At 63.2% G+C, this 56,136-nt stretch carries 55 protein-coding genes and 1 pseudogene (1 of these 56 only partly in view); 12 read left to right on the top strand and 44 right to left on the bottom strand.

Annotated elements, in window-relative coordinates; translation table 11 throughout:
• The 6 genes from trbE to WFK61_RS03480 all read right to left on the bottom strand — a co-directional run.
• On the bottom strand, positions 1 to 1,502 hold the 5' portion of the coding sequence (trbE, locus tag WFK61_RS03505) for a conjugal transfer protein TrbE (RefSeq protein ID WP_336810150.1). It extends 1,012 nt beyond the left edge of the window; only the first 1,502 of its 2,514 coding nucleotides appear in the window; it begins with the start codon at positions 1,500 to 1,502; its stop codon lies off the left edge, out of view.
• A 10-nt stretch (positions 1,503 to 1,512) separates the two neighbouring features.
• Positions 1,513 to 1,794, bottom strand: coding sequence for a VirB3 family type IV secretion system protein (locus tag WFK61_RS03500; protein WP_336810149.1), 282 nt, complete (start codon positions 1,792 to 1,794; stop codon positions 1,513 to 1,515).
• A complete protein-coding gene (locus WFK61_RS03495; protein WP_336810485.1) occupies positions 1,794 to 2,102 on the bottom strand; it encodes a TrbC/VirB2 family type IV secretion system protein in 309 nt (102 codons plus the stop codon). The genes WFK61_RS03500 and WFK61_RS03495 overlap by 1 nt, the downstream gene beginning before the upstream one ends.
• Before the next feature lie 17 nt (positions 2,103 to 2,119).
• Positions 2,120 to 3,103: a P-type conjugative transfer ATPase TrbB gene (gene trbB, locus WFK61_RS03490; protein WP_336810148.1), complete on the bottom strand. Its 984-nt coding sequence runs from the start codon at positions 3,101 to 3,103 to the stop codon at positions 2,120 to 2,122.
• Positions 3,104 to 3,249: 146 nt separating this feature from the next.
• A complete protein-coding gene (locus WFK61_RS03485; RefSeq protein WP_336810147.1) occupies positions 3,250 to 4,662 on the bottom strand; it encodes a sensor histidine kinase in 1,413 nt (470 codons plus the stop codon).
• Between the two features lie 257 nt (positions 4,663 to 4,919).
• On the bottom strand, positions 4,920 to 6,158 hold the full coding sequence (locus WFK61_RS03480; protein WP_442896261.1) for a benzoate/H(+) symporter BenE family transporter: 1,239 nt from the start codon (positions 6,156 to 6,158) through the stop codon (positions 4,920 to 4,922).
• A gap of 112 nt (positions 6,159 to 6,270) precedes the next feature.
• Here WFK61_RS03480 and pdxR point away from each other — a divergent pair, with 112 nt between their 5' ends.
• The gene (gene pdxR, locus WFK61_RS03475) at positions 6,271 to 7,761 is read left to right on the top strand and encodes a MocR-like pyridoxine biosynthesis transcription factor PdxR (protein ID WP_336810145.1); all 1,491 of its coding nucleotides are present in this window, start codon (positions 6,271 to 6,273) and stop codon (positions 7,759 to 7,761) included.
• Positions 7,762 to 8,052: 291 nt separating this feature from the next.
• Here pdxR and WFK61_RS03470 read toward each other — a convergent pair whose 3' ends face one another.
• From WFK61_RS03470 to WFK61_RS03375, 21 genes are all read right to left on the bottom strand, one after another.
• A complete protein-coding gene (locus tag WFK61_RS03470) occupies positions 8,053 to 9,369 on the bottom strand; it encodes a diguanylate cyclase domain-containing protein (protein WP_336810144.1) in 1,317 nt (438 codons plus the stop codon).
• Between the two features lie 335 nt (positions 9,370 to 9,704).
• A complete protein-coding gene (locus WFK61_RS03465) occupies positions 9,705 to 10,148 on the bottom strand; it encodes a CopG family transcriptional regulator (RefSeq protein WP_336810143.1) in 444 nt (147 codons plus the stop codon).
• 5 nt (positions 10,149 to 10,153) lie between these two features.
• Entirely contained in the window at positions 10,154 to 12,145 is a 1,992-nt protein-coding gene (locus tag WFK61_RS03460) for a conjugal transfer protein TraG (protein ID WP_336810142.1), read from the bottom strand.
• Between the two features lie 27 nt (positions 12,146 to 12,172).
• Positions 12,173 to 13,936: a relaxase/mobilization nuclease domain-containing protein gene (locus tag WFK61_RS03455; RefSeq protein WP_336810141.1), complete on the bottom strand. Its 1,764-nt coding sequence runs from the start codon at positions 13,934 to 13,936 to the stop codon at positions 12,173 to 12,175.
• Between the two features lie 243 nt (positions 13,937 to 14,179).
• On the bottom strand, positions 14,180 to 14,893 hold the full coding sequence (locus WFK61_RS03450; RefSeq protein ID WP_336810140.1) for a lytic transglycosylase domain-containing protein: 714 nt from the start codon (positions 14,891 to 14,893) through the stop codon (positions 14,180 to 14,182).
• Complete coding sequence (locus WFK61_RS03445) at positions 14,880 to 15,212, bottom strand: DUF736 domain-containing protein (RefSeq protein ID WP_336810139.1); 333 nt, start codon at positions 15,210 to 15,212, stop codon at positions 14,880 to 14,882. The genes WFK61_RS03450 and WFK61_RS03445 overlap by 14 nt, the downstream gene beginning before the upstream one ends.
• Positions 15,199 to 15,807, bottom strand: a complete 609-nt coding sequence (gene traF / locus WFK61_RS03440; RefSeq protein ID WP_336810138.1) for a conjugative transfer signal peptidase TraF — start codon at positions 15,805 to 15,807, stop codon at positions 15,199 to 15,201. The genes WFK61_RS03445 and traF overlap by 14 nt, the downstream gene beginning before the upstream one ends.
• A complete protein-coding gene (locus tag WFK61_RS03435) occupies positions 15,804 to 16,325 on the bottom strand; it encodes a DUF2840 domain-containing protein (protein WP_442896255.1) in 522 nt (173 codons plus the stop codon). Before WFK61_RS03435 ends, traF begins: the two co-directional genes overlap by 4 nt.
• Positions 16,322 to 16,573, bottom strand: a complete 252-nt coding sequence (locus tag WFK61_RS03430; RefSeq protein ID WP_336810137.1) for a hypothetical protein — start codon at positions 16,571 to 16,573, stop codon at positions 16,322 to 16,324. Before WFK61_RS03430 ends, WFK61_RS03435 begins: the two co-directional genes overlap by 4 nt.
• A gap of 100 nt (positions 16,574 to 16,673) precedes the next feature.
• A complete protein-coding gene (locus WFK61_RS26095; protein WP_442896254.1) occupies positions 16,674 to 16,823 on the bottom strand; it encodes a DNA methyltransferase in 150 nt (49 codons plus the stop codon).
• 12 nt (positions 16,824 to 16,835) lie between these two features.
• Positions 16,836 to 17,486: a ParA family partition ATPase gene (parA, locus tag WFK61_RS03420; RefSeq protein ID WP_336810136.1), complete on the bottom strand. Its 651-nt coding sequence runs from the start codon at positions 17,484 to 17,486 to the stop codon at positions 16,836 to 16,838.
• Complete coding sequence (locus WFK61_RS03415; protein WP_336810135.1) at positions 17,483 to 18,619, bottom strand: replication initiator protein A; 1,137 nt, start codon at positions 18,617 to 18,619, stop codon at positions 17,483 to 17,485. The genes parA and WFK61_RS03415 overlap by 4 nt, the downstream gene beginning before the upstream one ends.
• Positions 18,620 to 18,630: 11 nt before the next feature.
• The gene (locus WFK61_RS03410) at positions 18,631 to 18,915 is read right to left on the bottom strand and encodes a helix-turn-helix transcriptional regulator (RefSeq protein ID WP_336810134.1); all 285 of its coding nucleotides are present in this window, start codon (positions 18,913 to 18,915) and stop codon (positions 18,631 to 18,633) included.
• 138 nt (positions 18,916 to 19,053) lie between these two features.
• Positions 19,054 to 19,557: a DUF2285 domain-containing protein gene (locus tag WFK61_RS03405; RefSeq protein WP_336810133.1), complete on the bottom strand. Its 504-nt coding sequence runs from the start codon at positions 19,555 to 19,557 to the stop codon at positions 19,054 to 19,056.
• Complete coding sequence (locus WFK61_RS26090; protein WP_442896253.1) at positions 19,514 to 19,825, bottom strand: transcriptional regulator domain-containing protein; 312 nt, start codon at positions 19,823 to 19,825, stop codon at positions 19,514 to 19,516. Before WFK61_RS26090 ends, WFK61_RS03405 begins: the two co-directional genes overlap by 44 nt.
• Positions 19,826 to 20,092: 267 nt before the next feature.
• Positions 20,093 to 20,374, bottom strand: a complete 282-nt coding sequence (locus WFK61_RS03400) for a helix-turn-helix domain-containing protein (RefSeq protein WP_336810132.1) — start codon at positions 20,372 to 20,374, stop codon at positions 20,093 to 20,095.
• A gap of 136 nt (positions 20,375 to 20,510) precedes the next feature.
• Positions 20,511 to 20,936, bottom strand: a complete 426-nt coding sequence (locus WFK61_RS03395) for a hypothetical protein (RefSeq protein ID WP_336810131.1) — start codon at positions 20,934 to 20,936, stop codon at positions 20,511 to 20,513.
• Between the two features lie 37 nt (positions 20,937 to 20,973).
• Complete coding sequence (locus WFK61_RS03390; protein ID WP_336810130.1) at positions 20,974 to 21,141, bottom strand: hypothetical protein; 168 nt, start codon at positions 21,139 to 21,141, stop codon at positions 20,974 to 20,976.
• Between the two features lie 462 nt (positions 21,142 to 21,603).
• Entirely contained in the window at positions 21,604 to 22,017 is a 414-nt protein-coding gene (locus WFK61_RS03385; protein ID WP_336810129.1) for a single-stranded DNA-binding protein, read from the bottom strand.
• Positions 22,018 to 22,724: 707 nt separating this feature from the next.
• Entirely contained in the window at positions 22,725 to 24,269 is a 1,545-nt protein-coding gene (locus WFK61_RS03380) for a Fic family protein (RefSeq protein ID WP_336810128.1), read from the bottom strand.
• Positions 24,270 to 24,404: 135 nt separating this feature from the next.
• Entirely contained in the window at positions 24,405 to 25,325 is a 921-nt protein-coding gene (locus WFK61_RS03375; protein ID WP_336810127.1) for a DUF2493 domain-containing protein, read from the bottom strand.
• A gap of 1,133 nt (positions 25,326 to 26,458) precedes the next feature.
• Between WFK61_RS03375 and WFK61_RS03370 the strand changes: the two genes are divergently transcribed.
• Positions 26,459 to 28,933: a DEAD/DEAH box helicase family protein gene (locus WFK61_RS03370; protein ID WP_336810126.1), complete on the top strand. Its 2,475-nt coding sequence runs from the start codon at positions 26,459 to 26,461 to the stop codon at positions 28,931 to 28,933.
• Between the two features lie 146 nt (positions 28,934 to 29,079).
• Positions 29,080 to 29,439: a hypothetical protein gene (locus tag WFK61_RS03365; protein ID WP_336810125.1), complete on the top strand. Its 360-nt coding sequence runs from the start codon at positions 29,080 to 29,082 to the stop codon at positions 29,437 to 29,439.
• A gap of 245 nt (positions 29,440 to 29,684) precedes the next feature.
• Here the strand turns inward: WFK61_RS03365 and WFK61_RS03360 are convergent, their stop codons facing one another.
• The 4 genes from WFK61_RS03360 to WFK61_RS03345 all read right to left on the bottom strand — a co-directional run bounded on the left by WFK61_RS03360 (position 29,685) and on the right by WFK61_RS03345 (position 36,235).
• A complete protein-coding gene (locus WFK61_RS03360) occupies positions 29,685 to 30,275 on the bottom strand; it encodes a mobile mystery protein B (protein WP_336810124.1) in 591 nt (196 codons plus the stop codon).
• A gap of 5 nt (positions 30,276 to 30,280) precedes the next feature.
• Entirely contained in the window at positions 30,281 to 30,778 is a 498-nt protein-coding gene (locus WFK61_RS03355; RefSeq protein WP_336810123.1) for a mobile mystery protein A, read from the bottom strand.
• An 88-nt stretch (positions 30,779 to 30,866) separates the two neighbouring features.
• The gene (locus WFK61_RS03350; RefSeq protein ID WP_336810483.1) at positions 30,867 to 31,922 is read right to left on the bottom strand and encodes a DUF7146 domain-containing protein; all 1,056 of its coding nucleotides are present in this window, start codon (positions 31,920 to 31,922) and stop codon (positions 30,867 to 30,869) included.
• Positions 31,922 to 36,235, bottom strand: a complete 4,314-nt coding sequence (locus WFK61_RS03345; protein WP_336810122.1) for a strawberry notch family protein — start codon at positions 36,233 to 36,235, stop codon at positions 31,922 to 31,924. The genes WFK61_RS03350 and WFK61_RS03345 overlap by 1 nt, the downstream gene beginning before the upstream one ends.
• Positions 36,236 to 36,610: 375 nt before the next feature.
• Here WFK61_RS03345 and WFK61_RS03340 point away from each other — a divergent pair, with 375 nt between their 5' ends.
• Entirely contained in the window at positions 36,611 to 37,531 is a 921-nt protein-coding gene (locus WFK61_RS03340) for an SDR family oxidoreductase (protein ID WP_336810121.1), read from the top strand.
• Between the two features lie 197 nt (positions 37,532 to 37,728).
• On the opposite strand, the gene WFK61_RS03335 is transcribed toward WFK61_RS03340, so the two are convergent.
• The 4 genes and pseudogenes from WFK61_RS03335 to WFK61_RS03320 all read right to left on the bottom strand — a co-directional run.
• Positions 37,729 to 38,091, bottom strand: coding sequence for a hypothetical protein (locus WFK61_RS03335; RefSeq protein ID WP_336810120.1), 363 nt, complete (start codon positions 38,089 to 38,091; stop codon positions 37,729 to 37,731).
• Between the two features lie 32 nt (positions 38,092 to 38,123).
• On the bottom strand, positions 38,124 to 38,897 hold the full coding sequence (locus WFK61_RS03330) for a siderophore-interacting protein (RefSeq protein WP_336810119.1): 774 nt from the start codon (positions 38,895 to 38,897) through the stop codon (positions 38,124 to 38,126).
• A gap of 22 nt (positions 38,898 to 38,919) precedes the next feature.
• Positions 38,920 to 39,504, bottom strand: a complete 585-nt coding sequence (locus WFK61_RS03325; RefSeq protein ID WP_336810482.1) for an MFS transporter — start codon at positions 39,502 to 39,504, stop codon at positions 38,920 to 38,922.
• Between the two features lie 36 nt (positions 39,505 to 39,540).
• Positions 39,541 to 40,298 (bottom strand): annotated as a pseudogene (locus WFK61_RS03320) (MFS transporter); the annotation flags it as partial.
• Between the two features lie 245 nt (positions 40,299 to 40,543).
• On the opposite strand from WFK61_RS03320, the gene WFK61_RS03315 reads away from it, so the two are divergent.
• Entirely contained in the window at positions 40,544 to 41,476 is a 933-nt protein-coding gene (locus WFK61_RS03315) for a LysR family transcriptional regulator (RefSeq protein WP_336810118.1), read from the top strand.
• Positions 41,477 to 41,510: 34 nt separating this feature from the next.
• Here the strand turns inward: WFK61_RS03315 and WFK61_RS03310 are convergent, their stop codons facing one another.
• Positions 41,511 to 41,945, bottom strand: coding sequence for a MerR family transcriptional regulator (locus tag WFK61_RS03310; protein ID WP_336810481.1), 435 nt, complete (start codon positions 41,943 to 41,945; stop codon positions 41,511 to 41,513).
• Positions 41,946 to 42,018: 73 nt separating this feature from the next.
• Here WFK61_RS03310 and WFK61_RS03305 point away from each other — a divergent pair, with 73 nt between their 5' ends.
• The gene (locus WFK61_RS03305) at positions 42,019 to 43,062 is read left to right on the top strand and encodes an SDR family oxidoreductase (protein WP_336810117.1); all 1,044 of its coding nucleotides are present in this window, start codon (positions 42,019 to 42,021) and stop codon (positions 43,060 to 43,062) included.
• On the opposite strand, the gene WFK61_RS03300 is transcribed toward WFK61_RS03305, so the two are convergent.
• Positions 43,049 to 43,477 carry a helix-turn-helix domain-containing protein gene (locus tag WFK61_RS03300; protein ID WP_336810116.1) on the bottom strand — a complete coding sequence of 143 codons (429 nt, stop codon included), beginning with the start codon at positions 43,475 to 43,477 and terminating at the stop codon, positions 43,049 to 43,051. The genes WFK61_RS03305 and WFK61_RS03300 overlap by 14 nt on opposite strands.
• Positions 43,478 to 43,546: 69 nt before the next feature.
• On the opposite strand from WFK61_RS03300, the gene WFK61_RS03295 reads away from it, so the two are divergent.
• Positions 43,547 to 44,794, top strand: coding sequence for an MFS transporter (locus tag WFK61_RS03295; protein ID WP_336810115.1), 1,248 nt, complete (start codon positions 43,547 to 43,549; stop codon positions 44,792 to 44,794).
• Between the two features lie 336 nt (positions 44,795 to 45,130).
• Here the strand turns inward: WFK61_RS03295 and WFK61_RS03290 are convergent, their stop codons facing one another.
• Positions 45,131 to 46,030, bottom strand: a complete 900-nt coding sequence (locus WFK61_RS03290; protein ID WP_336810114.1) for an alpha/beta hydrolase — start codon at positions 46,028 to 46,030, stop codon at positions 45,131 to 45,133.
• Positions 46,031 to 46,195: 165 nt separating this feature from the next.
• Between WFK61_RS03290 and WFK61_RS03285 the strand changes: the two genes are divergently transcribed.
• Complete coding sequence (locus WFK61_RS03285) at positions 46,196 to 47,146, top strand: helix-turn-helix domain-containing protein (RefSeq protein ID WP_336810113.1); 951 nt, start codon at positions 46,196 to 46,198, stop codon at positions 47,144 to 47,146.
• Positions 47,147 to 47,248: 102 nt separating this feature from the next.
• On the opposite strand, the gene WFK61_RS03280 is transcribed toward WFK61_RS03285, so the two are convergent.
• Positions 47,249 to 47,650, bottom strand: a complete 402-nt coding sequence (locus WFK61_RS03280; RefSeq protein WP_336810112.1) for a hypothetical protein — start codon at positions 47,648 to 47,650, stop codon at positions 47,249 to 47,251.
• Between the two features lie 107 nt (positions 47,651 to 47,757).
• On the opposite strand from WFK61_RS03280, the gene WFK61_RS03275 reads away from it, so the two are divergent.
• The 3 genes from WFK61_RS03275 to WFK61_RS03265 are packed head-to-tail and all read left to right on the top strand — an operon-like array spanning position 47,758 to position 49,646.
• Positions 47,758 to 47,991 carry a hypothetical protein gene (locus tag WFK61_RS03275; RefSeq protein ID WP_336810111.1) on the top strand — a complete coding sequence of 78 codons (234 nt, stop codon included), beginning with the start codon at positions 47,758 to 47,760 and terminating at the stop codon, positions 47,989 to 47,991.
• 26 nt (positions 47,992 to 48,017) lie between these two features.
• Complete coding sequence (locus tag WFK61_RS03270) at positions 48,018 to 48,674, top strand: SEC-C domain-containing protein (RefSeq protein WP_336810110.1); 657 nt, start codon at positions 48,018 to 48,020, stop codon at positions 48,672 to 48,674.
• A gap of 54 nt (positions 48,675 to 48,728) precedes the next feature.
• A complete protein-coding gene (locus WFK61_RS03265; protein WP_336810109.1) occupies positions 48,729 to 49,646 on the top strand; it encodes an alpha/beta fold hydrolase in 918 nt (305 codons plus the stop codon).
• 86 nt (positions 49,647 to 49,732) lie between these two features.
• Here the strand turns inward: WFK61_RS03265 and WFK61_RS03260 are convergent, their stop codons facing one another.
• From WFK61_RS03260 to WFK61_RS03240, 5 genes are all read right to left on the bottom strand, one after another.
• A complete protein-coding gene (locus tag WFK61_RS03260; protein WP_336810108.1) occupies positions 49,733 to 49,966 on the bottom strand; it encodes a DUF6117 family protein in 234 nt (77 codons plus the stop codon).
• Between the two features lie 96 nt (positions 49,967 to 50,062).
• On the bottom strand, positions 50,063 to 52,216 hold the full coding sequence (locus WFK61_RS03255; RefSeq protein ID WP_336810107.1) for a ParB/RepB/Spo0J family partition protein: 2,154 nt from the start codon (positions 52,214 to 52,216) through the stop codon (positions 50,063 to 50,065).
• 170 nt (positions 52,217 to 52,386) lie between these two features.
• On the bottom strand, positions 52,387 to 53,592 hold the full coding sequence (locus WFK61_RS03250; protein ID WP_336810106.1) for a DUF932 domain-containing protein: 1,206 nt from the start codon (positions 53,590 to 53,592) through the stop codon (positions 52,387 to 52,389).
• 45 nt (positions 53,593 to 53,637) lie between these two features.
• Positions 53,638 to 54,396, bottom strand: a complete 759-nt coding sequence (locus tag WFK61_RS03245) for a hypothetical protein (RefSeq protein ID WP_336810105.1) — start codon at positions 54,394 to 54,396, stop codon at positions 53,638 to 53,640.
• A 23-nt stretch (positions 54,397 to 54,419) separates the two neighbouring features.
• A complete protein-coding gene (locus tag WFK61_RS03240) occupies positions 54,420 to 54,830 on the bottom strand; it encodes a DUF2958 domain-containing protein (protein ID WP_336810104.1) in 411 nt (136 codons plus the stop codon).
• A 471-nt stretch (positions 54,831 to 55,301) separates the two neighbouring features.
• Between WFK61_RS03240 and WFK61_RS03235 the strand changes: the two genes are divergently transcribed.
• Positions 55,302 to 55,433 (top strand): YciI family protein, encoded by a 132-nt coding sequence (locus WFK61_RS03235; protein WP_442896252.1) that lies wholly within the window; start codon positions 55,302 to 55,304, stop codon positions 55,431 to 55,433.
• Positions 55,434 to 56,136 lie beyond the last annotated feature (703 nt).

Here is a 56,136-nt window from a genome sequence, read left to right as displayed (position 1 = left end):
GTCAGACCACCGCCTAGGTCGTGCCAGTCCCCGCCCATGGCGAGCGCGGCAGCACGGATCGAGCCGCCGAAGTCGAAGGCGAAAACCTGTGCTCCCCGGTAGCGGCGGAACTGCAAGGCCATCAGCGCCAGCAACACGGATTTGCCGGCGCCGGTCGGTCCTACGATCAGCGTATGGCCGACATCGCCGACATGAAGGGAGAACCTGAACGGCGTCGAGCCCTCGGTCTTGCCGAAGAACAGCGGCGGCGCGCTGAAGTGTTCATCCCGCTCCGGTCCCGCCCACACGGCGCTGAGCGGGATCATATGGGCGAGATTGAGCGTGGAAACGGGCGGCTGGCGAACGTTGGCATAAAGGTGCCCCGGCAATGATCCGAGCCAGGCGTCCACCGCATTGATAGTCTCGATCATGGACGTAAAATCACGCCCCTGAATGACTTTCTCGACCTGCCGGATCTTCTCGTCGGCCGCCCGCGAGTCCGTGTCCCAGACGGTCACGGTCGCCGTGACATAGGCCATACCGGCATAGTCGGCGCCGAGCTCCTGCAAAGCCTGATCGGCATCATTGGCCTTGTTGGCCGCGTCGCTGTCGACCAGCACGGACGCCTCGTTGGTCAGCACCTCCTTGAGGATTGCCGCGACCGACTTGCGTTTGGCGAACCATTGCCGCCTGATCTTCGTCAGCAGTTTCGTCGCATCGGTCTTGTCCATGAGGATGGCGCGGGTCGACCAGCGATAGGGGAAAGCCAGCCGGTTGAGCTCGTCGAGGAGGCCGGGCGTGGTGACGCTCGGAAAGCCGGTGATGGTCAGTATCCGCAGATGCTGATCGCCGAGGCGCGGTGCGAGACCACCGGTCAGCGGCTGATCGGTCAGGAGCGCATCGAGATACATGGGGGTCTCGGGCACCCGGACGCTATGGACCTTGGTCGAGACGCAGCCATGCAGGTACGTCAGCGTTTCCGCATCGTCGAGCCAGCGGCATTCTGGCATGAAGCCGTCGACAAGCTGCAGCAGCCGGTCGGTGCGGTCGGTGAAGCCCCTTAGAATTTCGCGGGCGTCGATACCGGACTGATCTCGTCCTTCGTAGAGCCATGTTTCGGCTCGGGCGGCGTCTTCAGCTGGCGGCAGAAACGCAAAGGTCAGGAAGTAGCTAGATTCGAAATGGGCGCCTGCTTCCTCGAAGTCCGCCTTGCGCTCCGTGTCGACCAGGGCCGATGCCGCATCGGGAAATACATCGTCGGGATAACGCTGCGCCGGAAGCCTAACGGCTTCGACAAAAACGGCCCAGCCGGAGCCAAGCCGGCGGAAGGCATTGTTGAGGCGGCCGGCAACGGCGACCAGTTCGGCCGGCACGGCGGAATCGAGGTCGGGGCCCCGGAAACGTGCACTGCGCTGCAGGCTGCCATCCTTGTTGAGAATGACACCCTCGCCGACCAGCGCGGCCCACGGCAGGAAATCGGCCAGACGCCGATTGCGGTTGCGATATTCGGCAAGGTTCATCATCGCCGCGCCCTCACACGGCCAGATGCGCGGGGATGCGCAGATGCCTGCGCACGACGTCGACGAAAAGCGGATCGCGACGCGCCGCCCAGACGGCAACGGCATGACCGACGATCCAGAGCGCCAATCCGACCAGCCAAAGGCGCAGGCCGAGGCCTATCGCACCGGCAAGCGTCCCATTCAGGATCGCAATGGCGCGCGGTGCGCCGGCAAGCAGGATGTGCTCGGTCAATGCGCGGTGGACCGGCACCGCAAAACCCGGGACATCCCGCCCCTGTTCGATGAGCGCCGCCATCAGACGAGCACCCCGCCGCCGAAGGAGAAGAAGGACAGGAAGAAGCTAGACGCGGCAAAAGCGATCGACAGACCGAAGACGATCTGGATCAGCCGGCGGAAACCGCCAGAAGTGTCACCAAACGCCAGCGACAATCCGGTGGCGATGATGATGATCACCGCGACGATCTTGACGACCGGGCCTTCGATGGACTGCAGTATCTGCTGCAGCGGTTGCTCCCATGGCATGGAGGAGCCCGAAGCGAAGGCGGGAGAGGTGGCGAGCAGAAAGAGGGCGGCGAGCGGCACGGCGCCGATCGTCCGCTGCAAGGGCGCGGGATTGCGGGTCACGGGAGGTCTCCTGAAGATGATGAGAGGGTCGGAGTGATGCGGTAATCGCCATCGGGGCCGAGGCCCTCGACGCGGGCGAGTTCGGAAAGTTTTCGGGCGGAGCCGCGGCCGGAGAGAACGGCGACGAGGTCGATCGTCTCGGCGATCAGCGCACGCGGGACGGTGACGACGGCTTCCTGGATAAGCTGTTCCATCCGACGCAAAGCGCCGATGGCGGAACCGGCGTGGATCGTGCCGACACCGCCGGGATGGCCGGTACCCCAGGCCTTGAGCAGATCGAGAGCCTCCGCACCGCGCACCTCTCCGACCGGGATGCGGTCGGGGCGCAGACGCAGCGAGGAACGAACGAGATCAGACAGTGAGGCGACACCGTCCTTGGTCCGCATGGCGACGAGGTTGGGCGCTGCGCATTGAAGCTCACGCGTATCCTCGATGATGACGACCCGGTCACCGGTCCTGGCGACCTCGGCGAGCAATGCGTTCGTCAGCGTCGTCTTGCCGGTCGATGTACCGCCGGCGACGAGGATGTTGGCGCGATCGGCGACGGCCTGGCGCAGGATATCGGCCTGTACGGCCGTCATAATGCCGGCGCGCACATAGTCGTCGAGCGTGAATACAGCGACGGCGGGCTTGCGGATGGCGAAGGCGGCCGCGGCGACGACGGGAGGTAAAAGCCCTTCGAACCGTTCACCTGTCTCGGGCAGCTCAGCCGATACGCGCGGAGCACCGGCATGGACTTCGGCGCCGACATGGTGGGCGACCAAGCGGATGATACGCTCGCCTTCGGCAGGCGACAGCCGCTCACCCGTATCGGACAGTCCTTCGGAGAGACGGTCGATCCAGATACGGCCGTCAGGGTTCAGCATTACCTCGACGACGGCAGGATCCTGGAGCAGCGCCGCGATGGCAGGCCCGAGCGCTGTGCGCAGCATTTTTGCGCCACGCTCGAAGCTCTGTCTGCTGTGATGATAAACCGCCATCTTGTCCCCGTTCGTCAGGGGGCAAGACCTGTCATGCCCCGACGGGGATGATTAAAAGAGCCAGTTTTTGGGTGGGTTCAACAGGTTTCGGTCGAAGTAGGAGCCCGTCGCATAAGAAGAAAGAGACGGCTGAAACGCTTCTTATGTCAGCTGACGATGACACCGTCCGCCGTAATCACACAGCGGACGCCGGCAACTTCGTAATCGACGTCAACCGAACTGCTATTGGACCCGGCAATACCCGCTTTGAGAAGCCGTGTGCCTGACCCTTTCCGCGTGGGTTGATCGACGGGTGGCCCGCCTGCTTCAGACCATTCGAGCACGAGGCGGTCCGGTGCTCCCTTGATCTGCCATGTGATCGTTACAGTGCCGAACGTGTTCGACAGAGCGCCATATTTTACTGCATTCGTCGCCAACTCGTGCAGAATGAGCGCCAGGGAAAGCGCCGGGCGTGCACCTATGGCAACAGCTGGGCCCGTCACGCTGAAGCGCTGGATTGAATTGCCATCATGCAGGCCAACGACATCTGCGACGACGGCGCTCACCTCCACACGCTCAGCCCCTTCAGCGAGAAGCATGTCATGTACCCGCGCCAGGGCGGCAATACGCGCATTGAACAGAGTCAGACCGCTATCCAGATCGGCGGCATGACGCAGAGACTGACCGGCGATAGCCTGGACGAGGGCAAGCTGATTCTTCAGCCGGTGGACAAGCTCGTGCTCGCGCAGCTGCTGCAACCGCGCCTCGTCCGCCCGCTCCGTGACATCCAGCGCCTGGACGAATATTCCATCGACCTTTCCGCCCGCATCGCGGATCGGGTGATAGAGAAAATCGACGATCCTTTCTTCGGGCTGTCCGCCAGGGGTACGGATCAGGTGAGCGGACACATCGCGACCGACGTAAGCCTCGCCTGTCTCGTAGACACGGTCGAGCAATGGCACGAAACCCTGGCCAGCCAGTTCTGGCAGTGCTTCGATCACGGGCATTCCGACCACATCCCGGTGTCCGACAAGCATCCGGTAATCGCGGTTTGCGAACGTGAAGACGTGATCGGGGCCCGTGGTGATCGCGACAGCGCCGAGCGCCATCTCGAAGACATGCAACATCTGCTCCCGCTCCCGCGCGAGCCGCCTCCGCATGATCACTTCGGCGGTGGTCTCGACGCAGGCGCAAAACATGCCCCGCACATTGTTGTCGGCGTCACGCACAGGCGTGTAAGAAAAGGCGAAATGCGTTTCTTCCGGATAGCCATTTCTGTGCATGATGAACGCGATATCGTCCATCGACGTGCTGATACCATTATATGCGTCGGTGATGATGGGATCGACATCGTCCCAGATATCGAACCACAAATCCCGGAACGGTTTTCCCAGCGCTGCCGGGTGCCGATTGCCGCACATCGCGGCATAGCCGTCATTGTAAAGGGTGATCTGCTCGGGTCCCCAGACGATCAACATCGGCTGACGGGAGCCGAGGGCGATGCTGACGATCGTCCGCAACTCTGTCGGCCAATCTTCCGGCCGTCCGAGAGGATTGCAGTTCCAGTCCACCGCGCGCATCAGCGCGCCGCATTCCCCGCCCCCTCGTAAAACCATTCACCGCCCCTCAAAAGCACACCACTCGACAATCTTCCCGCTGAGGAGATCGGTTGCAACCAGATATTCATAGAGCTTTTAAGAGGAACAGGGTAGTTCGATACGCTACGCACTATACTGCGGCCGGGATCGTTCGACTTCGGCCTTCAAGGTCAGGGGTGAGATGGGCAGAGCCGCGGCCTGCGACGCTCTGCCCTTCGCAAGTTGGTCTCTCGTCCTGTTCAACGCATCCGCGACGCCGTGATTGGTTGGCCGGCATCGCGCCCGGCCGGTTTGCGCGGAATGCGCCCGTTTAAGACAATGGCCGCGACAAGACCGATCACCAGCCCCCAGAATGCGCCCCCGATCCCAAGCAGCTTGATATTGGCCGCTGATGCCAGAAACGTAATCAGCGCGGCTTCGCGAGAGGTCGGATCGGCCATCGCCCCCGCAACACTGCCGCCGATGGTGCCCAGAAGCGCAAGACCTGCCAGCGAGGTGATGAACGTCGCCGGGAAGGCCATGAACACGGCCGCAAGAGTGACGCCGAATACCCCGACGAGGACATAGAAGCAGCCTGCGGCGATCCCCGCGATCCATCGCTTCGACGGGTCCTCATGCGCTTCCCTGCCGGTCGCGATCGCAGCGGTGATCGCAGCGATGTTGAAGGCATGCGAGCCGAACGGCGCCATCAGCAGCGAGCCCAGACCAGTTACGGTGACGATGGGATTAGCGCTGGTCTTGAACCCGTCGTTTCGCAAAACGAGCATGCCGGGCATGTATTGCCCGGTCAGCGTGATCAGGAACAGCGGCAGTGCGACACTCAGCAGGGCATTGAAGGAGAATTCCGGCATCGTAAAAACAGGCGCCGCCAGGCGAAGCTCAAGTCCCGAGAGATCAACGCGCCCTTGGAGGAGAAGAAGGGCCAGTCCGAAGACAAGAATGCCGACCACCGCATAACGTGCGCAGACGCGTTTCAGCAGGAGATAGGCGGTGATCAGCAGTCCGACGAGAAGAGGGTCGATGCTCGCGCTGCCGAACGCACCGATCCCGAATTGCAGCAGGATGCCGGCCAGCAGGCCGGACGCAATGCCCGGCGGAATGAGCCGGATCACCCTCTCGAAACATCCGGAGAGACCCAGCAGCACGAAAGCCAATGCCGAGGCTATGTAGGCTCCCACGGCTTCGGCATAAGGGGTTGTCGCGAGCGCGGTGACGAGAAAGGCGGCCGCCGGCGTAGACCAGGCGGTGATGATCGGCTCACGATAACGCCAGCTCAGGACAAGGCCGGTCAGGCCGACGCCGATTGAAACCGACCAGACCCAGGATGCCGTCAGTTCAGGGGAGAGGCCGGCAACCCGGGCGGCCTGGAAGACGAGAATGAAGGTGCCGCCATAGTTCACAATTACGGAGATCAGACCCGCGACGACCGGGTGGGCGAGATCTGTGAATTTCATGAAAGGTGATGGGCGGGGCTGCATTTGCTCGGTTTTCTCCATTGAATCGGGCAGGTCAGCGCATAGGCGCGGCTTGACATCTACCTCACAAATGGCCTGTTAAGACCCGCCAATAATCGTAAGAGATTCAGACCATTTGTTCAGGCATTCCCAACTCGAATCCGTTAAGGCATGGCTGATCAATCCGGCCCATGCGGCCATGCCGCTTCACGCGCGGATACAGCGGGCCATCCGGCAAATGATCCTCGACGGAGCGCTCGGACCAGGAAAGCCGCTCCCCGCTTCTCGTCCGCTTGCCAAATCCCTCGGTGTTTCTCGCGACACGATCGAGGCTGCTTACGCGCAATTGCATGCGGAAGGCTTCATCGAGCGGCGGGTGGGAAACGGCAGCTTCGTGGCCGAGATGGTCGGCCTCAAGCCCGTCCAGCGGCGCTCAAAGCGCAATTCAGCACCCGCAAACCAGTCCCCAAACCTCAGCAACCGCGGTGCAGCGATATCTATGAGTGGCGGAGTGCGCGAACTGCTGTTGCCGCGCCCCTTTGCGCAGGGTGTACCCGACACCCGCAGCTTTCCGCTGCCCCTTTGGGAGCGGCTGGAGCGGCAAGTGCTGAAGGAAACCGGCACGCATGCTTTACTTCATGGAGATCCCCAAGGGGCAGAATCCCTGCGCCGCGCCATCGCCGATTATGTGAACCTCGAACGTGGAGCACGCGCAAGCGCCGAGCGTGTCCTGGTGCTGACCTCCTCGCAACAGGCCCTGATGCTGTGTGCAAGCATGCTGTTCGATCCCGGGGATCGGATATTCATCGAAGATCCGGCCTATTACGGCGCACGCAAGGCGTTTGAAGCGGCTGGCCTCGACTGCGTTCCCGTTCCCGTCGACCGACAGGGCATCACGGTCGAGCCCGTCCTTGACGACCCGCGCCGCGCCAAAGCGGTTTTCCTTACGCCATCGCATCAGTTCCCAACGGGCGCAGCACTTGCTCTGGATCGCCGGCTAGCGCTGATCGACTGGGCAGCACGTCATGAGTCATGGATCATCGAGGACGATTACGACAGCGAATTCCACTATGCGGGCAGGCCGACAGCCTGCGTCCAAGGTCTCGATCTGCACGACCGGACGGTCTATATCGGCACCTTCACCAAATCCCTCTTCCCCGGACTTCGCATCGCCTATGCTGTGCTGCCGCCCCAACTGGTGAAGCCAATGACTGTCGGGCGAACGCTTCTTGACGGCCACACCGCCTTCATCGCTCAACTGACGCTGGCGCGATTCATGGAAGGGGGGCATTTCGGGGCGCATGTCCGCACCATGCGCGGCCTCTATGCAGACAGGCTCGATACCCTTGCCAATCTGGTTCGAAGGCATCTCCGCGATTTCGTCGAGCCGCACGTTCCGGTCGGCGGTCTGCAAATGCCCTGCATGCTGACATGCGACATGTCTGAACGCGCGGCCATCGAAGCAGCTCGCCGGGTTGGCGTCGAACTGCTGGGGTTATCGTCGCTTCATGCTGCCGGCAACGGCGAAGCCGGCTTCCTGATGGGCTTTGCTGCGTATTCTCCCCTCGAACTCGAAAGCGCGGTGAAGAGACTGGGGCAATCGCTTAAAGCAGATCATGGCACGTGACGGTGTGTATCGACACCTAAGATTGGACGGCAATAGCTCAACCCGTCGATCTCAGATCGGAGCGCGGGCGACGTCACATCGAACTGGTAACGTCTTTGACCGTCATCAGTCCGAGGTTCTCATAGTCGAAAAAACGGTCCTGAGCGTTGAACATATCAGGGCGACCCGCATCACCGCGAATCCGACGGTGTGCTGTTCCAATTTTCCGAGGCGCTCGTGCCCATTTTTGTGATCATTCCCGTAGACTACTCGCCATCAACGATGGCGGTATCAACTCCGCAGCAAACCCTATCAACCACAACTTGAGGCTTGATCTCTTTGCGGGAGGTAGTCTTGCCGGCTGTGCTGGTCGAAAACGTATATCGTGTTTCGCCCGCGCGCCTTTGCTTCATAGAGTGCCTGATCGGCGGCCGACAACAGCTGGCCTGGCGATCCACCAAGCTGGCCCGCTGAGCTGATACCGATGCTCGCCCTTGCAACGACCTCGTGAGGAGCGCAACGAATGGGTCTTTCCGTCGCGGCAAGAAAGCGTTCGGCGCATCGGATCGCTTCGCCTGGCATTCCCGACAAGGCAACAACGAATTCGTCCCCGCCCAAACGGCCGATCAAAGCCCCCTTCCCAAAAGAACTCCGCAACCGATGCGCCGTTTCGACCAACACGGCATCTCCCACCTGATGACCAAACAGATCGTTGATCTGCTTGAAGCGGTCGAGATCGATGTAACATACGGTCAAGTCAGATTGATCTGCTTTGGCGTCGACCAGCATTTCGGACAGGCTACGATCGAAGGCAGCCCGGCTTGCCATACCGGTGAGATCGTCGTGATCCGCTTTCCATTGCAACTGACCTTCCAGTTCTTTCCGACGACTGATGTCGCGAACCGATGCGACATATCCATTCGGGGCGCTTGTTGCAGCGTCATGGGTGAGACGAAGGCACGCCTCGAGCCAAACCCATGATCCATCTTTTCGGCGTTGACGTTGCTCGCTGATGGCAACGTCTAGTCTCCCTTCGCGGACATCAAGCATGAGCTCTCTGAAACGCGGGGCATCGTGAGGATGCGTGAGCTCCGTCGCCTTGCGGCCGATCAGTTCCTCCGGCTCGTAGCCAAGCAATGTCCGAACTGACGGCGAGATATACAGGCGATTTCCGTCAAGGTCGCCGCGAACAAGCGTGTCTGTACTGGCCTCCGCGAGCAAACGGAATTGCGCCTCATTATCCTCAGCCGCCTGCAAACGTTCCTGCAGCGCGAGGTGTTGAGCCGCAATCAATGCAAGATCGTCAAGAATGCGGGCGGTTTCAGGCGTCTTTGATCGGGGCGCCTTGTCCAATACGACAATCCGGCCACGTCCCTCTTGTCCAAAGGACGTGACGGCAAGAAAACGCGCAACGCTATCAGGCAGGCGGAAATCGCCCTGGAGCGGCCATTTGGCGCCAGCAAGATCCGCTATCCAGATCTCATCTGCGTCCGGTGATTTCATGAATGCGTGAGCTTCCGCAAAGCGAAGCCATTCAGCTCCTTCGAGATCCGGCGCAATCTCGATCGCAACAGGCTCAGCCGAGTCTAAAAAAATCGCCGCGACGGACACATCGAGACTCTTGCGCATCAAACGGCATAAACCATTCAAAAACGGGCTGAGTGAAGGTGCTGCCTTCGCGGATGGGGAACTAGCAATAGTCAAACTAAATCACCTGCCGCACACACCTCTCATGCGTGCATTTTGCTACGACGTTAAGAATGGAGCAGAGATAACGCCATTGGCGTAAATATTTCTCTTATCAGAAGCGGGAAATGAATTGATTTGCGAAGCGTCGACCCCAAAAAAAGCGCCGACGACCTCAAAGATAGTATCTGCGGCGATGGACGCTCCCATGACATGCGCGAATACAGTCAATTGAAGCGATAATGAAGCAACATGATGCGCTCCGGCATCGTGAATATTCACTCGATTGGATCGACCTCATCCTCCGAAATTTCCTGCCGGAGCTTCGGCCCTTTGGCCAACCTCCGGCCGAGTGCGGTGACGAACTGGTCGTAACGCTCGCCGGCCTTGGCGCGAGCGGCCTGCGCGGCGGGTTCGGGTAGCGTCGGGGTGGTCGTGATCCAGTATTTGACGAAGACGGCGAGGCTTTCGACGGCGATGCCGACATCGCGTTCGAGCCGGGTCATGCGCCGGTCGATCTGGTCGAGGCGTTTGACGATGACCGCTTCGCGACGCTCGGAAGCGTCGGGCGACAGGAAGGAGGCGATGGCGGCCTCGGCGATCATCGACTGCGGCTGGTCGCGCCTCGCGGCATAGTCGGCAAGCTGACCCATGACCTCGGGGTCGAGATACACCGAGATCTGCGCCTTCTTCTTGCGGGACGTGGGCGGGCGATCGGTCATGGCGGTCACAACTCCATGCCGTCGTTCGGATCGAGCGAGACCTGACGCGCCACGCCCTGCATCAGGCGGTTCATTCGGCTGTTGCGCACGGCATCGTCATCCGTGTCGTCATCCCGGTCACGGTCGATCTCGAACGGGTTGTCGATCGGCGCCAATTTCTCGACCGGCTTCACCCGGTTGAGTTCCGGCTGCTGGCGGCGTTCGGATTCGGTCGGATCGTCGTCCCCGGTTTCCGGCGCGGCTTTCGCCTCGGCGAGCTGAGGGCGTGGCGGCACGGGCAACGTGGTCCAGTCGTCGGGGCGGACCTGTTTCGGCGCGGCGAGCGTCAGTGGCGGCAGGATGCGTTCCTTGAAACGGGCATCCTCGTAATATCGCGCCTTCTTCGCGCGGATCGGCGGGGTGCCGGCGATCATGACGATCTCGTCGGTCGGCGGAAGCTGCATAACCTCGCCGGGGGTGAGCAGCGGCCGGGCGGTTTCCGAACGCGAGACCATCAGATGCCCGAGCCAGGGCGAGAGCCGGTGCCCGGCATAGTTCTTCATCGCTTTCATTTCCGTGGCAGTGCCGAGCGCGTCCGACACGCGCTTGGCGGTCCGTTCGTCATTGGTGGCGAAGCTGACGCGGACATGGCAGTTGTCGAGGATCGAGTTGTTCGCGCCATACGCCTTCTCGATCTGGTTCAGCGACTGCGCGATCAGGAAGCTCTTCAGCCCGTAGCCCGCCATGAAGGCGAGCGCGCTCTCGAAGAAATCGAGCCGCCCCAGCGCCGGAAACTCGTCCAGCATCAGCAGGAGCCGGTGACGTCCGGCCTTGGCTTGAAGATCTTCGGTGAGGCGACGGCCGACCTGGTTGAGGATCAGGCGGATCAGCGGCTTGGTGCGGTTGATGTCGGAGGGCGGCACGACGAGATAGAGGGTGGTCGGGCGCTTGGCCGTCACGATGTCGCCGATCCGCCAGTCGCAACGCCGCGTCACCTCCGCCACCACGGGATCGCGGTAGAGGCCGAGGAACGACATGGCGGTCGACAGCACGCCCGACCGCTCGTTGTCGGACTTGTTCAGCAACTCGCGCGCGGCGCTGGCGATAACGGGATGAACGCCCTTCTCACCGAGATGCGCCGTCGTCATCATCGCGGCGAGCGTCGACTCGATCGGCCGCTTCGGATCGGAGAGGAAGGCGGCGACACCGGCCATCGTTTTGTCTGCCTCGGCATAGAGGACGTGCAGGATCGCGCCGACGAGAAGTGCGTGACTGGTCTTCTCCCAATGGTTCCGCTTCTCCAGCGAACCTTCGGGATCGACCAAGATGTCGGCGATATTCTGGACGTCGCGCACCTCCCATTCGCCGCGGCGGACTTCCAGCAGCGGATTATAGGCCGACGATTGCGCGTTGGTCGGGTCGAACAGTAGCACCCGGCCGTGGCGGGCGCGGAAGCCGGCGGTGAGCTGCCAGTTCTCGCCCTTGATGTCGTGGACGATGGCGGAGCCGGGCCAGGTCAGCAGCGACGGCACGACGAGGCCGACGCCCTTGCCGGATCGGGTCGGCGCGAAGCACAGCACATGCTCCGGGCCGTCGTGCCGGAGATAGTCGTGATCGTAGCGGCCGAGCACGACGCCATCGGGACCGAGCAGGCCGGCGGACTTCACCTCTTCGGAGGCGCCCCATCGTGCCGAGCCATAGGTCTCGACCTTCTTCGCCTCGCGTGCCCGCCAGACCGACATGCCGATCGCGACGGCGACCGCGATGAAGCCGCCGGACGCGGCGATGAACGCGCCCTCCATGAAAATGTCCGGCGCATAGGCGTCGTAGGAATACCACCACCAGAAGAAGGATGGCGGCAGGTAAAACGGGAAGCCCAGCAGGCTGAACCAGGGCGGCCCGAGCTGCGCCTGAAACCCCAGCTTCCAGGCGACATATTCGGTGGCGCCCCAGGTGGTGGCGAGAACGATCAGGAAGACGGTGATGATCTGACCCCAGAGGATCTTGGTGCCGGTCATGGCGGCGGTCCTTTCACGGGAGGGAAGTTAAAGGCCGAGCCCGCGTTTGCGGCCGAAACTCCAGTCGACGCCGCCATCGTCGCGGGCGACGCCAGAGACGTGACGGCCGAGCTGCTTTTCGAGCGAGGGCGTCCAGGGCACGAGCTGGAAGCCCATGCCGTCGTCGATCATGGCGAAGCGACCGGAAGCAAGCGTGAAGCGCTGGCGGTAGGTGCCGGCGACATATTCGCCGCCGCCCGCACGATTGAAGGGCTGGCCGGTCTCGGCCGACAGCTTCTCGCCGAGCGCCTCCAGCTCGCGGGCGCGGAGCGTCTCGATCAGGTTGCGGCGGAAGGTGACGCGCTGTCCGCTGCGTTCGGCGAGACCCTGTTCGACCAGATGGTCGGCGCGGGCGTCGAGCGCGTGACGCACCTCGGCGCCGAAGCCGCCATCCGACAGCGCGACCGGCTCGCGGGCGATGTTCTGCCGGTCGAGCCAGGTCGCGCCCGACGCCGTGATCTGGCGGTCGATGTCGAGATCGGAGCGGACGGCGATGGCGACGCGGCGTTCACCCTTCGCGTCCTCGAACCGGCGCAGCTCGACGATGGAGCCGGGCGCGCTGTCGCCGGCGGCATCGAGGTCGGGCAGCTTGATGTGGTGGGTTCGCCCGTCGACGCCATCGACCACGGCATAGGCGCTACCCCTCAACTCGTCGTCCAACCCACGATCGACCAGCCGGCCGATAACGGGAACGTCGAGGCTTTCGCCCGCCAGCACATAGCTGGCCGAGCCGCGCTCGATACCGCGCTCGGTCAGCGCCCGGTGCATCCGTTTGATGATGTCGCCGCGCTCACCGAGTTCGCGCAAGGTCGCTTCAGCCTTGTCGTCGATCACCCATTGGCCGGGGCCGATCTCGACGGCGAGGCCAAAACCTTCCAGCTTGCGAAGGCGGCCGACCTTCTGGGCATGATACTCGTCGGGCTGGCGATCGGGCGCCGGGGCCATGTCGATGACGCCATCGCGGCCGTCGCGGACAAGCTGGCGGTCGAGCCGGGTCCAGCGCTCGGCCTCGACTTGGGCGGACAGATCGCGGCGGATGTCGAGATCGGTTCGAGGTCCGAGTTCCTGCGTGATCAGATCACACGCCCGATCGCGCATGCCTTCCTTGATGTAGTCGCGGGAAATGACGAGGTCCTCGCCATCGTCGCGCACGCCCCGCACGATCAGATGGACATGCGGATGCCCGGTGTTCCAGTGATCGACAGCGATCCAGTCGAGCCGGCTGCCGAGATCCTTTTCCATCTGACTGACGAGCTCGCGCGTGAAGGACCGGAGATCGGACATTTCCAATGCGTCGTCAGGCGAGACGATGAAGCGGAAATGATGCCGGTCATCCTTGCAACGGTCAGCGAAAGCCTTGGGATCCGCGTCCTCCGTCCCCGGGCCAAGCAGCCGCGCCTTTTCAAGGCTGGCCGCGTGGCCAACTTCATTTTCGGCGCGGGTGACCCCTTCCCGGCGTAGATAGTTGAGATGCGCGGACAATGGTGCGGCGCGAGCCGAGTGGCGCACGACCCGCGCCTTGACCACGGCGCCGCGCGTGCGCGCCGTGATGAAGCGGTTTGCCTGAATGGCGGCACGTTGCCCCTTGCCGAAGCGAGATCGATTTCCGGCAACGACCCGGCCGGCGCGGGAAACGCCAGCGCCTTCCTTTCTGGCGGCGGCAAGCACCTGGGCGATGAACGGCTTCGCGCGTTGGGCTTGCGGTGAGCGGATGCGACCTGGACGGATGCGAAACTCGTGGTCATCGGCCATGGCCATGTCCCGCAAGGTGCCAAAAACCGAAATAAATCAGCAGAGTGCGTGAATGCCGCACATTGCTGAACTGGACCACAATGTGCGCTGTGCCCCGAAAAACCCTGCAAAAACAACCGACCGACAGCCGCACACATTGCGGCCTTTTATCCTGCCTTTCTTCGGTCGTTGCCTGGGAAAACCCCCGCCATCCCGCCGATCTCTCGCCGCAGTCCGCCATTCCACGATAGGCCTCGAACGCGCTCATCGCCGTCCTCCGGCAGAGCCGCGCGCAACAAAAAGGCCGTCCGACTGCGGTGCGATAGCGGAGACATCACGCACAGCGGCCCCATCCGAGACATCGGCGGCACCTCCAGCCAATGCCAGGGCGAACAGCGGCGACGCGAGCCAGCTTTGGGGACTTTCATCAATCGCGGCGCTTTTTTTTGACATGACTGGCGCAAGACCGCCGCCGCCCGTCTGCGGTGCGAGCGCATCGACATAAGCGCGCGTCTCGGCAGGGAGGGGACGGCCGGCAAGGTATTCCTCATACCGTCCGGGGCCGGCATTGTACGCTGCGAGAAAGCCCGGCGAGCCGTAGCGATCGTGCAGCTCGCGCAGATAGGCCGCTCCTGCCAGGATGTTGTCATGCGGATCGGACGGATCCCGGCCGAGTCGATGGCGGATGCGAAGCTCCGCCCAGGTATCCGGCATGATCTGCATCAGCCCCATTGCACCGGCCGACGATACGGCACGGACATCGCCCGCACTTTCCGCACGCTGTACAGCGCGTATCCAATCTTCGGGAATGCCGAAACGTTTCGACGCCTCGGTCACGAAGGCGGCGTGAGGATCGCGCGTTTCCGGTCGCGTGATGGAAGCGCTTTCGGCGAGGGCCGAGAACGGTGGCGATGCCGCGAGCGCGAGGCCGGAAAGGAGAAGGAGAACGGCGCGACGCACGGCGTTACTCCTTCCCATCGCGCTTCTGCGGACGGTTCCAATGCAGCGACCAGGCAGCTCCGCCGTCATCGTCGCGGAACAGATTGGCGCGAATCGGCTGCGTCAGGAGAGGATCGTCGAGCGCGATGGAAATATAGTCGCCGGCACGTTCGCAAGTGCGCTTCCAGCCCGCGCCGACTTCTGGCCCTTCGTCCGAACCGATATGCACGCGATAGTCGGGCGCGTTCTCGGTATCGGCATGGTCCGCCGGCACGATGGTGAGCGACAGGTCGAGAGACAGCGTGCGCACACGGCCGACGAAGCCGGATTTCGTGCGCGTGAATTCACCGATCTGCATGGTCGTATTCCTTCTGTTGGGTGGAGATGGAGGTGACGTCAGGGATCGTGGGCACAGCTGCCGCGCGCCAGACGAACTGATCCGAAGCCGCTTCTTGGGTAAGAAGCGGCGTTGCGATGCCGATGACGGAGCGTGCCTGGACCGGCCCGAAATAGCGGCCGTCGAAGCTGTCGCGGACGGCGGCGTTCATGAGAAAGATTTCGCCGACAGCGAGGGTTCGGCAGCCTTTCCAGATGGGCAGCGGCCGGCCGAGGCGATCACTCTCCAGCGCATCGCCTAGCCGCAAGCCATCGACCGTGACGGAATGGTCTTGTCGGCAGACCCGCTGTCCGGGAAGAGCTGCGACGTGCTTCAGCAACGGCACGCCATGACCGATATAGCCGCGCCGAACCATGAAGCCGGCGAGCGCCCGGTCCGGTAAAACGGCAACGAGATCGCCGAGCGCCAGAGCGCGTGACGTATTTAGCGTGTAGAGTCCGATCGGCACGCTGGCCGAGGCGTTCCAGACGAGCTTGACCAAAACGGGAAAGACGGCGCTGACGACGATCGTCGTGGTCGCGACCGTCATCGCGGCGAAGATAGAGCGACGGCTCATGGCGCGATCTCCTGCCGCCGAAGCCAGGCGCGGTGGCGCGCCATCGTGTAGGCGCTCGGCGCTTCTCCGGCGCGGATACGGTTGGAGACATGGCGCCAATGATCCGGTGCGACCGCGCATGGATCGACGCCGATGGCCTCTATGGCGTCGATGTGGGCGAGCACCTGCTCCACCTTCGGCCAGCCTTCAACTTTGAGAAGAATGTCGCCGCCGGGTCGCACAAAGGGCACCGTCTGGAAGGGCTCGCCCGAAGCGACGGCTCGCACAACATCGATGCGCGAAATGATCGTGCCATAGTCGTTCGCCGCCCAGCGGACGAAGGCGAAGACGCTGTCCGGCGCGAAAAAGAGCTGCCGTCGGTGACGGTCGAGAATGTGCTGTCGCGCAGGTTTGCCAAACCTGATCCAGTATTCGATCTTCTTCTCGACATAGATCAGTTCGACGCGGGTCATCGCGCTCGAATGTAAGGACGTCGCGGTATCGTCAGCGGCGATCGGGATTTCCGGCAGACGGGTCATGGCCCCTCTCCCGCAGCTTCTGGAAATTCCCGCATGAGCAGATCGCGCAGCAGATCGGACATGGTGAGACCGCGCCCGAACGCCGCAATCTTGATGCGGCCACGCAGCTCCGGCGTTATGTCGACGGTCAGCCTAGCGGTGCAGATGTCAGCCTTAGCATCGCGCGGTGAAACATCGGACGTCTTGATCCAGCGTTCGGGATCGACGGGACGCGAGGCGAAACGGCGGCGGGAGACGTTTGCGGTCATGGCTCAGAGCCACCGCCGAAGGGGAGCGCGTCCGCGATGCGCGCACACGCCTTTTCCGCCAAGAGCGGATCGATCGCGCAGCCGATGTAGCGGCGGCCAGTCAGCCGGAGGCTTGGCCGACCGCACCTGAGCCCGCGAACCAGTCGCCAATCAGCCCGCCCTCGGTGCAGCTCGTGCGGATCAGGATGTCGAGGAGCGCGATCGGCTTTGCGGTCGGATGGATGGCGCGGCATCTCCACGCGGCAATCACTGGCGAGGATCGTCATGACGCGCTCCCGATGCGGAGGCCGTCGAGTTCCACTGCGAGCGCCGTGATTTCCCGCGCAGCCGGCGTGTCCTCGTCGAGCTCGCCGACCAGCCGGCCGGTTTGTGCCGCGACCGCGAAAGCGATGCGCTGCCCGATGGTCGCCGACAGCACGGGCGGATCATGATCGGCCAGCGTCTCGGCCGTCTCGCGCGCGAGCACGGTGCGCGCACCGCAACGATTGAGAACGAAGCGCGCGACGAGGTCAGGCCGATAGATGCGCGCCTCAGCGACGAGCGCCAGCATTTCGGCCGACGCCCAACCGTCAAGCGGCGAAGGCTGGACAGGACTCAGCACCAGATCGGCGGCGAGCAAAGCGGAGCGCATCAACCCTGCGACACGCGGCGGCCCGTCGATCACCACATGATCGAGATTGCGCGCGATGTCCGGAGCTTCACGATGCAGCGTATCACGCGCAAGGCCGACGACACCGAACAGGCGCGGCAGGCTCTCGCGGGCGCGTTGTTGCGACCAGTCGAGAGCTGAGCCCTGCGGATCGGCATCGATCAGCGTCACGCGCTTTCCCTGCCGCGCCCATTCGCCGGCCAGATGCAGCGCCAACGTCGTCTTGCCAGCTCCGCCTTTCTGATTGAGGAACGCCACGATCATCGCGCACCTCGCGATGGCAGACGGGTCGGCCGGAAAGAGGGAGATGAAGAAAACGGGGGCGAGTCAGCGGTATCCGAGCCGTCCAAAGAAGCGGCGCGGCGCGGTGTTTTCGGCCCTCTGTCCACAAGGCGCGGGGCAGAAGAAAAATTAGAGGCTCTATTAGAGTCTATATTAGCAGCGGAAATCGCGTCTTCCGGCCAAAGGCTTAGCTGGGGTTTGTGCGTGCGAAGTCCCGACACCCCTGCGTGCGAAATCCCGACAGGAGATGCGTGCGAAGTCCCGACTGCGTCCACACCCTTATCCACAGGCGCGGGGATGGGGAGGATGCGCAGCATCTCCATCCGTCCCTCGCGCTCGATCACGAGGCGATAGCAAGGGATCGGCTGGCGGGCGACGATGCGGCGAAGCTGCAGCGCGAAGTCGGAGAAGCGAACCAGGCTGCCGGATTTTTTGTGGAGATGCAGGAAGTCGAAAAGCCAGCCATGGCGCTGGTGGCCCGCATGCTTGCGGGCAACGCGATAGAGCCAGCGCTCGATCCCGCCGGTCAGCCGGAAATAGGCCGGATCGATGGTGAGCACGAGCGAACGATCGACGACACCACGGTAAAACCAATCGGGCAACACGCATTCCATGCCCTCGACCCGGCCGTCGCGGGTCACGCACTCCTCCCATTCGTTGATCCAGGAGAATTGATGGCGTCGCCAATGGTCGCCTTGGCGAATGGTGGTGCGAATCGAGGTCGATTGCAGGCGCACCAGCGCGCCCTTGAGCAGCTTGTACTCGCGCTGGCCGGTCTGGCGACCGATGGCGTTCAGGAGCTGATAGGGGGTGAAGCGAAGAAAGCGGGAGGTTTTCAGGCCGAGCGTTTCGGCTTCAACGATCTGGCTTCCGGCCCAGATCAGCACATCCGCGTCCCAGACCGTCGCCATGCCGTGTTCAGCCGAGGCGAAGACCTCGACGCGAACGTCTCCAGCCTCATAGAGGATAGGCTTGGTGCGAAGCGACTTCGCCAGCGAGAAGAACGGCCGCTCCATCAGATCGCGCTGATCGCGTGGAGAGGCGTCGCCGGTGGCGATGATGAACGGGGAAAGGCCTGCCCGTTCACTGCCGGAGAGACGGTGAGGATACGGCATAGGCTCAGTCCTCAGCGGCTGTGTCGCGGCTGAGCCGTCTCGGTATGATGCGGTTGGGGTCTGGCAGGCGACACGCTGTTGCCGCGCGGGTCGGACGTCGAGGTGACTGCGCCCCGTGCCGCCCAACCGTCGAGATCAGCTATGGCGTAAACAACGACGCCGCCGAGCTTGTGATAGGCCGGGCCGGTTCCGTAAGTACGGTGCTTTTCCAAGGTGCGGCCGGACAGGCCGAGGTAACGGCCGGCATCCGGCGTGCGCAGGTAGTTTCGGGGAACATTGAGAAGCGGTGCGGGCATGATCGGACCTCCGTGGCTCGGGTGGGGCCGCCGAAAACCGGCGGTGAACGGAGGGGATCGTGTCGGAGAAGTGCGGCGTGGAGGGATGGGGAAGTTAGGGCGGCTAAATTTCCCCCCCCTCCGGCGCGATGAATGCGGTTATGATCGCCGACGATGACGCAGGATATTCCGATAACCGCCCTCGATCATCGCCGCTCCGTCAGCGGCAAGGTCGATCACCATGTCGCGCAGCGCCGAAGTACGCCAGGCCTCGCCCGCGATGCGCTCCTGACCGAAGATTGCGATTGCAAGGTCGCGATAGGACGCACCGGCTTCGCGGCCGTCGACGACCTGGAGCATCAGCTTCATGCGTCGCCATTGCTGTGGCGTCAGTCGCCCGTCCTGCGGAACGGCGCGGCCCCGCAAAGCCATCCACAATCCCGTCAGTGCTCCGATCCGGTCGAGCGCATCGTGGTCGAGCGGGATCTGAACAGCCATCGGACGATCCAGATCGACATCCGGCAGGAACAGAAGGGTGACACTGAGACCGTTCACCTCGAGCCGGGCGTATCGCCCGTCCTCTCCATCCACGATGGACTCCGGATCGAGGCGGAAAGGCTCACGGAGCTTCAGATGGTCTGGCGATCGGGCGACGATGAGCACGCCTGTGTCTGCGGCCGGGGTCCAGAAGACGGTCTTTATGAGACCGGTTAGCCCAGGCCGGATCGGGAAATCGTATCCCCCAGCGAGCGGCTATCGTATTCGCCAGCCTGCCGCGAAGCACAGAGCTGGCAGTCCCAAGGTAGCGGGCGAAATCCGCCTGGTAATCGCGATTGCGCCGCAACCATTCCCATGCGACACCTGCGACATCGAGACGGACGATATAGTCGTAAGCTGCGCCTGATTGCCATTGCGATATGTCGGGCTTCATGCGTATCCCTCCTCAATTGTCCCGCCGGCCTCAGTTGGCGGGTTGAGGAATCAGGATCGCGCTCAACTTTTTAGAGGCATAGCTCACGAAAGGGCAACACTCGTTGCCCTATGACGATCGTCAAGCCAGATGTCACCCCTCAGAAGATGTAATGGACGGCCAGCTTGCACCGGCTCGGAAAAGGTGAGCCTGGGCATTGCAGCCATGACGGGCAATGCATGCGAAGAAGATCCCCGCTTACAAGCATCGCGTGATGCCGAGATCGCATCATCGGTTCGACGATCTGCCTTTCGAAGAGGCAGTCACACTTCCATCAGACGGCCTTCGCATGAGCAGAACACCTTCGCCGTCATCCGGATTCAAAAGCACGATCCCGTTGACTTGAAGAGCGCGTCGAACCCGGTCGCGCGTCGTTTCGTACACGTCGAGGCCGCTTTCGGATTCGAGGCGTTTCAAGGCGGTCAGTGATATCTGGGCCCGTTCCGCGAGCGTCTCCTGTGTCCAACCCAGCAACGCACGCGCGGCCCGTGACTGTCGGGCGGTGATCATACATGACCACCTCCACCGACACGCATGCAAATGCCAGAACTACGACCATAATAGTCGCTCTTAGCGAGAAAGGCCACCCAAAAGAGCAGCTTTCGTCACCATCCCAAGCGTTAAGGCCTCAACTGATTCGGTCGCCTCAATGCTTGCCGGAGAATGCCGCGGCGGCGCCCACGACACGAAGCCAGGCGACACATCCAACGGCAACTGCCCCAGCGAGCGAAAACACGACCTGCCAGGTTTCCGAAGGCATCACATGTTTCGCGATACCATGGGTCGCGTGGTAACCTGCAAGGACGGAAGGCGCGACGAACAACGCCGCAACGGCGAGGCGCGCCGAGAACCACGGCAGCGCAATCAGCAAGATGTGACCGAGAGCGAGTGTGAGGCCGGCAGTCGCGATGCCTATGAGTGGCGCCCCGATCCAGCCGGCCCCGCTTTCGAGCGCCCAGAGGCCGACACTAAGGCCGAGATAGAATGGCAAGACGAAGCTGGCGAGAAAAAACAGTAGCCAGCACAGAAAGACGATCGCCCCGATGGCGATCGGAACGAGAAGAATGGACATGGCGAAGCCTCCGTATGGAAGCGCCGGCTTCGCCCCCTCATGGGGCGAAGGGGTCGATCTCGCTGACCAGGTCGGCGTCGCTGCCGTCATATTCGGCGGCAGGGGTGACCGAGAGCGAGCCGTCTCCGGCGCGGAAGATGACGATCGAGACCATCAGGGTGACGGCGAGGCTGTGGGCGAAGGCGTGGGCGTCTGCGAGGGACATGATCGGCTCCTGTTTGGAGCGGGGACCATCCCCGCTCGACAGGCACCCGATGCGTTCCGGTCGGGGCCGCGATCACCGCGCGGGCGAAGCCCGGCGGCGGCACGCCCTGCGTAGCCGACCCTTTATGGGTTGATCGTGGAAGGCCAGGATTGGAACCAAGGAATTGTGCCCCGAGAGCGGGGTGGATCACCCGCCTTGCAGCCGGTCACCCTTGCAAACGCCCGCTCCTTCGCCACCCCCAACCCTGATGGTCTCGGACGTCATCCCCACCGAGGCCACCTCTCCCTCTGCCCGCCTCCATCTTGACGACAGCCGACCACGTGTCCGCGAGATCGATCCTTCGCATCCGGCGCGGCCTGGCGGACAGTGCATCGAACAGAAAAAGGGCGACGTCTGCTCGTGGACGCCGCCTCGCATACAAAATCCCCGGCGGCCGAGGCCACCGGGGTTTCAGGCTCCGCCTCAGAACGGGATGTCGCTGTCGTCGAAGCCGCCGTCCGTCTGGTTGGTTTCGGTGCGATCGTCGGAGGCGGCCCGGCTCAGGAAATCGACCGTCTCGGCGATGATCTCGCAGCCATAGCGGTCATTGCCGTTCTGGTCCTGCCATTTGGTGTAGTGGATGCGGCCGCGCACCAGCACCTTCATGCCCTTCTCGCAGTATTCCTGAACCGTCTTGCCGAGACCGTTGAAGCAGGTGATGCGATGCCATTCGGTGTCCTGTACCCGGCGGCCTTCGCCATCCCGGACCACCTTGCCGTCCGAATAGCGGGGGCGCGAGGTGGCGAGCGTGAAGCGGGTGATTTTGGTGCCACCGTGTGTGGCGTGGGTTTCGGGGTCGAAACCGATGTGGCCGGCGAGGATAACGATGTTCTGCATGGGTTTTCTCCGTTGCTGCTCGAAGGGACCATCCCTTCGACGAGACCCGGAAAAGACCGTCGGGAGGCGGCTGCACCGGAGCGAAGCAGAGGGAAACCCCAAAGTGACGGGGTGGAGCGGGCAGGCGCGGCACGCGCCAACACGGCCCGGATCGGCGGGATTGCTGCCGAAAACCGTACGGGCTTAGGGGCTCAATTCGTCGAAAGGGATATGTCCATTCGTGCGCGCGATGGAGTTCGTGAACCCGTGCAGAGCATTGGCAGACTTGCAGGCTGCGTCGCTTTGGAACTCGACCGAAGCCCATGTCAGAGAGGCACAGGTCACAATTAGCTCTACGCGCCCGACCTCGCGCGTCCATCGGACGGCCTGATGCTCCAGGATGCGGAGAACGGAACGCAAAGGATCAGAACAACCAATGGCACCGCCTCGCTGCCACATGGAAGGTCCCGGTTGGCGGTTCCTATCATGCAATAAGGGCATGAAGGTCTTGGCTGCCGCCGCCTCACCTGCGCCAGGTGACCGTTCAGACCTATGACGCCAGCGACTGCCACGGCTGCGAGAGTGTCGTCTTGACGGTATCCTGACCGGGACAGGTTGGCGGGTTGCCAAACTACCAGCTGCGCAACGACGGACGATGCCATCGCTTTCCGACGCAGGGCCAAGACCCCGCGGCTTTGGTCGCCGGGGATTTCTGCGATTCCAGACGTTCAGCCCCGCGATTGAAGATCGGCGTAGACCTGTTCGAGCCTCGCGGCCTCCTCGTCGGTGAGCGCAGCGAACTCCCTGTCCCGCGCCCGCTTCGACAGCCTCCCCTCGTTCTGGCGCAGGAACCGGAACAAAAGGTCCAGCAACCGATCGGGCATATCGATCATCCGCTGCACCTCCGTCTTGAATCCATCATAGATGCGCAGGAAAGCCGTCTCGGCCGGCAGATCGACATCGATGGTGCGGGCAACGCATTCGAACAGGAACTCCGCCTGCGGCGTCAGGTCGAGATAGCGGTAGAAATCGGCGGTGTCGTTCAAGACCTCGACATTGCCGCGATCGGTCGCCTGCCAGCGGATATGCGGCAGAAGACGGCGCGAATAGCTTTCGAGCACGGTCCGATAGGCGTCGATACGATCAAGGATGGCGGCCGACACCGGAAAGACCAGGCCCGGCGGATTGAAGCCACGCTCGGCGAGGACATGATGGATCAGATAACGATGCAGTCGCCCATTGCCGTCCTCGAACGGATGGATGTAGACGAAGCCGAAGGCGAGGATGGCGGCGGCGAGGACCGGATCGAGCCGGTGCGCGGCGCCGCGATCGAAGGCGATCAGCCCATCGACCAGTGACGGAAGATCGTCGTGGCGAGCGTCGACATGATCGGGGATCGGCGCGCCGGTCAGGCGATCGTGTTCACCGATGAAGCCGCCCTCCTCCCGCAGTCCGAGATGGACGAAACGTGCGTCGCCGATGACAATGCGTTGCAACCGTTCGAGCTCGGCGCGGTCGATCGTCCGGCGGCCGGCTTCGCCGATCACCTGTCCCCAGCGCTGGATGCGATCCTGCGGCGGATCTTCTCCCTCGATCTGGAAGCTCGAACGCGAATCCTTGAGCAGCAGGAAGGCGGCTGTGCGCGCCAGGAGATCGGCGGGCACTTCGGCGACGAGCCGCCGCGCCTCGTCGCCGAGGCTACGCGCGACGAAGGCCTCGAGTGCGGGTGTGCGAAAGATCAGCGGGCAGAAGGCGGGCGTGCCGGGGAGGTTGTTCTTCACGCGGTGGCGCGTCGAAGTCGCCCCCTCCACCGCCCATTGTTGCTCAGGATCGACGATCAGGGCGTAGCTGCCCTGGGTCGCATCCGGCAGATCGAGCCGGGTATCGAGCAGCCATTCGTAGAGGAACCAGAGCCGGCGCGCATAGGCGCCGGTCGGCGCCGCGCGGACGATGGCTGCGATCGGCTCGGGGCCGGTCTCCCGGAACAACGCCTTCAAGACGGCGAGATCCAGTCCCTCATAGCGGAGCGCGAAGGTCAGGTGGCCGGCGAGATCCTCGTCCGGCCGGTGACGCGGGGTGTAGAGGCTCCAGCCGTCGGCCTGGTAAACCTTGTGGCGTGGCCCGATCGCCGACAGGGTGATCGGCACCGGCACAGACAAGCTCCAGGCATCGATCAGGGCGGCATAACCGACCGGGACAGCCGCTTCCGGCAGCCAGCGCCCGTGAAAAACGCTCACCTCCCCTGAAAACGGCTTCTTCTGTCCTGGCTCCATGAATTTTGATACCCAGCCCTGAAATTGAGTTCAAGGCAGACATTCTCATGAAATTCGATAACCCACAATGAATTTCGATTCACAATTGCGGATTCATATGAAAATCAATTTCAGAGCCGAGAGTGAGGATGGCGCTCACGCGCCACCCATCTCGAAGCGATAGACCGGGATGCCGAGCTTCTTCGCCTTGTCGGCGAGGTTGTCCTGGATGCCGGTGCCCGGCCAGACGATGACGCCGATCGGCAGAATGTCGAGCATGGCGTCGTTGCGCTTGAAGGGCGCCGCCTTGGCATGCTTTGCCCAGTCGGGCTTGAAGGCGACCTGTGGCACCTTGCGGTGATCGGCCCAGCGGGCGGCGATCTTCTCTGCGCCCTTGGGCGAGCCGCCATGGAGCAGCACCATGTCGGGATGCTTGGCATGGACCTGATCGAGCTTTGCCCAGATCGTCTGATGATCGGTGGCGTCGCCGCCGGTGAAGGCGATCTTCGGGCCGGCCGGCAGCAGTATCTCGTTCTCGGCCCGCCTGCGCGCGGCGAGGAAATCGCGGCTGTCGATCATCGCGGCCGTCAGGTTGCGATGGTTGACCATCGAGCCTGAACGCGGCCGCCAGCTGGAGCCGGTGTGGCGTTCATAGTGATCGGCGGACTGATCCCGCATCAGCTCGAAGGCGTCGCGGCGTTCGAGGAGTGTCTGTCCCTCGGCGGTCAGACGTTCGAGTTCGACCGACTTCACCTCGGTGCCGTCCTGCTCGCGTTGGGCGCGGCGCTGTTCCTGCTCGTTGGCATCGAGTTCCTTCTCGATGCGTTCGCCGGCCCGGTGGAACAGATTGACGGTGGACCAGAGCAGGTCGTCGAGATCGGGTTCGAGGCGGGTTTCCCCCAGTGTCGAGATCAGGGCGTCGAAGATATCGGCGATCGCGCTTGCGATCCGGTTGCCCTCGGGCAGTGGCCTCGGATCGGGTTCGTCCGTGAAGGGCCTCCAGCCATAGAGCTGCAGTTCCTGAAGGACATGATCGGTGGGAGAGGCGGCGTGGTGAGGTTCGTTGTGCTCGTTCATGGCTTGCTCCGTCGGTTCCGACCGCGACCCTCGCGGCCTTCATGGCGTCGAAAGCCGTCGGGCGGGACGGACTGACACCCGCAGCGAAGCGAAAGGGCCGGAGCGCAAGCGGAGGATGGCGCAGGCCGGGGATTTTGCCTCGCGCTGCAAAGCGCGGCCCCTCCTGGGCCGCGCGGCGGAAAATCACCGGACGAAGCCATTGCCCGACCGGCCCACTTGACGGCCGATCGCCCTCTCGAAGGCCGGGGTCGCGGCTCCGAGCCGATGGATCGAGCCTGGGGACGAACGAGCGTGACGGTAAACCGCGCCAAGGGCTCCCCCACCCCATCTTCTCGATGTCCTTTGGCAGCCCTATAGCTGGCAGCGTTTCACAAAGTTTTCCGGTCGCTGCCCGTTTCAACCGCGCCGCCAATCCCCTCGCCGACATCTTTGCTGCTTGCCGGCACTGACGGGTGCCCGCCTCCTCTCACGCCCGCTCTCGGCGACTTGCCTGGCGAACCTTCCATCCCACAGCGCCGGTGGCCGTCTCGCGAAATGCGCGAGGTGAATGAAAATGCGCAGATACAACGCCCTGCCCCAGCTGCGACAGGAGCATGAGGCAGCGAGGTTGAGGTGGATGATCGCCTGACCGCCGAGGGGCGGGCTCATCGAGCAATGCGATGCTTTCCCTGCGATCCGTCCGACCGTCACTACGAGTGCCCACCGGCTGGCGGCAACATAGGTCCGGCAGTCGACCGTCCGGGCCTGACCACCGACGTGTTCGACAGCTCGTCCTTCGCGAGAGGTTTACAGGCGGATCAGGATGCGGGCTGCGCAGACCGGTTGACGTCTGTCCTGAACCATCTCCGACGCCGACCGTACCAACGGAGCCAAGCTCGGTCAGATCCATGCCAAGCGTCCCGTTATGGCTCCCCTGCGTTATGGCTCACCAAGCGTATGAAACGAAGTGCCTGACCAGACGATGAGCTCGTGTGATGCGCCGCCGAGAAAATCTCAAGGCGATGGCACCAAGGCAGCGGCTTTACAGCGCAATGATCCCGCGATGGTTGCACAGAGAACCGACGCAATATGGAAACCAGAAGACGGCCTTCCTATATGCCACCAACATAAACTGCATGGGGGGCACTGGCAGAATGGTCAATTTTGACGATCTTCTTGACGATGACGAGGTTCCCGTCATCGATCCACGCGATATTTTCCTGACACTCGAGCGTGATAAGCGGTTTGCGTTTCCTCGCGACATCCAGACCGAGGTGATGAAGGCCTGGGTCGATGTGCGCGACCAGCGCGACACGATCATCAAGCTGAATGTCGGCAGTGGCAAGACGCTGGTCGGCCTGCTGCTGTTGCAGAGTTCCCTGAACGAAGGGAAAGGCCCGGCGCTTTTCGTCTGCCCCGACAATCAGCTCGTTTCGCAGGTCGTCGAAGAGGCCGCGGCGCTCGGCATAGAAGTCGTCGAGGATCCGCGGGACGCAGCCTTCGCAGCCGGACAGAAGATCTGCGTCACCACGATCCATAAATTGTTCAACGGAAAATCGGTCTTCGGCGTCGACACGATCAAACTGCCAATCGGAACCGTCATCGTCGATGACGCGCATGCCTGCATCGCCACGATCTCGGAGCAGTTCAGGATCACGTTGCCGAACTCGCATGAAGCATACGGCAAAATCCTGAAGGCGGTTGCGAGCGACCTCAAGCGTCAAAGCCCATCCCGCTATCTCGAACTTGAAGACGGTGATCCGTGGGCGTCGATGGAAGTGCCCTTCTGGGCCTGGAAGGACAAGCAAGACAAGATCCTGAAAGCGCTCCATGAGCATAAGGACGGCAATGAGCTGATGTTCAGCTATCCGCTCCTTCGGGAAATCCTTCCCTACTGCCGGTGCATCGTCAGCGGGCAGTATCTCGAAATCGAGCCGATCTGCCCGCCGACAGACCTGATCAAGTCCTTCTTCAAGGCCAAGCGCCGGATTTATATGACCGCGTCGCTTGCCGACGATAGCGTCCTGGTCACGCATTTCGGCGCGAACCCGGAGAAGCTCACGGCCCCGATCGTGCCCGTCTCCTCCCAGTTCATGGGAGAGCGCATGATCCTGATGCCGCAGGAACTGAACCCCGATATCGAGATTCCGGAAATCCGGCAGCTCCTCGTCGACCTGTCGGAAGACGAGAACGTCGTCGTGATCGTACCGTCGAAGCAGGCAGCAGACAGCTGGAAAGGCCAGGCCGACCAGATCCTGATCGGCGACAAGGTGACGGCCGGCATCGAAAAGCTCCGCAATGGTCATGTCGGATTGACCGTGCTGGTGAACCGCTACGACGGCATCGACCTGCCGGGAGACGCCTGCCGCATTCTCGCGCTGTTTGAACTGCCGGAAGTCTCGTCGTTCCGCGAGGCCGCGGATATGGCCATTCTTGCCGATTCCAAATCCGGCCTGCGCAGGCAGATGCAGCGGATCGAGCAGGGCATGGGGCGCGGCGTCAGGTCGAACGACGACTACTGTGTCGTCCTGCTGTGCGGACCGAAGCTGACGAGCCGCATCAAGTCGCCGGAAGGCCGGCAGATGCTGACCGGCGCGACACAGGCGCAACTCGACCTGTCGACTAATCTCGCCAAGCAGCTCGACGGCACCGACACTGCTGGCATCAAGAAAGTCATCCAGCAGTGCCTGAACCGCGATTCCGGCTGGGTCAAGGTCAGCAAGAAGGCGATCCTCAAGGCAAAGCCGACCAAAGGCCTGTCGCTCGACCCGATCGCCATCGCGACGCGGACCGCATTCGACCAGGCCCGCATCGGAGATCATCCGGCGGCGATCCAGACCCTCAAATCGGCGATCAATACTCTGGAAGACGAAGACGCCAAGGCGCTCACGCTCGTTCGGGAGGCCGAGATCGCGCATCATATCGACCCGGCGAACGCGCAAAAGATCCTGCTTGCCGCTCACAAGCTCAACCATTCCGTCCTGAAGCCGATCGAGGGAATAGCCTACCAGAAGCTCAGCGCCGTCGCCGGCAAACAGGCAGCCGCGGTTCAGGAGATCCATCGCAGCCGCTTTCTCGAGGCGGCCGATCGGGTTTTGCACTTCAAGGGGCTCGTCGAAGACCTGAAGTTCGAACCGAACACATCGAACGAATTCGAAGCCGCGATTCACGATGTCGGCCGACTGCTCGGACAGGGCTCGCAACGCCCCGAGAAATCATCCGAAAAAGGCCCGGACAATCTATGGGCTTTCTCGAACGGCGAGTATGTCGTCATCGAGTGCAAGAACGGCGCGACATCCGAACAGGGGATTTCGAAGCACGATCTGGGGCAGCTCGGACAAGGCCTGGACTGGTTCGAGGAAAGGTACACGAAGACCGTGCCGAAGACCGCGCTCATCATTCACCCGATGAAAAACACCGGGCCTGGCGCGGCCATGATCGAGGGCGCACGCGTCATGACCGAAAAGCAGCTCGACGGTCTCCGGAATGCCCTGCTGGATTTTGCCAAGGCACTCGGAGACGGAAACGTTCTGAACGACGTCAATCGCATCGGTGAGCTTCTGACGTCTCATGGCTTCACGCCCAGCACGTTTCTGCCTCGCTACTCGGTACCGCTGAAGCAAACCTGAAGCCTGGTTCAACCAATTCTGCGATCGAGATGATCAAGTCCATGTGATGTCTTGCCGCCAAACGACGGCGTCACCACATGTTCCTCGCCGCACCTGCCAATTGAACGGCATCGATAATGAACAACGATATTACGGGAGCATACTGTATGGATTTGAAGATCAACAACATCAGCGGTCATGGTGATGCCGCCAAAGAATACGTCTATCTGACCGCGGAGAAGGACTGCGATGTCGGCAGATTTATGCTGGCGGATAGCACCTATACACAGGATGGGAAAATTTCCAATAAGTTGCGGCATGTCTACTGGTTTCCCGACAAGCAGGTGAAGAAGGGCGACGCCGTTGTCCTGCGGACCGGCAAGGGAACGAACACGAGCGAACCTCTCGACGACGGCGGCACGAAGCATCGCTTCTACTGGAATCTGGAGTCTGCCGTCTGGAACGATGATGGTGACGCAGCCGTACTCCTGCACGTCGACGAATGGACCCAGAAGAAAGCGAAATAGTCGTCTTCGGTGTCATGCCGCGATGAAGAGCGCCGTAGCCTGCGGCGTATATCTTTCCAGCAGGGTTGCACGGAGCACTTCCCTGCCGGATTGCCTATATGGTCAGGGCAGTCACGATCCCCTCGCCTTTGGCCATGACTGCGACGGCGATCTCCAACAGAACGGCCTTGCCACGAAGATCGCCGATGCCTTCGCACGGAATGCCGATCGGTACTTTGTCGAAGCTGTCAACCGCAAGCAATTCCTTATGATCGCGCGAAGTCGATCAGCGGCCCGAAATCATGGTTGTCGGCGAGACGCAGGGCTGCGACGTAACGCGCCCTCGTTTCTCCAGCATTGACCAGATTGGCACGGCCCCAGGTGAAGACGGGGCGACCGAGTTGGCGGGCGAGCAGGTCGCCGACCAGGCGAGAGAACCGTCCGTTGCCGTTCGGGAAGGGATGAATGGCGACGAGCCGGTGGCTGAAGCGCACCGCGATCTCGTCGGGCGCATAGGTCTGGTGCTCTGCCCAATAGCGCGCGTCATCGACCGCCTGGCGCACATCCATGCGAATGCTATAGGCGTCGACACCGATATTGCGCGCGGTCGTCCGGTAGACGCCCGCCCAGCGCCAGACATCGCCGAACATGCGCCTGTGCAGCTCGCTCAGGAAATCCTGATCGATCACATCCCGCTTGCGGGAGGCGGCCCAGCGCAGCCCCTGGCCGATATTGACCTGTTCGGCCTCGTTCAGTTCGTGCCGCAGGGTGATGTAGGACGGAATGAGCTGTTCGCGTTCCTCCGCCGTCAATGGCGTATTGGCTTCATCATCGTCATCGAACAGCGGATCGGACATAAAGGTCAATCGTCCTCCCAAAGCTCGCGTGGCGAACCGGAAAGGATGAGATCGATCATTCTGCGCCGTTCGTCGTCGAGATCAGCCCTGTGCAGGGCCTGATTTTCGAGGCGCATGGTGTGGTCCAGCCGGACAAGGCTCGCACCGGCCTTGCTCGCCGCGCGATCGCGCAGGATATCGTCGAGCGGCTTTGTCGGGACGAAGGCGTAAACGAAGGTGCAGTTCATCGCCTCCGCTGCCTCCCGCAGCGTCTTGATCGTCGTGGCGCCGGAAACCTCGGCCTTTTCGATCGCGGGTATACGGGACGGCGAAGCGCCCATTCGCGCAGCGAGCTGCCGCGTGCTCATACCGAGCGCCTCGCGGATAGCCTTCATCCAGCCGCGCGGCGGCGGAGCGAGCGGCAACGCGCGCAGCGGTGCGAGGCGTTTTTCGAGTTGTTTGCGGGCGAGCGCGGCTTGATTCTTGTTCATCTTTATGTGTCCGATTTCAGCATGAAATAGCATATATAGATGAACATTCCAAATCCATTCGCTCACATAAAGATAACAATCAAAGCGTCATTCATTATAAATATATGAGCAGCGGTTGAATTCACGCGCCGAACGCCATCCACCTTGCGACGTCCTGCGGGGCGAGCTGCACCCTTAGCATGGTGCGGAGTGCGTCCGTGCCGAAGTGGCGGAGATCCTCGTTGAAATCCCCGAGCCGCGGTGACAGCACAACCGCCTCGATCCCGGCCGCGTTCGCCCGTTCGACAAGGCTGTCCCGTGCGCTGTCGCCTGCCGGGTCGCTATCGCGGACGATGTAGAGCCGGCGCAGCGTGTCGGGGAACAGGATGGCGGCGAGATGGGCGGCCGACGACGCCGCTGCCATCGCCATGCCGGGGATCGCCTGCCGTGCCGACAGGATGGTTTCGATGCCTTCGCCCGCCGCCATCACGTCGCCGGCGATGCCGAAGCGCACCGCGTTACCGAGGAGATCGCCCATCGCCTTGCGCTGGATGTCGATCGGCGCCTTGCCCAACCGCACAGGATCGAAGCCGTCAGGCGAGAGCCAGGTCCGATGCGCGCCGGTGATCTTGCCTGATAGATCGGTGACGGCGGCGATCATCGCCGGCCATTGCTCGGTCGGGCCATGATCGTCGGGCCGATAATAACAGCGCGGATGGAAATGCAGGCTTCCGGTTCCGCGTAAATCCGTAATGTCGCGTCCGCGCAGATACGTCTCTACGAGCGTGCCGCCGATCGGCCTGCACATGGCGACGAGCCGCCGCGCCGCCTCGGCCGATCCTGAAGGCGCCGTGGTGCTGGCGTGCCGCTTTGGCGGGGGCTCCGGTTCGGGATGCGGCAGGCTGAGAAAGCGGCGCGCCTCATCGGCCACATCGCTGAAGTCGATCAGACCGAGGCTCTCGCGGATCACGTCGAGCAGGTCGCCATGTTCGCCGCTTTGCGCGTCGGTCCATTTGCCCGCCAGACCTTTCGGGCTGTCCTTGAGGCGCACATACATGGATCGCCCCGGCGTATTGCGGACATCGCCGACCTGCCAGTAATTGCCTTGGCGGCGGCCGGCATTGAGATACTCGCGGCACACCGCCTCGGCCTGCCGGCCGAGACGTTGCGCCAGTTCCGAGGCGTCGAGACGAGCCATCATGCCGCCTCGCGCTCGGAGATGCGCGCGATGGCATAGGTGGCGAGGAGCCTTTCAATCACCGCTACGCCGCTGGAATCGACCGGCACGAAGAAGCGCAGCTTCCACGAGATGATCTCGGTGAAGAGGCCATAGGCGCGCAGGCGTTCGCGCATCGCCTCGGTGAAGCCGGTCAGCTCGATCCGGTTCGCGCCCATGACGCGGACGCGGCGAAGCTGAAGTCCCTCGACGAGATCGAGGGTGGTGCGCCCGTCGAGCAAGGCCCGGTGGGCGTCCGCGGCGGAGAGGCTCGCCGCGCCGGTCGAGGCCGCATTCGCCGCCCAGGCCGGAGAGACGCGGCGGCCGATGATGCGCTCGCCGTCATCGGTCTGGAGACGATAGACCCGCGTCGACTCGTTCGGCAGGCGCTTCCACACCGGCAGCAGCAGACCGGCGACGATGTGCAGCGTCACCTCCTCGAACTCCGGCACCGCGGCGCATTCGCAGTTCCAGATCGCGGAGAAGGTGGCCTGATCGGTTTCCTCCCAATGGCTCTCCGCCATCATCTTCAGCGAGGCATGATGATGCTCCATCGGCCGGATCAGCCGGACGCGGCGTTCGATCTCGCCATCGTCGAGCATCAGCGAGGGGGCCGACACCTGCACGGCGGCGCGACCGGACTTGGAATTGACCAGCAGCTTGCCGTGGTCGGCATCGACATAGGCGAGCGCGTCGGCCAGCATCATCGGCCGGTTGCGCCGCTTCTCGGTGATGGTGAGCAGCCGGGTTTCCGCACCCGTCGCCGGATGGGTGTAGATCACCTTGCGGTCGGTGATGACGAAGCTTTCCGCCGTCAGCGTCTCGAGCCCGACATCATAGACGCCGCTGGCCATCGCGCCTTGCACCTTGGCGTCGAGCAATTGCTCGAAGGCGGTGAACAGGATGCCCTGAAGCTCGATGGTCAGCGCCAGCAGGCGGTTGAGGAAGGTGGTGATCGGCGGCAGCTCGTCCTTGATGCCGTTGTCATCCACCAGCTTGAGGCCGGTGGCCGACTGGAAGCGATCCAGCGAGCATCCCTTGATCTTGCCGCGCACGATCAGCAAGTAGAGCTGGCGCAGCGCATCCCGCGCATAGGGGCTTTCCAGATTGTCCTCGGGCCGGAACAGGCCCTGGCCGCCGGTCTGGCGCTGGCCGCGTGTGATGGCACCCAGCGTATCGAGGCGGCGGGCGATGGTGGAGAGGAAGCGCTTCTCCGCCTTCACGTCCGTCGCGATCGGCCGGAACAGCGGCGGCTGCGCCTGATTGGTGCGGTTGGTGCGGCCGAGCCCCTGAATGGCGGCGTCGGCCTTCCAGCCCGGCTCAAGCAGATAATGGACGCGCAGCCGCTGGTTCTTCGCCGACAGGTCCGCGTGGTAGCTGCGGCCGGTGCCGCCGGCGTCCGAGAACACCAGCACCCGCTTCTGATCGTCCATGAAGGCGGCCGTCTCGGCGAGGTTGGCTGATGGCGCGCGATTTTCCACGGCGAAGCGGTCGCCTTTGCGCACGATGCGCCGTGACCGTCCCGTCACTTCCGCCACTATGTCCGTGCCGAAGCGCTGGACGATCTGGTCGAGCGCGCCCGGCACTGGCGGCAGGCTGGCCAGATGCTCGATCAGTTCATCACGCCGGGCGACGGCTTCGCGGCTCTCGACCGGCTGACCATCGCGCGTGACGGGACGCGAGGACAGATTGCCCTCGCTGTCGGTGAACGGCTCGTGGAGCTGCACCGGGAAACTGTGGGCGAGGTAATCGAGAACATACTCCCTCGGCGTGATATCCACACGGATGTCGTTCCATTCCTCGGTCGGGATCTCGGCGAGACGCCGTTCCATCAGCGCCTCGCCGGTGGAAACGATCTGCACGACGGCAGCATGGCCCGCGTCGAGATCGGCCTCGATCGAGCGGATCAGGGTCGGCGTCTTCATCGAGGTGAGCAGGTGGCCGAAGAAGCGCTGTTTCGCGCTCTCGAAGGCCGAGCGCGCGGCGGACTTAGCCTGCCGGTTCAGTGTGCCGTCCGAACCCGTGATGTTGGCTGCCTGCATCGCGGCATCCAGATGATTATGGATGATGGCGAACGCGCCGGCATAGGCGTCGTAGATGCGGCGCTGCTCATCGGTCAGCGCGTGCTCGACCAGCTCATATTCCACGCCGTCATAGGAGAGCGACCGTGCGGTATAGAGGCCGAGCGAGCGCAGGTCGCGGGCCAACACCTCCATCGCCGCGACGCCGCCATCCTCGATCGCCTCGACGAACTCTGCGCGGGTGGCGAAGGGGAAATCCTCGCCGCCCCAGAGGCCGAGCCGCTGGGCATAGGCGAGATTATGGACGGTGGTCGCGCCGGTGGCGGAAACATAGACGACGCGGGCATTGGGCAGCGCATGTTGCAGGCGAAGCCCTGCGCGCCCCTGTTGCGACGCAGCGACGTCACCGCGTTCACCCTTGCCGCCGCCGGCGTTCTGCATGGCATGGCTCTCGTCGAAGATCAGGACTCCATCGAAATCGGAACCCAACCAATCGACGATTTGTCTGACCCGCGAAACCTTCTCGCCGCGCTCGTCGGAGCGTAGCGTGGCATAGGTTGCAAACAGGACGCCTTCAGAGAGCGCGATCGGCTTGCCCTGCGGGAAGCGCGACAGCGGCGTGACCAGCAGGCGCTCCATGCCGAGCGCCGACCAGTCGCGCTGCGCGTCCTCGATCAGCTTGTCGGACTTGCTGATCCACACCGCCTTGCGGCGTCCCTGCATCCAGTTGTCGAGGATGATGCCGGCCGACTGGCGGCCCTTGCCCGCACCGGTGCCGTCGCCGAGCATGAAGCCACGGCGGAAGCGAACGGCGTTCACCGCGTCTGCGGGGGCGGCCTGGACAAGATCGAAGGTGGCGTCGACCGTCCATGATCCGGCGAGATAATCGCCATGTGCTTCGCCGGCATAGATGACGGTCTCCAACTGCGCGTCCGACAACAGCGCGCGGATATTGGTAGGCAGCATCGGGTAATAGCTCGGCCGAGGCGGCGCCACGCTCGCCATCGCCGCCGATTGCACCAGTTTGGTCGGATGGGCCTGAGAGCCGGGAATACGGATCGACTGCAATCCGTATGTCTCGTAGATCGCCTCGGTCAGATGCGCGCCTTCGGGCGGCGTCCAGTCCACGGTTTCATAGGCGAGTTCGACGCCCTCGGGATCGGCCGAGACGGCGGCAACCAGGCGCGGTGCTGCCGAGCGGGCGAGATAGCCGCGCACGGAATTCGGCGCGGCTGCGACCGGCCGGACCTCGGCGGGCAGCGTAACCGGCAGGCGTGGCGGAACTTGGCGTTCGATCCAGCCCAGCAGCGTGGCAGCATCCGGCGCCATGCCCGGCGAAACGGGGAACGCCGCTGGATCGTCGGCGGGCAGCTTGTCGATGACGGTCAGCCGCGTCGGGAACGTCGTGCCGTGCTTCTGATAGACCGATCCGGCGATCGCGGCGGAGAACACGATGCGCCCGCGCGCCTGCAAGGCGACGAAGGCATCGCGCCAGTCCGGCAGCTCCGGTCCAACATTGGCGCCGGTGACGGCGACCAGGCGACCGCCGGGCGCGAGCCGGTTCAGCGCCGAGGCGATATGGCGGAAGCCGGCATCCTGCACGCGGCCCGCGACATGCGCCATCGCCGAGAACGGCGGATTCATCAGCACGACGGAGGGAACGGCAGAGGGATCTAGATGATCGTCGATCTGCGCGGCGTCGTACCAGGTGACGGCAATGGCCGGAAAGAGGGAAGCGAGCAACTCGGCGCGGGTGTCGGCCAGCTCGTTGAGGATCAGCGATGCACCCGCCGTCTGGGTGAGGATCGCCAGCAGGCCCGTGCCGGCGGACGGTTCGAGCACACGGTCATCAGGCGTGATCGCGGCTGCGGTCAGCGCTGCCAGGCCCAGCGGCAGCGGCGTCGAGAATTGCTGGAGCGCCTGGCTTTCCTCGGAGCGGCGCGTGTGCGTCGGCAGGCGGCCCGCGATCTTCGTCAGCACGGACAATCGTGCAGCCGGAGACGCGGATTTACGGAACAGCGCCTTTCCGTATTTACGCAGGAAAAGGACGGTCGCGACCTCGCACGCCTCGTAAGCCGCCTTCCACTCCCAGGCGCCCGATGCATCGGAGGCACCGAAGACGGTTTCCATCGCGGAGCACAGGATTGTGGCGTCGATCCGCTCGCCGCGTTCGAGCTGCGGCAGCAGGAGGTTGGCGGCGGAAAGGATGCCCGACGACGGGACGAACGATAGCGGCGTGGCCGACGTCGCGGCCACGGGAGACAGAATGTTCATGAGATGAGCTTTCAGGAGAGCGGGAAGGGACAAGCCCGCGCGACGCTCTCTCTCAACCGCCCGGACTCATCCCGTCCCGGCGCACCTCTCACTCTCGAATTGCCCAGGAGAGACAAGACCCGAGGGGCCAGATCCAATGCCGAATATACTTGGCTCTATTGACGAAGATCGGCCCTCGGATCTAAATCGAATTGTCGAAATGGCAGGCTTGGTCTGGGTAGGCCCAAGCCCTTTCCCGATTTCGGGAAGGCTCTCTTCGCATCCGCTGGGGTGCGATCCCCGACAGTCCCCGCACGGTTTGCCCGTGCTTTCGGGTCTGGTCGGCGCCGTTGACGACGTTGCTGCTCCGACAGGCCGTCTTGAAGGAGCAGTCCTATGTCGATGATCGACACATCGAAACCCATCCTCGTCTTTCTCGCCGGCGGCGTGCAGGGCGGCGCTGTATTGCGCGCCGCTCGGGCGCGCGGCTTCAAGGTCCGCGCCCTGGTGCGCGACAGACCATGCGCGGCGGCGCTCCAAGCGCCCGGTGTGGAACTGGCGCTGGGCGACCTTGGCGATGCCGCCTCGCTCGCTGCGGCGAGCACCGGCATCGACCATGCCGTGCTCCAGGTGCCGATCGGCCCGGCCGCCGCGATGACGGCACAGGCTGAGAGCGCGCTCGCCGCTTTCAAGGCGGCGGGCGTGAAATCCTTCGTCCTCAAGCTCGCCAGTGCCAGCCGGCCCGCCCCCTGCGAGGAGCCGAGCTTCGTCGCCAACCGGATGATCGAGGATACCGCGCGCGCATTTGGATTGCCCTTCGCCATCGTGCGTCCGACCATGTATCTCGATAATCTGCTGAAACCCTCTGCGCTCGCGGAGATCATGGGCGAAGGCGTGTTCGCGCCGCCGATCCCGGCCTCGCAGCGGATCGCCTGGACCTCGGCCGACGACTGCGCCGATGCGGCGCTGATGCTGCTGGAGCGTGGCGCTATGGGCGGCGATCACCGCATCGCCGGGCCGGAAAGTCTGACGGGGGATGAACTGGTCGCCCGCGTCAGCGCCGGTCTCGGCCGCACGATCCGCTATCACGGTCAGCCACTGGACGAATTCGAGCGCGAGGTCGATGCGGCGATGGGCCAAGGCGTCGGCCGCCGCGTCGCCTCGAAGTTCCGCTATTTCGCCGCCTATCCGCGGGAGGCGGAAAGCATTCTGGCCCAGCCCTTCGCACCGCAGCCAAGTCTGGAGGACTTCCGGCCAACGGATGTGGAAGCCTGGGTTCGGGCGCATCGGATGAAATTTGAGGACGCTGACGCCTAAATATCGAATTTCCGTCGCTTGAAACACGCATATGAAAAAGCGCCCGACCGTGAGGTGGGTGCTTTTTCATCGGCTGACGTGACGATCGACTTTGGCGAAGGAGACATCCGGCGCTCACCACGAGCGTGACCACAGCTTGCGGCCAGCAACCGCAATGACGAGCGCAACAAGAACCAGTCCGCTGGCCAGCAGGAAGGTCAGACGCATTGCGGAGGCGATGGCCGATGGGAAAGCGCTGGCGAACTTGCCCGTGCCGCCGCAGAAAACAAATACCATCCCATGCCGGACGCACCGGCGATCAGGCCAATATTGCGCGACAGATTGAGCAGTCCCGACACCGTGCCGCACCGCTCCTTCGGCATCTCCGCAAGTGCCGTGGTGTTGTTGGCGGACTGGAAAAGCTGGTAGCCGGGCGTCAGCACCACGATGGCAAGGGCGTAGCCGAATGCCCCGCCCCCTCCCATATGGAAGTGCTCGACATTCCGGCGTTTGGTCGAAATGACGGGGAAACATCGCGCGAGACGAGACGGCGCGGCTAAACGCAAATGACGTTCGCTCACCGACATTTGGCACCTGATACGGCTCTGAATTACTATTGATCACCCTCGCCGTCGCGGAAGTCGGTCTCGCCCTTCTTCCAGTAGCCGGACATCGTGAGACGATGGCGCGGCATTGCGCGATCGAGCTGGAAGTGACGGCGGACCGTGCGCACGGTCGCGGCTTCGGCGGCGAACCAGACCTCGCAGTTCTCTCCCGGTAGATGTGCCGACATCATGGCTGCGGCGAGGTCGGTCGCGGTGCCTGGCTCCCGGCCGTTGCGCGGAAGCCAGGTGATCTCGACATCGGCGCGAGAACGAATGACCTGAACGTCGGCGTCCTCGGGGATTTCGACGAACGCATCGACGGCGAGGCCCGACGGCAGGGCTTCGAGGATCGACCCGATGGCCGGAAGCGCCGTTTCGTCACCGCCGATCAGCAGATGGGTGACATCCGGATCGAGCCGGAAACCGGAACGTGGGCCGGCGATCTGGACCACGTCGCCCGGCTTCGCGCCCGCGGCCCAGGTCGAACATGGGCCGTCGCCATGGAGAACGAGGTCGATGTCCATCTCGCATAGCGCTTCACGAAAATGCCGGATGGTGTAGGCGCGGCCGCTCGGCTTCTCGCTCTGAGGCGTCGGTACGAAGAGCTTGACCCATTGCGCCGGACGGCGGACGGGAAAGTCCATCAACGCCGTCGAGGCGAGCGTGACGCGCCGCATATGCGGCGTTACCGCCACGACGTTGCGCACCTCTGCCACCCGCAGGCGGCGTTCAGGCGGGATCGGGCGCTCGGCCCCCGATGATGGTGACTTGTGCTGTTGCATCTGAGGAATCCTTGCGGCCAGGTCAGGCGTGACGCGGACGCGCGCGCAGCGTGGTGAGGGAGAAGAGGAACGCCGCCGCCGCCATGGCCGATGCGACGCGGAAGGCGAAGCGCATACCGTCGGTCACCATGTCGGGCGTAGCGGTCGCTGTGTCGCCGCCCACGGCATGGGCGAAGAGAGCACCCATCAGCGACGCACCGGTGATCAGGCCGAGATTGCGGGCAAGCGCGAGGAGACCGGAGACTAGGCCGCGCTGTTCGGGCCGGGCATCGGCCATGACGGCGGTGTTGTTCGGCGTCTGGAAGAAGGCGAGGCCGACGCTGATGAACAGGATCGCGACGATATAGATGGCGACGCCGCCGTCGAGCGAGACCCATGACATCACGAAGGCGCCGATGGTGAACAGCGCCAGGCCGATGACCATGGCGAGTTTCGCGCCGATGCGATCGGCGACGGTGCCGGCCGGCACACCCATGATCGCGGCGGCGAGCGGGCCCACCGTCATGACGAGACCGACCATCTTCGTGTCGAGGCTGAGCGCCTTCGACAGGAAGAACGGACCGAGCACAAGCGTCGCCATCATCACCGCATAGACCAGAACGCTCATCACCATGCTCAGCGAGAGCAGCGCATTGCGGAACATCGAAAGCTTGAGAAGCGGCGCCTTCGCCTTGACCTGCACGGCGAGGAACAGGACGAGGCCGACGAGCGCACTGAGGCCGAGCTGGAGCACCAGCGGCGAGCCGAAGCCCTGCTTGCCTGAGAAGGTCATGGCGAGCGAATAGGCGCCGAGCGTCAGCGCCAGCAGGATCGTGCCGAGCCAGTCGAAGCGTGCGGCAGGCACGGTATGCCTCGGCGCATCGACGGCATTCGGCAGATAGCGGCTGATCAGCAGGAAGGCGAGCAGGCCGAAGGGCAGGTTCACCCAGAACACCACCTGCCAGCCGAAGGCGGCGAGCGCCAGCGAGCCGAGCGACGGCCCGAGCGCGATGCCGAAAGAGACCATGGTCGAGAGCACGCCCATAGCGAAGCCGGTGCGCTCCTTGGGAAAGACCTCGCCGACAAAGGCGAAGGACAGCGCCATCAGGATCGCCCCGCCGAGCCCCTGTCCAGCACGGCCGGCGATCAGCAGCGGCAGGCTGTTGGAGAGGGCACACAGCACCGAGGCCGCCATGAAGATGGTGAGGCCCAGAGATAGAGCCGCTTCTTGCCGAGCTGGTCGCCGAAACGGCCGACGCCGACGATGAGCGCGGTGACGACGAGCAGATAGCTCACCACCACCCACTGAACGGAGCCGAACTCGACGCCGAGGTCCTTCACCAGCGTCGGCAGGGCGACATTGATGATGTTGGTGCCGAGCTGGGAAAGCAGGATCGCGAGCGACAGGCCGGTCAGCACCATGCCGGAATGGAGGGGCCGATGGTGGGCCGCAAGGGCATGGGTGGGGGCGTGCGCGGCCCCATGCGCGGCGGCATGGGGATGAGATGGGTGGGAATGTGGAGATTGGGTCATCGAATGTCCTGTCGAAAGCGTCCCTTTCGGGATCGTTGCGGTTCAGCTTTCGATAGCGCGGGACATTTCTTGCATACAGTGCAATGTCTCTATTATATAGTTGCATCAAACGCACGAATAAGAAAACTTCGACGATGCCCGCCAATTCTACCGCCAAGCGTTCCGTAGCGCCGCTCGATATGAACCTTCTCGTGACGCTCGACACGCTGCTCTCGGAGGGCAGTGTCGTCGGCGCGGCGCAGCGGCTAAACCTCTCCGCGCCGGCGATGAGCCGCCAGCTTTCCCGCATCCGCCATCTGCTCGGTGATCCGGTGCTGGTGCGCGCCGGGCGCGGGCTGGTGCCGACGCCGCGCGCGGAAAGCTTGCGCGAGCGGTTGCGCGGCCTCGTAACGGAGGCCGAGGCGCTGGTGCGCGGCGAGGACGACCTTGATCTTTCCCGACTGGAACGCAGCTTCGTCATCCGCGCCAATGACGGCTTCGTCGGCACCTTCGGCGCGGCGCTGGCCTCGCTGGCCGCACAACAGGCTCCAAAGGCTCGGCTGCGCTTCGCCCATCAGGACAGGGAGGATGTCGAAGCCTTGCGCGAAGGCCGGATCGATGCGGATGTCGGCGTCATCGGCGCGATGGGGCCGGAAATCCGCTTGCAGGCGCTGTTCCATGATCGCTTCGTCGGCGTGGTGCGCCAAGGTCATCCGCTGGCGGACGCGGTGACGCCGGAAAACTTCGCCGCCTTCCCGCATATCTCCGTCTCACGGCGCGGGCGTTTTTCCGGGCCGATCGACGAGGCACTCGCCACGCTCGGCCTGACGCGCTTCGTCTCGATCGCGGTGGCCAATTTCGCCGATGCGCTGGCGATCGTGCGCGCCTCCGATCATGTGGCGGCGGTGCCCGCCCGGCTCACCCAACCGGCGAGAGCCGGCCTTCACACGTTCGAACTGCCGGTCAAGACCGATGCGCTCGCCGTCTCGATCGCTTGGCACCCGCGCTTCGATGCCGATCCCGCCCACCGTTGGCTGCGCGGCATCGTGCGTGACGCATGTATGCAGACGTCACGCAAGCCATTGTGAACGCCAAAAACGGCGCGCGCGAGCGCGCTCGGTTTCAGTCATGCCCGGAAACCGGCACCGTGATCGTCGCCAGACACAGCCCATCCTCGGCAAACCGCGGTTCGTCGCCCGGTTTGCCGCGCGCCATCCAGTCGCGCTTGGCGCGAAGGTAGTCGAGCAGTGTCGAAAGGTCCGCCGCCTTCTGTTCGAGCCGGGCGACCTGCGTATCGATGATCTCGATCTCGCGCTCCACTGAAAGCCCCTCCGAGGAGAGTTCGCTTGCGATCCCGGCGATTTCCTTGAGCGGCATGCCCAGCGATTGCGCGAACCGGATCATCAATGCGGTGGAGACATCCCGCTCACTGAAGATCTGATAGGGATTGCGCCCTCCCCGCGCACCGACCTGTGGCGTCAGAAGCCCCTTGCGGACATAGAAGCGCACTGTGTCCTGGCTGAGCCCTGCCCTCTGCGCGAATTCTCCGATCAGCATCGCCGTCACCGCTTGACCATGGACCATGGTCAAGCCTTATAGAACGGGCTCCTTGGATTGTGGAGCTGAATTCATGACGGACGATCTGGAAACGGCGCGAAGCACGCGCCTTGCCTTCGTGACGGGCGCGACGGGGCTGCTCGGCAACAATCTGGTGCGCGAACTGATCGCGGACGGCTGGCGGGTGCGGGCTCTGGTCCGCTCCCCAGACAAGGCGCGGCGGCAGTTCGCAGGCCTCGACGTCGAGATGGCGCACGGCGACATGCTCGACGTGTCCGGCTTCGCGTCGGCGCTGGCGGGCGTCGACACGGTGTTCCACACCGCCGCCTATTTTCGCGATTCCTATAAGGGGGGACGGCATTGGGACGCGCTCTACGCCGCCAATGTCGAGGGTACACGCCATCTGCTGGATCATACCTATCAGGCGGGCGTTCGGCGCTTCGTTCACACCAGCTCGATCGCCGTATTGCACGGCGCGCGCGGCGCGGTCATTGACGAGACCATGCTGCGCGACGAAAGCGACGCGGACGACTATTACCGCAGCAAGATTTTGTCGGATCGCGTCGTGCTTTCCTTTCTCGAAACGCATCCGGACTTCTGGGCGGCGATGGTGCTCCCCGGCTGGATGCATGGTCCGGGCGATATCGGGCCGACTTCGGCCGGGCAAACGGTCATCGACGTGGCGCTGAAGCGACTGCCCGGCGTTCCGCCAGGTTCCTTCTCCGTGGTCGATGCCCGCGACGTCGCACGGGCGATGATCCTCGCCAATGACAAGGGCCGGCGCGGCGAGCGTTATCTCGCGGCCGGGCGCCATATGACGATGTCCGATCTCCTGCCGCTGGTCGCAGAGGCGTCGGATGTGCCGCCGCCGCGCCGCCGCATCCCGCTGTGGCTGATGCACCTGCTCGCCGCCGGCTACGAGGTCTATGCCCGGCTGACGGGCCGCCCGGTGCTGCTGAGCTGGGCGATGGCGCGAACCGTCGCCACCGAGGACGACCGCTCACGCTACGATCACACCAAAAGCGAGCGCGAACTCGGCCTGCGTTTCCGTCCCTTGAGTGAAACGCTGCGCGATGAGATGGCGTGGTTCCGCGCCAATGGCGTCATCCCCGCGTAATTGGGGAGGCCGGGCGTTTTCCGCCGCGTTTTCCCGCCACGTCGATCAATCGTCGGAACGTCGGGCATTCCATATGCGATGGCGCCGGACAATCGGCGACGTGGCGGAGCGTGTCGCGCAGGGCGGTCAGCTCGTGGATTTGCCGATCGATGGCGTCGGCCTTTTGATGGAGCACGTCGCGCGGCAGCTCCGGCAGGCCATTGCGGCCGAACATGCCGGCGATCTCGTCCAGCGAGAATCCCGCCGATTTCCCCATCGCGATCAGCTTGAGCTGCAACAGAACTTCGGGCGGAAACTGCCGTCTCAAGCCATGCCGTGAGACCGAGGCTATCAGCCCGGCCTCCTCGTAATAACGTAGCGCCGAAGGCTTGATTCCGCTTCGTGTCGCGACCTCTCCGATATCCAGGAATTTCATGCTTGACCTCAACTCGACTTGAAGTGGCAGCCTGTTCCCCAACGAGCATCGAAGCAAGAGGGCAAGGCATTGGAACAGGAAAAATCCGTCCCGTCGGGGACGGCACAGACAGGCATCACCGTAACACTGGCGCTGGCGATGGGGCTCGCCTCGCTCGGCACCAGCATCGCCAACATCGCGTTGCCGGCACTGGCGGAGGCGTTTTCCGCACCGTTCTCGCAGGTGCAGGCGGTGGTCGTCGCCTATCTCGCCGCCCTGACGGTCTCGGTGGTGATCGCCGGCCGGCTTGGCGACCGTTTCGGTCTGAAGCCCATGCTCGTCATGGGGCTCGTCCTCTTCGCGGTCGCCTCGCTGCTCTGCGCCGTCGCGCCGAGCCTGTGGCTGCTGACCGGCGCGCGGGTGGTTCAGGGCATCGGCGCGGCCTTCCTGATGACACTCGCCATGGCGCTGACGCGCCAGAGTGCGGACGAGGCGCGTGTTGGCCGGGCGATGGGTCTTCTCGGCACGGTATCGGCCCTGGGGACGGCGCTCGGCCCCTCGCTCGGCGGACTGCTGATCCCACTGGCGGGATGGCGCGGCATCTTCTGGGTGCAGGTGCCGCTGGCGGCTTTGGCGCTGATCCTCGCCGTGTCGATGCTGCCGGGCGACGCGGGCAAGGGCAAAACCATGTCGGCGAGCCTGCGGCCGGTGATGAACCGGGCTCTGGTCCCCAATCTGCTCGTCAACATCCTGATTGCCGCCGTGATGATGACGACGCTGGTGTTCGGACCCTTCTATCTCGGCATCGGGCTCGGCCTGACGGCGACGCAGGTCGGCTTCGTCATGGCGGTCGGGCCGGTCATCTCCATCTTCAGCGGCGTCCCGTCCGGGCGGCTGGTGGATGGCTGGGGCAGCGGCCGCGTACTCGCCATCGGTCTCGTCCTGCTGACCGCAGGCACGTTGCTGCTGGCGCTGCTTCCGACTATGATCGGCGTCGCCGGCTATGTGCTCTCCATCGTCGTGCTGACGCCCGGCTACCAGCTCTTCCAGGCCGCCAACAACACCGCGGCCCTCGCCGACGTCGCCAAGGATCGACGCGGCACGGTCTCCGGGCTGCTCGGCCTGTCGCGCAATATTGGCCTGATCGCCGGCGCTTCCGCCATGGGCGCCGTCTTCGCCTTTGGCGTCGGGACGGAAGACTTCACCCATGCGACACCCTCGGCCATCGCCGCCGGAATGCGGGTCACCTTCCTGCTGGCATGCGCCATGATGATCGTCGCGATAGCCGTTACGTTGGGGCGATGGGACGCGCGCGCGGGAAGCGGTCGCTCACGATGAAACGATATCCGTGCAGGGGAGCGCCTGGAACGGAACCCGGCAGGCGGACTGACACCGCCTTGCGCTACGCCTATCGCAAGGTCGGACGTACACTCAGGAAAGCCAAAAGCCCGCCTCTTTCGAGAGACGGGGCTCTGTTTTGGTCTGCTTCACGCAGCCGCCTGAGTGGTGGCATACCATACCAATTATTCCGGAAACCGGAAAACAATGACAATCTCGCCGCCTCGGGGCGTTGCTCTGCCTGGCCGGAATGACATTCGCCTCACCGCAAGCCTCCGGCTTGAGGATGACGGGATGAAAAAGCGGAGCGGCCTCGAAGACGACCGCGCTCGATTTTCAGACCGAAAGGTGCTCCTTGAACCAGCCCGTCGCGGCCGTGGAGGCGTTGTCGAAATCGGCGACATAGGCGTCGAAATGGCCCCCCTTGAGCGTCACCAACTTCTTGGGATGCCGCGCCCGCTCATAGGCGGCAACAGCTTCTTCGGCAATCGTCAGGTGATCCCCGAGCGCCACGATCATCAGCAGCGGCGTCGGGCTGATGAACGAGATATAGCTCGCGGGTTCGTATTCGATGAACATCTCGACCGATTGCAACGTCACCTCGTTTTTCCACGACGGCGCGCGCAACTTGTGCGTCTCGGTGAACCATTTCCAGGAATCCGCCGTGGGCAACGCCGACGGCGCCATCGGATTCTCGTCCACCACCGGGATCATCGCGGGCTTCTCGCCCTTCATACGGTTACGACGATCTTGCTCGAACAGGCGTTGCGTCGGCCCGATGAAATCTGCGCGGATCAGTTTACGCGCGTTGGCGTAGCCGCTCGCTAGCGGCACCTGCGAGACTACGGCCTTCACGCGCCGGTCCAGCGCGCTGACCACGAGCACATGACCGCCGGAATAGCTCGATCCCCAGATGCCGATGCGCGAGGCATCCGTCTCGGGCAGAGCCTCGGCATAAGTAATCGCGTCGCGATAGTCGGACACCTGCTGCCAAGGGTTGATATGCTGGCGCCGGTCGCCGTCGCTGGCGCCGAAGTTGCGGTTGTCGAAAACGACGGCGGCCAACCCGGTCTCGGCGAACTTTTCCGCGAACTTGTCGAGATACATTTCTTTCACGGCCGAGAACCCGTGGGCCATGACAATGGTCGGGAACGGGCCGTTGGCCTTGTCCGGCACATAATGCCAGCCACGAAGCGTCACACCGTCCTCGGTCTTGAATTCGATGTCTTTGCGCATGTTGTTCTTCCTCCCTTTGACAGTGGAGCAATTCTCGCACGCAGAACGGTGGCAATCCTGCCCGAGCGGGAACCAAACTTGTTCGAGAGTGCACTTTGAAGTAGCTTCATCGATGGATGCAGACGGCATTCAAGCCCGCGCAAGACGGGTATTCGGGAGGTACAGATGCGAAAGCAGACCTGGACCACGGCCGATGTTTCGGCTGGCGGTCGCTTTGATGCATGGAGCGACGCGCTGAGCGCGACGCATCTCGACTGGGAGCTTGTCGGCCGAGAGCGTGACTTCAACGCCGAGATCGTCGCAAGGGACGTAGACGATCTTCGGCTGGTCGGATGCCGATGCGATCCGTGCGAGGGGTTCCGATCATCACGTCATATAAATCGAACCAACGGGGATTACATCGGTATCCTGTTCGAGCTTTCCGGGTCCGAGGTCGTTCGCCAGGGCGATCAGGAAGCCATCCTGCGGCCTGGGGATTTCGTGATCTGGGACAGCCGCAAGGCGATGGAATTCCGGGTCCTCGAACCGCTTCATAAAATGACGATCCTCGTTCCGAAAAAATCGATGCGTCGTTTTCTGCCGGAGATCGACGAGCTTGGTGGAATGCGGGTGGAGGGAACGGAGAAGCTTGGACCACTCGTTGGTGCTCATCTCGGGCAACTGGCCTCCGGACTCGACCATTTCGAGGACGAACATTTGCGCCTGGTCGCCGATACGACGCTAGAACTGGTATCGGCGGGTATCCGTGCCAAGCGCGGCCCTCAGTCCGGCTCAGGCAAAGATCACTACGACCGTATATGCCGGTTCATTATCGAGAGGCTTGCAGATCCCGACTTGAATCCCGCGGAAATCGCAGAAGCCAACAGCATTTCACTTCGATATCTTCACAAGCTCTTTTCGACGCGCGGCCAGTCGGTCTCGCGTTGGATACTGACGAAACGACTGCAGCGCTGCCGGCAAGCCATCGAGATGGAATCACAGCCACTGTCTATCACCGAAATCGCACTGGCCTGGGGGTTCAACGACGGTTCGCATTTCAGCCGGAGCTTCCGCAACGAATTCGGCATCGCGCCCCGGTCGATGCGGAAACTTAAGAATCAGCCCGGCGAATACTGACGTTTGGTCAAGTATGACGAAACGACGCCACGCCCCTGGTGTTTGGCATGGCGGCTTCCTCTGGCGCGGAAGGTGGCCGACCGGCCGCGCCGAGCGGGACGGTTATTGCGGGATGACGGTGGCCGAGACCGGCCCGCGATTGACCTGCGCGTTGCTGACCCACGCCACGGGCACGCCGTTTCCACTGACGGTCGCGGCGTCGAGCGCGGCATTGCCATAGGCCAAGGCGGAGCCGGCTTTGCCAGTGACACCGATTATGCTGTCGGCGGTCCAACCGCAATTGGGCGCGAGATTAGCGCCGACAGTGGTCTTCGCGGTGACGGCGCCGGTGTTGAGCTGCCGGTTGGACAGGGCCGCCCCGGCCGATGCCGGAGCGACGGAGGCCGTCGGCATGGGCACGTGACCGCCGGCGACGGTCATGCGGTTGTCGGCGACATCGCCGCGGGACGCCGTTCGTTGCAGCGCATGCCAGATTCGATCGATCGACTGAGGATCGAGCTCCATAGGTCACCTGTTACATCAGCGTTTCCGTGTCGACATGAACATCATGGTTCGTGCGAATCGATGTCCGATGTTATCCTTGGCCTCGATATGTTTTGGAGTCTTGATCGATGGTCGCAGTTATTTGGGCACCGGACGAAATCCCCCCCGAAAGGCACCTCGTGCTTCGCGCGCACCGGGACAAGATTTCCGGAGTTCAGAAAGGTTACTTCTATCCGAGCGACGAGGATGATTGGGGCGGCTCAGGCCCTTTCGACATGTTGCTGGATGAAGTCATGGAACGCGCGAAGCTGCGTGCCGCCGATCTCGGGCTCTCGAAGATCATCGTCGTTAGAACGTCGTAGCCCTCGATCCAGGGAAGCCGCCTGACGTGCCCGCCATCAGCAGAGACCTGTTCACCCGAAGCTATACTACGACGCCGAAGGCGATCAGCGCACCGGTGCTCGCATTTTGCCGGAGCATCAATCCCGATGCCCTGCCGGTCTATGTTTCCGTAACCCCAGCGCCTGAAGCGCTGCCATCCGAGTGCTTCAACAACGTCGCCGCCAAAGTCGACAGTGACGGCGGCGCGATGCTTTACGGATGGCTGATCTGGGAATGGCCGCGCGTATTTATCGAAGCCGAACACCACGCCGTTTGGGAAAAGGACGGCGTGCTGAGCGACATCACGCCGCCGGCAAACGGCGAAGCGCGTTTTCTGTTCTTGCCGGACCCGACAAGAGAATACGACTTCATCGGCCAACGGCGGCGGATCAATATCAAGCGGAGCCATGGCGAGTTCGCCAGCGTCGAGGGCTGGATCGAGGCAGCCGACCGGATACAGCGGACGATGGAGGCGTGTTCGGTCGGCAATCAGATTTCGATCGACCGAAGCCGGTTGGCAAGCCTTGCGCAGGATCTCCAGAACAGCCTCGGCGCTGTGTTCGTCGATCTGGCGCGGACCACGAAACCAAACGATCCATGCTTTTGCACCAGCGGCAGGAAATTCAAGAAGTGCTGCGCGCCCTTGATCCAGTTACACCCATAGTGAATTGACACCGTGGCAGCTCGTCTACCCGCGGTGCGGCCGGATACTGCAGATTTGCAGATTGCATTCTTCCACTGCGTCATGAACATCCGCAACGGTCGTCGCCGACTTAAACAGCACGAACCCACACGCGACGCCGACTTGAGAGGATTGATGGAAGAACAGTTTATCGACACGTCTCATGGCAGAATTGCCTACAACGACAATCGCTCCGACGGCCTGCCCGTCGTGATGTTGCATGCCAATTCGATCTGTAAGGAAAGCTTCGCGTCTCAGATTTCCGCCTTGCAAGGCAGCTACCGGACCATCGCCATCGATCTACCTGGCCATGGCCGATCCGCCGACGCGATCGATCCGCGCCGGAGCTATAGCATGAGCGGCTACGCAGACGTGATTCACGAGCTGCTGGCCGGTCTCGGCGTGCAGCGATACGCGCTTCTCGGCCATTCGCTCGGCGGCCATGTCGCGCTGGAATTGCTGGCGCGGCATGAAGCGTCGATTGCCGGACTCGCCATCTTCGGCACGCCGCCGATCGAAAACAGCATCGAGGGATTGATGGCCGGCTTCGTGCCGAGCCCGGAAATGGCCTATACCGGAAGCCCGGAGCTGACTGAAGAGCAGGTCTCCATGACCGCCGCAATGGCGTTGGGACATGAGAGCCGGGACAGCGCGTTCTTCCTTGCTGCGATCCGCCGCACCGATGGGCGAGCCCGGCAATACATGATGGAGGACGCGCAGGCCGGGAATACCAGCGACCAGCGAAAGATCGCCGAAACCACGCAAGCCCCGCTGTTGATCGTCAATGGCGCCGATGATCCGGTGATCAATCTGGATTACATCGACAGCCTGTCCTACACGAACCTCGCGACGCCAAAGCCGGTCCGGATCGATGGAGCCGGTCACGGCGTCCATCGGGAAAAGGCGGACGAATTCAACGCGGTGTTCAAAGCCTTCCTTCAGAAAATCAGCTGAAGCATTGCTCGCCCGATCGTGAATAGCCGAACATGGGAAAAGGCGCCCCACGTCATGGTGGAGCGCCCGCAAGAAGAATGACCCCGTCAACCCGGCCCGCCCGGCGCACCGGGCGGAAGATACTTCTCAAACGGATCACCGGTGGCGAGATGTCCGAACGGAGTGAAGACGTGGCTGCCGTCCGTGAAGACGACGGCACTGAGAACGTAGCGCGGCTCGCCGGTGGCTGCGTCGTTACACTCGACCAGCGTCAGATCACCGTTTTCGGCGGCGCGGAGCAGCGTGTTGAAATTCGCGATGGCATGGGCTGGAAGCGCCATGATGATCTCCTGACGAAATGGCCCGGCGATCGCTGCGGACAGTCCGGGCCGTGATGAGGGATGGCGAAGCCGGTCGCTCCGGCTCCGCCCTGGTGTTCATTCCGCCGCGACCATGACATCCCGATCGTCGTCGTTGTCAGCCCTCTCTTCATCCTCGTCGTCACCGGTAAGGAAGTCGGGGAGCGCCTCTTCGCTTTCCCCCTGAGCGCCGGGTTCGACGACCTGATCGTCGTCGGTCTGCGAAACACGTAGCGGCTCGGGCAACCAGCCGGTATCGGCGAGCAGCCGTTCGGCTTCCTTGGCCATGTCGCCCTTCTTCATATGGTCGATGAGCTGAGCGGCCCGTTCGCCGGCTCCCTCGCGCACCGCTTCGAGGATACGGGCCTTGGTGACGCGGCCGAGATAGTTGCCGACCGTCGGCCGCCATCCCGCTTCCACCAGATCGAGACCCGTCGCCCGCGCCAGCCGATCGGCCTGTGCGAGCCGCTCCTTCAGCCCGCGCTCGCTGACACCCGAACCGCTGTAGGGGTTGGGCTTCTCGTAGAGCGCATTGACACCGGCCGAGACGCAATGGGCGAGCAGCGCCATGCGGCTGGCCTCGTCGAGCGCGACAAGCCAATCCCACAGCGCCTCGTCTTCAGTCGGGATATCGTGCCTCCAGTCCTGGCGGCGCTGCTCGATGGCGGAGGCCGCCGGGCTGTCCTTCAGGTCCGGTCCCTGCGCGCCGAGATAGACGTCGCGTACCGACGCCTGCAGGCAACCGCCCTGATGGGCGACATGAAAGGCATCCCGCACCAGCTTGTGCAGCAGCATCGTCATGGCGACCTGCGGATGCTCGGCGAGCGCGTTGGCAAGCGCCAGCGTGCGGTAGGCGGTGAGTTCGATCACCAGCCGCTCGGGCAGCGGCTTGAAGGCATCGTCCTCGTCATCCTCCGCCTCGACGGGCTCGCCACCGAGTGTGATGACGGTGCGCACGATCGCAGGCTGCGCGGCGCTCGGCTCCGAAGCTTCGCCATCGGCGCCCTCGCCATCCGAACCGGATGCGGCCATGTCTTCGACCGGTTCGTCCTCGGGGCGGATGTAACCACGATCGACGGTCACTGAACCGTTCGTGCCGATGGTCACGAAGGCGCCGGCACGGCCGATCTCGTCAGGACGGAAACGAACCGGGCGCTGCTCAAACTGCTCAAGCGCGGCTTCGATCTCGCCGAGGCGCGCATCAACTTCGTCCGGCAGTTCGTCGGCGTCCTGGTATTCCTCGGTGAGCTTCTCCTGCTCCGCCTCCAGCGCCGCAATCGCCGCCTGTTCGTCCTCGGTCAGTTCCAGCGGATCGCTGTCGATCCGGCGCAGGCCGTGGGTGTGGCCATAGGGCAGGTTCACCGACGCCTCGATCCACTTCCAGCCTTCGCCAGCGGTCTCGTCGGCCATGACCTTCAGCTTGTCCGCGACCATCCGGTCGAGGAGAGCGATATCCTGGAACCAGCCGCCGCCGTCCTGCTGGAACAGGTCGCGCAGCACGATGCCGCCCTCCGCTTCATAAGCCGCAGCGCCGACGAACAGAGCCCGCTTGTCGGACGCAGGGACGGTGGTTTCGGTCAGCATGCGGCGGATATGGTACGGCTCCTTCTGCCAGCTATTCCGGATCGTCTCCCAGACCTGTTCCTGGCGGGCATGGTCGGGCGAGACGGTAAAGGCCATCAGCATGTCGAGCGTCATGCCGTCCTCGGCATAGACGTCGAGCAGCGAGGGCGCGACCGCCGCCAGACGCAGGCGCTGCTTGACCACCTGCACCGTGGTGAAGAAGGCGGCGGCGATCGCCTCCTCGCCCATGCCCTTGCTCCTCATGTCGAGGAAGGCGCGGAACTGGTCGAGCGGATGCAGCGCGACGCGCTGGGTGTTTTCCGCGAGGCTGTCGTCCTCGGCGAGAACCGGCGTCGCGGCGTCCCGCACGACGCACGGCACGAGCGAGGTCTTGTTGAAACGCTTCTGCTTCACCAGCAGCGCCAGGGCCTGGTAGCGGCGCCCGCCGGCCGGCACCTCGAACATTCCGGTCTCGTTGCCGTCGGCGTCGAGCATCGGGCGGACGTTGAGGCTCTGCAACAGCGTGCCGCGCCGGGCGATGTCCTCGGCCAGTTCCTCGATCGATATGCCGGCCTTCACGCGCCTGACGTTCGACTGGCTGAGCACCAGCTTGTCGAAGGGAATGTCGCGCGCCGGCGACAGGGTGATTTTCTGATTGGCTTTTGCCATCGGTCTTACTCCGTGACGAGCGCCGAGAGACCCTCTCTCGAACCCAAACCCGTCACGAAGCGAAGCGCCGCCTCTTCCTCTGAAGGGCAGCGCCACGGCACGACGATCCGGAAAGACGCACAAGTGCAAAGCCGGAGACACGGAAACCCGCATTTCCGGCTTTGCGAGAGTCAGGCCGCGCGATCGAGCAGCTTCTTCGCCTTCGCCTCCATGTCGAGGCGAGCATCCTGATGCGGCTTGTCGCGCGCGACGGCGGTGATGCCCTGTACGAAGTCGAAGATCGATTCCGGAGGGCGGCCTTCCTCGGCAAGCACCGTGTCGATGATTTTGCCGGTCTCGGCCTTGGAGAAACCGCGCCGGCGCAGAAAGTCGGTGCGGTCCTCGTCCGTGCGCGCCACGATCCGCTCGCGTGCCGCCCGAATGCCGTTGACGAAGGGCTGGGCCGAGGAATTGGCGAAGTTCATCAGCGCCGGAGCCGCCTCATGAGCGAAGCGCGAGGCGGCGTATTTGCTGTGCCGGATGGTGATTTCCTCGAAATCCTCGACGCCCCAGAGGTTTCGATTCTGGCACACAGCGCGCAGATAGAAACTCGCCATGCCGAGCGTCTTGGCGCCGACCTCGCTGTTCCAGCAATAGAAGCCGCGGAAGAAGAGATCGGGCGAACCGTCAGGCAGCTTGCCCGCCTCGATGGGATTCAGATCGTCGACGAGGAACAGGAACACATCGCGATCCGAGGCATAGAGCGTCGTCGTGTCCTTGGTGATGTCGACGCGCGGATTGTAGACGCCCGTCGACCAGTCGAGCACGCCCGGCACCTTCCAGCGGGTGTCGCCCGTGCCGTTGCCGGCGATGCGCTGTACGGCTTCCACGAGTTCGAAATCGTGGATTCGCCCGTAATCGACGCCCGTCGCCGCCCGCAGATCGATGCGGCCCCCAGATCGAGCATTGTCGGTTTCGAGCGTCTTGATCTGCTCGGCCCGGTGGGTGCTCAGGCCATATTGCAGATTGATGCCGGCGAGTGCCGCCGGGAGATTGCGGAGATAGGCGGCAGGCGCACCGACCTGGGCAGCGAGCTGGCCGAAGCTCCAATGCGTCGGCGCGACCGGCGCCTCCGACCCCGGCAGGATCAGTGAGAGCCGCTCGGGATTGTCGCGGCTTGCCTCGACATGGATCAGCGCAGTTTCCACCACGCGCGTCCGGCTGCGCTCCGAGCGGCTGCGGACGGAGCGCGCCAGATCGGAAAGCGAGAGATAGCGTTCGTCGTCGGGCCGCGAGAACCATTCGGACGAGACGCGGCCGATGCGCTCGCCGCGGCTGACATCCACCTTGTAGCCGCCGCTCACATCACGACGGGCTTCGAGCACTTGCATGTTCATGGGATCGATCTCCATGACGGGCGCCGGAGACCCTCTCTCTGGCCATCAACCCGTCATGGAAACACCCTCCACCCTCTCGCTCTCGGGCGATCGGACCGTCCCGATGCGTTGAACCACGACAGGTCGCGTCTCGGCCGCTTGCGCGAGCTGTTCTATCAGGACGGTATGCGCATCCGGGCAAGCCCCACGGACCTCGATCTCCACCCATTCGCCCGCGCCGCGATCGACCGCCGCGACCAGGCGCGGGTCGAAGCTCGACGCGGAAGCACCAGCAGGATCGGCCACACGCACCCGACGCCACAAGAACAGGATGCCGGCGCCGAGATTACCGCAGAACAGCAGATCCTCCCCAATATGGCCCTCCATCTGCTTGTGGCCGATGCGGCGGAACGCTTCGGAAAACGTGTCGGGATTCGTCGTGATCCGCGCCGCCGTCTTCGGGTGGAACACCCATGGCGGCCGGTGAGGATCGAGTCGCCCGACCGCGATCTGGTGCAGGAAATCGGCGAAGCTCGCCGGATCGGCCGGATAGGGGCAGCTCCGCCAGACGTTCCGGATCGTCTGGCGCAGATCGTCGGGGAACGAAAACAGCCGCGCGCGGGCTTTGCGCCAGCGCGCAGCACGTTCCGCGCGATTGGTCTTCTGCCACTCCTCCCAACGCAGCGCTCGGCAGGCCATCTCACGCTCGACATCATGTTGCCCGGCCGCGATATCGGAGGCGAAGAGCGGGAAAGCTTCCCGCTCCAGCCGTTGCTTGCGCAGAAAGGCCGCGCGCTTGCGCGTTGTTTCGACAAAAGGCGTCACGCGAAATCCAGGACGAAAGCGCATCACTCGTCCCCCCGGCGTAGGGCATGAATGATGCCGATCAACCGGATGCCTTCGGCGAGGCTTGCTGTCGATCGCGCCGCCTCGGCATAAATCGAGACCGGGTAATGCCCGACGAAGTGCGGATCACGCTCGATCCGCGAGCGCAGCGGCAGGAGGAGGCTCTCCAACTCGGCCAGGCTGAACAAGCCGAGCTCCGGTTCGCCGAGATCGGCGACGCCGAACAGTGTATCGCCATCCGCATCCAACTCACTGGCAAGCCAGAGGCCGGTGCCGACGGGATTGATGAATTTGATCACCGGTATGTGGTCGGTGTCGCGCTTGCGGCCGTTGGCGAGCAGTCGCTCGCGCAGTTCGTTTGTCAGCAACGAGGGGCGGGTTTCGCCCGCGTTCGCTCCGGTTTCATCGGACATGATGGTTCTCCGCGACGAGCGCCGGAAACCTCTTCTCCAGCCCATTCCCGTCACGGCCAAACCGGCCGCACTCTTCCTGTTCGCATCCGGGACGAAGCGGTGCCTTGACCCCACCTTTCCGATCAGCGTGTGATTGCTGATGTTGTTGCCGAACGAGGCTTCGACATATGACGATTACAGGGTTTAGACATGACAACTGTGCAGATGTGCCGTTGCAACGGATCGAGCCTTTCAAGGGAACAGGCCGTCGCCGCTGTCGGGCGACATGCACAATTGCCCCCACATAACGACATAAAGAACTGCTCTCCTAGTTTTAGAGAGGAGGCATAGATGTCGAATGCTATTTTAGTGAATCCTGCGTTGCCGAGAGGGGTGCGAGGAGATGCGATGCTTGAGCCTGACGAAGTAAATCGAAATCATACTTTCAGGTCCGTCCGCGCCGCCTAAAACCAGCGAGAAGAGCGGGGCTCGGTGATCGCGGCGGTGGCTTCGCTGGGAGAATTTCAAGCATTCAGCGATGGCGATCCCTTAGTGCGATCCGGTGTCTTTGAGAGGATAGAGATTTTCGAATGGCGACCGACGGCTGGAAATTGCTCGAAGTAATAGCTGGCGAAGACCGATAGGCCTGATGGACTGTCCGTTGTCAGTAAGGCAAATGGTCTGAGCGGCGCTGTATGGAAGCTCGATTAAGCGATGCGTCGGCGACGAAGAGCTGATGTCATTGGTGACGAAATGCTACAGTAGCTCCCCATGCGTCGAAAGACATTACCATAGTCATTCTCCGAAGCCATCGCCACCATTGAGGAAGTTGGCAGGGTCTCGTGCATGCAACGGAATAAGCGTAAACAGAAAGCCATGCACGCGGATGGAGGATCAGTTGCGCATGCGCAGCGGCCAGCGCGGCGGCGTGGCTCTTGAATGCGTGGATCGTCAGTCGTAGAGAATATTGACCTTGCCGATGAATAGGGGCTCGGTGGAGAAGAGAAAGCTCTTTTATCGATGGCGGTCGACGGCGCTGAAATCCGCAAATTTTCTGTGTCGAAATAAACGAAAAGCGAGACACGTTCTTCTCACGGCCTGAAACGCTACCGTACACGCGATCGTTAATGGATGGATTTGCTCAGATAGTCATTTGGAGGATCGAATTTTGACCGTTGCTTTAGTGGGAACATCCTCATTTGATCGGTTCTTCAATCTAGAGCGTGTCCGCTTTACTCGGGTTCATATCCGCACGATCTGAAGTAGTTTGCGCATTCTTGTGGTTCGAACAGCGTGACGATATGGCTGATGGAATTCCATAAGCCGT

Source organism: Allobosea sp. MMO-172 (assembly GCF_037147855.1).
Classification (GTDB): domain Bacteria; phylum Pseudomonadota; class Alphaproteobacteria; order Rhizobiales; family Beijerinckiaceae; genus Allobosea.
Note: the sequence above shows the minus strand (reverse complement) of the source record. Positions and strands in the feature narration are given on the sequence as shown.

What these genes read in the sequence shown, in the direction of transcription:
- WFK61_RS03500 (WP_336810149.1), bottom strand. Translation starts at nt 1,794, where the DNA reads ATGGCGGCGCTCATCGAACAGGGGCGGGATGTCCCGGGTTTTGCGGTG.
- trbB (WP_336810148.1), bottom strand. Translation starts at nt 3,103, where the DNA reads ATGGCGGTTTATCATCACAGCAGACAGAGCTTCGAGCGTGGCGCAAAA.
- WFK61_RS03485 (WP_336810147.1), bottom strand. Translation starts at nt 4,662, where the DNA reads ATGCGCGCGGTGGACTGGAACTGCAATCCTCTCGGACGGCCGGAAGAT.
- WFK61_RS03480 (WP_442896261.1), bottom strand. Translation starts at nt 6,158, where the DNA reads ATGCAGCCCCGCCCATCACCTTTCATGAAATTCACAGATCTCGCCCAC.
- WFK61_RS03470 (WP_336810144.1), bottom strand. Translation starts at nt 9,369, where the DNA reads ATGCGCAAGAGTCTCGATGTGTCCGTCGCGGCGATTTTTTTAGACTCG.
- WFK61_RS03465 (WP_336810143.1), bottom strand. Translation starts at nt 10,148, where the DNA reads ATGACCGATCGCCCGCCCACGTCCCGCAAGAAGAAGGCGCAGATCTCG.
- WFK61_RS03460 (WP_336810142.1), bottom strand. Translation starts at nt 12,145, where the DNA reads ATGACCGGCACCAAGATCCTCTGGGGTCAGATCATCACCGTCTTCCTG.
- WFK61_RS03455 (WP_336810141.1), bottom strand. Translation starts at nt 13,936, where the DNA reads ATGGCCGATGACCACGAGTTTCGCATCCGTCCAGGTCGCATCCGCTCA.
- WFK61_RS03450 (WP_336810140.1), bottom strand. Translation starts at nt 14,893, where the DNA reads ATGGGAAGGAGTAACGCCGTGCGTCGCGCCGTTCTCCTTCTCCTTTCC.
- WFK61_RS03445 (WP_336810139.1), bottom strand. Translation starts at nt 15,212, where the DNA reads ATGCAGATCGGTGAATTCACGCGCACGAAATCCGGCTTCGTCGGCCGT.
- traF (WP_336810138.1), bottom strand. Translation starts at nt 15,807, where the DNA reads ATGAGCCGTCGCTCTATCTTCGCCGCGATGACGGTCGCGACCACGACG.
- WFK61_RS03435 (WP_442896255.1), bottom strand. Translation starts at nt 16,325, where the DNA reads ATGACCCGTCTGCCGGAAATCCCGATCGCCGCTGACGATACCGCGACG.
- WFK61_RS03430 (WP_336810137.1), bottom strand. Translation starts at nt 16,573, where the DNA reads ATGACCGCAAACGTCTCCCGCCGCCGTTTCGCCTCGCGTCCCGTCGAT.
- parA (WP_336810136.1), bottom strand. Translation starts at nt 17,486, where the DNA reads ATGATCGTGGCGTTCCTCAATCAGAAAGGCGGAGCTGGCAAGACGACG.
- WFK61_RS03415 (WP_336810135.1), bottom strand. Translation starts at nt 18,619, where the DNA reads ATGCCGTATCCTCACCGTCTCTCCGGCAGTGAACGGGCAGGCCTTTCC.
- WFK61_RS03410 (WP_336810134.1), bottom strand. Translation starts at nt 18,915, where the DNA reads ATGCCCGCACCGCTTCTCAATGTTCCCCGAAACTACCTGCGCACGCCG.
- WFK61_RS26090 (WP_442896253.1), bottom strand. Translation starts at nt 19,825, where the DNA reads ATGAAGCCCGACATATCGCAATGGCAATCAGGCGCAGCTTACGACTAT.
- WFK61_RS03400 (WP_336810132.1), bottom strand. Translation starts at nt 20,374, where the DNA reads ATGATCACCGCCCGACAGTCACGGGCCGCGCGTGCGTTGCTGGGTTGG.
- WFK61_RS03395 (WP_336810131.1), bottom strand. Translation starts at nt 20,936, where the DNA reads ATGTCCATTCTTCTCGTTCCGATCGCCATCGGGGCGATCGTCTTTCTG.
- WFK61_RS03390 (WP_336810130.1), bottom strand. Translation starts at nt 21,141, where the DNA reads ATGTCCCTCGCAGACGCCCACGCCTTCGCCCACAGCCTCGCCGTCACC.
- WFK61_RS03385 (WP_336810129.1), bottom strand. Translation starts at nt 22,017, where the DNA reads ATGCAGAACATCGTTATCCTCGCCGGCCACATCGGTTTCGACCCCGAA.
- WFK61_RS03380 (WP_336810128.1), bottom strand. Translation starts at nt 24,269, where the DNA reads ATGGAGCCAGGACAGAAGAAGCCGTTTTCAGGGGAGGTGAGCGTTTTT.
- WFK61_RS03375 (WP_336810127.1), bottom strand. Translation starts at nt 25,325, where the DNA reads ATGAACGAGCACAACGAACCTCACCACGCCGCCTCTCCCACCGATCAT.
- WFK61_RS03370 (WP_336810126.1), top strand. Translation starts at nt 26,459, where the DNA reads ATGGTCAATTTTGACGATCTTCTTGACGATGACGAGGTTCCCGTCATC.
- WFK61_RS03365 (WP_336810125.1), top strand. Translation starts at nt 29,080, where the DNA reads ATGGATTTGAAGATCAACAACATCAGCGGTCATGGTGATGCCGCCAAA.
- WFK61_RS03360 (WP_336810124.1), bottom strand. Translation starts at nt 30,275, where the DNA reads ATGTCCGATCCGCTGTTCGATGACGATGATGAAGCCAATACGCCATTG.
- WFK61_RS03355 (WP_336810123.1), bottom strand. Translation starts at nt 30,778, where the DNA reads ATGCTATTTCATGCTGAAATCGGACACATAAAGATGAACAAGAATCAA.
- WFK61_RS03350 (WP_336810483.1), bottom strand. Translation starts at nt 31,922, where the DNA reads ATGGCTCGTCTCGACGCCTCGGAACTGGCGCAACGTCTCGGCCGGCAG.
- WFK61_RS03345 (WP_336810122.1), bottom strand. Translation starts at nt 36,235, where the DNA reads ATGAACATTCTGTCTCCCGTGGCCGCGACGTCGGCCACGCCGCTATCG.
- WFK61_RS03340 (WP_336810121.1), top strand. Translation starts at nt 36,611, where the DNA reads ATGTCGATGATCGACACATCGAAACCCATCCTCGTCTTTCTCGCCGGC.
- WFK61_RS03330 (WP_336810119.1), bottom strand. Translation starts at nt 38,897, where the DNA reads ATGCAACAGCACAAGTCACCATCATCGGGGGCCGAGCGCCCGATCCCG.
- WFK61_RS03325 (WP_336810482.1), bottom strand. Translation starts at nt 39,504, where the DNA reads ATGAGCGTTCTGGTCTATGCGGTGATGATGGCGACGCTTGTGCTCGGT.
- WFK61_RS03315 (WP_336810118.1), top strand. Translation starts at nt 40,544, where the DNA reads ATGCCCGCCAATTCTACCGCCAAGCGTTCCGTAGCGCCGCTCGATATG.
- WFK61_RS03310 (WP_336810481.1), bottom strand. Translation starts at nt 41,945, where the DNA reads ATGCTGATCGGAGAATTCGCGCAGAGGGCAGGGCTCAGCCAGGACACA.
- WFK61_RS03305 (WP_336810117.1), top strand. Translation starts at nt 42,019, where the DNA reads ATGACGGACGATCTGGAAACGGCGCGAAGCACGCGCCTTGCCTTCGTG.
- WFK61_RS03300 (WP_336810116.1), bottom strand. Translation starts at nt 43,477, where the DNA reads ATGAAATTCCTGGATATCGGAGAGGTCGCGACACGAAGCGGAATCAAG.
- WFK61_RS03290 (WP_336810114.1), bottom strand. Translation starts at nt 46,030, where the DNA reads ATGCGCAAAGACATCGAATTCAAGACCGAGGACGGTGTGACGCTTCGT.
- WFK61_RS03285 (WP_336810113.1), top strand. Translation starts at nt 46,196, where the DNA reads ATGCGAAAGCAGACCTGGACCACGGCCGATGTTTCGGCTGGCGGTCGC.
- WFK61_RS03280 (WP_336810112.1), bottom strand. Translation starts at nt 47,650, where the DNA reads ATGGAGCTCGATCCTCAGTCGATCGATCGAATCTGGCATGCGCTGCAA.
- WFK61_RS03275 (WP_336810111.1), top strand. Translation starts at nt 47,758, where the DNA reads ATGGTCGCAGTTATTTGGGCACCGGACGAAATCCCCCCCGAAAGGCAC.
- WFK61_RS03260 (WP_336810108.1), bottom strand. Translation starts at nt 49,966, where the DNA reads ATGGCGCTTCCAGCCCATGCCATCGCGAATTTCAACACGCTGCTCCGC.
- WFK61_RS03255 (WP_336810107.1), bottom strand. Translation starts at nt 52,216, where the DNA reads ATGGCAAAAGCCAATCAGAAAATCACCCTGTCGCCGGCGCGCGACATT.
- WFK61_RS03250 (WP_336810106.1), bottom strand. Translation starts at nt 53,592, where the DNA reads ATGAACATGCAAGTGCTCGAAGCCCGTCGTGATGTGAGCGGCGGCTAC.
- WFK61_RS03240 (WP_336810104.1), bottom strand. Translation starts at nt 54,830, where the DNA reads ATGTCCGATGAAACCGGAGCGAACGCGGGCGAAACCCGCCCCTCGTTG.